The sequence below is a fragment of the Sphingobium sp. TCM1 genome (assembly GCF_001650725.1).
In the GTDB taxonomy this organism is placed as follows: domain Bacteria; phylum Pseudomonadota; class Alphaproteobacteria; order Sphingomonadales; family Sphingomonadaceae; genus Sphingobium.
The window spans coordinates 54,852-103,507 of record NZ_LXVX01000018.1 but is presented as its reverse complement, the minus strand read 5'-3'; the positions used below and the strand labels follow the sequence as shown (position 1 = coordinate 103,507).

Genomic DNA, 48,656 nt, shown 5'->3' with positions numbered 1-48,656 from the left:
ATCATATTATCTGAAAAGGGGGTCCCTCTTCGACGCCGATCGGGGGTCCCTTTTGAACGCCGTTTGACAGCGCGCGAGATCGTCGAGAACGTGCTCGCCGCCTACAAGACGCACCACAAGACGCTCCCGGCGCGGGTGATCGTGCTGAAGACATCGCGCTTTAAGGACGAGGAGGCCGAGGGCATACTCGAGGCGCTGAACGCCGCCGGCACCGAATTGCGCGACCTCGTCTGGGTCCAGGAGTCGTACTCGGTGAAGCTCCTGCGCGACGGGAACTATCCCGTCCTGCGCGGCACCTTCGTCGATCTAGGCGGGAACGGCCTGCTCTACACTAACGGAAGCATGCCCTACTACGGCACCTATCCGGGCATGTACGATCCGCGTCCGCTGCTGCTCTGCCCCCATCCGACCTGCGACAGCACCGTCGCTCAGCTAGCCGAGGAGGTGTTTTCCCTCACCAAAATCAATTGGAATTCGACTCAGATGAACCAGCGGCTACCGATCCCCATCCGCGCGGCGCGGATGGTAGGCGAGATTCTAAAATACATAAAGGAAGGTCAAGTAGAGAGCACTGACTACCGCAAGTACATTTGATAAGCGCTGAGATGTTGCGCGTCGCGGAGTGGCTTGACGAAAATCCGCTGAATCTTCTTACCAGTCGAATTCCATCAAAGCCGGGGACAGTTGCTGGGATCGGATCATGATCCCAGCCCCCGGCCGAAGCAGCCAGCGCGGCTCTGCTTTGCGAACTGGGTCAAGTGAATCTACAAACGGCCGGTGTCGGCATAACCGGACGTTCCCTGTCGGGTTTCCAAATGGCAAGAATGTCCCACGTGGCTCCTTCCTATGGAGGGAGCTGCTAAGCCAGCAACTCCATGACCGCGCTCCTAAGCCCTTCCGGACTGCGAACGGATATTACCGGCAATTTCCGCGCCTGGGCCGGAACAATGGCTGAATCGTCCAGATTGAAGAGCCATACCTTCATTGCTCCAAGGGCTTCTTGGTTCAGTGCGATGCTGAGTTCGTCGAAGCACCAAGCGCTCTGGGCATAGGAGCGGCTCCAGAGGACCGCGACGATGTCGCTGCGACGTATCGCCTGATCGATCGAAGCAGGGACCATCTGGCCTGCCTCGATTTCATTGTCGCCCAAAATGACCTCGACACCCAAGCTTTTCAGCTCGTTTCCCAAAGCCGATGCCATGGCAGCATCCGAGCTTGCCACACTGACAAAAACAGCTTTCGGCCGGTCCCCTCCTGAGATTGAGCGCTTTACGCGGTCTAGCAAGAGGCGATTCGCGATAGCGACGGCCTGCTCAATGCCTTCGTCGTTGGCTAGGATAGAGGCATCAAAGCCAGGATGAAGTCGCTTCCAATCCCTTCGTTGGTAAGTGCGGAGAGCCGCTCCACCCAGGAATGCGAAGGGTACGATCGGCAACCCTTTTGCTTCTGCGAGATGGAGAAGGGTGTTCGCAGTTTTTGAGACTTTCCCGCCGAGCGCAACCACGACATCCGCCCTTTCTAGCGCCTGCAACTGAGCGAGCAGCCAAGCTTGAAGCCAAGAGTCGGCGTCCTCGGTCTCCGGACCCGGGTAATTCCAGTCTTGGATCGTCAGGTCATGCCGCCCCCAAGTTTGCCGGAGACGTTGGCGCTTCTCCTCGACCTTCGGATGCCTGGGGCAGTGAAAGTGAATAACACCGCCGACCTTGGCGTCTGCATAGCCCATGGCCGTGTAATAGTCGGCCGAGTCAGGGAATGGGCTGCAGACCACGAGTTGGGCACCAGCTTTTGCGAGCGCCCCGCCTAGCTTCAATGACGCTTGGTGTAACCGCGGGACTTCAGCATCCGCGTCCGCGGTTTCGCCAGTCTGCCCCCCGATGACGAAGACGGACTTGACCCGCGAATCGAGCCTATCGGATGGTGGTAGGCCTACGGGCTCTGGCACCGTCCCTGTGGTCTCTTCAAATATGCCAGCTTCGACGGCGCGTATGAACAGCGCGACAGCGTTCTTTGCGGATAGCGCCCGGAATTGTCCCTTGGCGGTGGATTCGATCTGTTCCTTACGAGCGTCAGCGTAGTCGGAGATGCCGCGGATAGCCACAGTCCGAGGTGCCGGTGTTCGAACAAGTGCCGCATCGTATACGCCAGCCGACTCCATCTCCATTGCCGCGACCTTTCGGTCGACCTCACGGGTGATCCAATCCACGAAGGCCTTGCCCTTGCCGACGGCAGGACCGCTGGCTAGCTTGCGATCGTCACCAGCGTAGAGCTTGCAAGCCCCCCGGGTGTTCAGGTTCGCCGCTGCCAGCGCGTCTTCGGTCGCCTCCGAAATAAGCGCCTTTCTCAGTTGGCGGGTATCATTCTGCCAGGCTTGGTATTGGACCTTGCACGTATGAGCAAAGAGCTGGAGCCGGTTCAGCAACCGAACTGAAGTCTGGAAATTATTGCCCGATGTGGTGAACGTCCACTGGCCCGCTTCACCGTGTGTTGCCGAGTTGGCGAGATACTCATTGATACTATCGGGGATGAACACATCACCCGGCTCCATGTCATTCGAGAGTGATCCAGCGATCCCCACGACCACGACGTTGGAGGGCTTCAGCTTCTCAATCAGCAGCGAGACCACATTGGCGGAATGGGTGTTACCCATCTTGCCGGCAGGCACCACCGCGATCGAAAAGTCTCGTTTGAGAACTGGCCCAGACAACGATCCAAAGAAGCCCGTAAGTGCAACGTCGCTAAATTCCTTTGGCTGAAAGCTTCCCCCAAACATTTCCAGTACGGAATCGACCTCTTCACTCAAGGCCACATAAAGTAGGATATCGACGCGCTCGCTCATCGCTTCGCAGATACCGGCGACTCTGAACTTATCCTAGTGTAAATCAGGGCTGCGGTGCACAACGCCTCCTCGTGATCTGCCAGAGTGTTGAAAAGACGCTACGCTAATGCGCGTCAGCGTGGGAAAGTTGAACCGCGTGGGTCTGCGCTCCCCATTGCAGGCATCATCGCTGCGTTTCCGCCCGACCGATGGCGCCGCTGGCCTGCTTAAGAAGGCGCCCGGCCAGACGGGTGTTGATGAATATGTTAAACGGGGGGTGCGCTCTGCGCCGGCTCATCAGAAGATGTCCTCAATATCAGGCACCGATTTGCCGGACCTCTGATCGATGACCATTTCCAGATCGAGAGCGGCGAAGAGCGCATAAATCGAGGATAACCGGGTGCCTTCTTGTCCAGTCTCAATCTTGGAGACCAGTTCCTGCCGCAGGCCTGCCAGGCGGCCCAGTTCCGTCTGGCTCATACCCTTCTGCTTGCGCACACGGTGGATAGCGGCGCCCAGTTGCTTGGGTGATCGCGCAATATGGAACATTAGCCAATCTCCTGACCATCCTTATGCTTCAAATCGCATAACTCACCAATATGCTGTTTTTAGCATAAAGCCTTTCATGTGCTAATCTGCATAAATTGCTATTATGCGATTTGCCACACAGCCTCGGGGACAGCGAAATCCACGAGAAACACGCGCTCGCGCAGACCAAACTGAGCTTTGATGATTTTCTCAGCCCGGTGCTGGTTGAGATCGTCGCGTGGCGGTGGAAGCCCGGACCTGAATCGACACTGCACTCGCTGCTGACTTAAGCGGGCTGTATCCTATTTGGCGCTTCAGGCAGCACGCGCTGTCGAACGAATGAAACGCAAAAACTCCACCTCCTCCGGGTGGCGATCGAGCAACTCGATCAGGCCGACAGCAGCATCACTAGGCGGTGTGGAACCGCTCTCATATTTTTGGAACGCGCGGCGCCCGCCACCGATCAGGCGTCCCGCCTCCTCTTGTGTCAATTTCAGCTTGTCCTTCCTGATCCTCCGAACATGGGCCCCATAAGCAGCCTTCAGATCGCGGAACGCTTGGTCAGACTCGGCGAGATCTTCACCGCTGTGGATGGAATCACTTTCATCGTCAGGGTACCAGCCGGGCACATCCACTGCGCACGACAAAGAACCGAAAGCCACGACTTGCTTCCGGACATCACGGCGCAAGGTCTTGCCCGTCTCGGGATGAATGCGTGTTTTAGTCATTGCCGGTCTCCTTGAACGACGTAAGCACAACATCGATTAGCGTTTCGCCGGCGAACTTCAGATAGAGCCAGCGATCATCCCACGGCAGGTTGTAGGTGTCGTGCCATATCTTCGAGTTCGGCGGACTATGCGCCGTCTCCGACTTCACAAAATCGCCGGTTTCGAGCGCTTGAACCGCCTCCACGATGTCGTCGAGCGAATAGCCTAAGGCTCGCGCGCTCATAATGGCCGCGCGCGTTGCCTCCAGCGTTTCCACTCGGGCGAACTTCGATTTTACCGCTTCAAGATCATGATGCGGCCTGCGCTTGATCGCCATCGCCGATATACACCTTAAAGGTTAATTTGCAAGGTAGGGGATATCCGATCAATCGAACATGGAGCCAGCAGTCTACTCCCGCCTAAAATTTGCCTTCAGAACCTTCCCGCCGGCCTGCAAGCCATCAAGGTAGTTCGACCAGTGCCGCATCATTCTGACGCGCTCATCCCAGTGAGTGCCGCGCGCATAGGCTCGTCGAACATCATTGGATTCGACGTGGGCTAGTTGGCGCTCAATGGCGTCCGGATGCCATTTCCCCATTTCGTTCAGGAGCGTGCTTGCGGTGGCTCGGAACCCATGAGCCGTCACCTCGTCTTTCCCGAACCCAAGCCGTCGGAGCGCGGCATTCAGGGTATTATCGGTAATTGGCCGCTCTGCGGAACGAACGCTGGGGAAGAGAAATTTACCACCGCCGGTGATCGGTTCCAGTTCGGCCAGCATGTCCAGGACCTGCTGTGTGAGTGGCACCTTATGGGGGCGACGCATCTTCGTCTTCGCTGCCGGGATGGTCCAGACGGCCGCCTCGAAATCGAATTCCTTCCATTCGGCCATCCGAAGTTCGCCGGGCCGAGGAAACATATGCGGAAGCATCTTGAGCGCGATCCGCACGGTGGGCTGGCCGTCATGGGCATCGACCGCGCGAAGGAGGCCGCCAAGCGCTTTGGGTTCCAGGATTGCCGCTCGGTGTTGCGGCTTCGGCGTGATCAGCGCACCGCGAAGATCGACTGCTACGTCCCGCCGCGCCCGCCCGGTCACTATCGCGTAACGAAAGATCGTGCCGAAGGTGCTGCGAAGGCGGTTAGCCGTCTCATACCGCCCACGCACCTCAACCGTGCGGAGGACTTCCAGCAGTTCGGGTGCAGTGAGGTCTGCGATGGGCCGGTCGCCAATGAGCGGGTAGGCGAGATCGAGCAGCCAGCGCATCTTCTGGAGCGTCTTGGGCGCACGCCCTTCGATCTCAAGGCGGGCAAGCCATTCATCAGCGATCGCCTTGAAAGTTTCTTCTGATTTGGCCTTTGCCTCGCGAACCTTGGCTTTCCGAACCTCGGTCGGGTCTAGCCCATCTGCCAACGCTTCCCGCGCCGCTGTTCTCTTCTCGCGAGCCTTCGCGAGAGACACTTCTGGGTAGGTTCCGAGGGAAAGCGTCTTCTGCTGACCGAGAAACCGATAGTTCATTCGCCAGAGGCGACCGCCTGTTGGCGCAACCAAGAGATATAACCCCAAGCCATCGGCCAATTTATACGGCTTATCCCTTGATTTTGCAGCATTTATTGCCGTTACGGTGAGCGCCATGATGGTATCTCCGTGATGGTATGTTTCCGAATACCATCAAAATACCATCACCGAGGGGTGGCTGCCAGTGTACCCCCGGGGACGTACGGGGACGGTGGGTTGGTCAAAAACCCACGTTTTCCGCCATTTTCTGGACGGCTCTGGATGCTGCTGGATGAGGAAAAAAGAACAAATGGTGCCCGGGGACGGAGTCGAACCGCCGACACTGCGATTTTCAATCGCATGCTCTACCAACTGAGCTACCCGGGCACGGGTTCCTGGCGGAGGCGTCCGCCGGATGGAGGCGTGCCTATAGGCGTCAATCCGGCTCGCTGTCCAGCCCATAATTGCCATTTTTTTGCGCGACTTCGTCGGCTGGCGGACCGGGTACGCGATAGCCTTCGCCGAGCCATTGCAGAAGGTCGCGGTCGCGGCAGGCGGGGCCGCAAAAAGGGCGGGTTTCCGGGCGCGAAGGCTGGCCGCAGACCGGACAGGACGCGGGCTTAGGCGACATGGCCGCCCGCCAGGGAAAGCGCCGCGTCGGCGCTCAGGATCACCGCGCCGCCCCTGCGGCGGGCGAGCAGCTCGACCCAGTCCTGCCGCTTGCGCAACAGGTCGATGATCGCGGGCGCAGCGGTGATCGTCGCGGCCCCGCCCTGGCCATGCCGTTCCGCGCGGCGCAACAGCGCCAGCGCCGCCGTCAGCACCGGATCCTCGCGCAGCAATTCCATCAGGTTGGCGCGTTCGCGACGGCGGATGACCTGGAGGAAGCCGAAGCCGTTGACCGCGGTGCGCTCGAAGGGAAGCGGCAGATATTTGTCGATCTGCGCGGCGGCGATCATCCGCTCATCCTTGTTGTTCATCGTCGGCAGGTCGATGCCGATCGACCCGCTCAGCCCCATGCGGCGGATCGCCTGGGCGGCAAGCTTGGCGCCCTTGGGACCGAGCTGGGCGGGCGGCAGCGATCCATCCACGTCGATCAGCAACATGGCGGGAGTGAGGTAAAGCCGCAGCGCGGCGGCCTCCGTGCCGACCTCGCCCGTCATCGCCTCCTCCATCAACTCGCTCCAGCCATGCGCCTCTAACCGATCCTCTTCATGCGCGGGGCACGGAATCACGGGCACGCCGGTGGCGCGGATGCGCTGGAGCAGGCTGGGTCCGGCATGGGGCTTGACGCCGGGCGCTGGCACGCGGCCCTTGGCCCGCTTGGGGCGGCCTTCCTCGGCAATCGCCTCGCGCAGGATTTCGACCAGCACATTGCCGCCCTCCGCCAGCCTGGGCGGGATCGGCTCCAGTAGCACCTCCTCGCCCGAAGTCAGGCGGACGATACCGCGCTTGCGGGGAATGATGGTGGCGATCAGACGTCCCTGCACGACCGCGCCGGCACGGGCATCACCGCCGTCCCGCTCGATCAGCGCCTCGACCAGCTTGCCATGCTCGATCAGCGCCGCGCGAGCTTCGCCGATACCTTCTTCATAGAGCCATTCGGCCATAATGCTGTTCCTGTTGGTGGGGTTGCCGAGCACGGAAATCTGCCCTTTCCCTTGCAATCCCTCTAGTCCAATGGGTAGCCCGCTGCCTTCAACAGCGCGCGGGTTTCGTAAAGCGGCAGGCCCATGATCGCGCTGTGGCTGCCCTGGATGGCGCGGATCAAGCCCGCGGCGTGGCCCTGGATCGCGTAGCCGCCGGCCTTGCCGCGCCATTCGCCCCCGGCGACATAGGCGTCGATCTCCGCCCGCTCCAGCCGCTTGAAGGTGACGATATTGTCCGCCAGGCGATGCCGCGCCCGCCCATCCGCGTCGATCAGCGTGATCGCGCTGAATACCCGGTGGCGGCGGCCCGACAGCAGGGCGAGGCAGGCGCGCGCCTCGGCCTCGCTTTCCGCCTTGGGCAGGATGCGGCGCCCGGCGGCGACCACGGTGTCGCCCGACAGGATGAGCGCGCCCGGATGGCGCGCGGCGACGAGCGCCCCCTTGTCCGCCGCCACGCGCGCAGCATAGGCTGCGGGCGTTTCATGCTTCAGGGGGGCTTCGTCGATATCGGCAGGATCGACCGCGTCGGGGACGACGCCGATCTGGCCCAGAAGGTCAAGCCGCCTGGGGGACGCCGAAGCAAGGATGAGCCGCATCAATCCAGCGGCTTATTTGAAGCGGTAAGTGATCCGACCCTTGGTCAGGTCGTAGGGGGTGAGTTCGACGAGAACTTCGTCGCCCACGAGCACGCGGATGCGATTCTTGCGCATCTTGCCGGCCGTATGGCCGAGAATTTCGTGATCATTTTCCAGCCGCACGCGGAACATGGCGTTGGGGAGAAGCTCCACAACCTGTCCGCGCATTTCAAGCAGTTCTTCTTTAGCCATATTATCCCGAATTCGAAAAATCGCGCCGCCATAGCGCCAAATCGCACAAAATGAAAGTCAGGGTTGCACACCGAACTTTTCACCGGCGGCATGGAGCGCCGCGAAGATCATGTCGAGCTGGTCGGCGTCGAGACAATAGGGCGGCATGAGGTATATGCTGTTGCCCAGCGGCCGCAGCAAGAGGCCATGTTCCAGAAAGAAGGCGCGCAGCCGCGGGGCAAGGTCGGAAAGATAGCCAGCGTCCGGCGCGACAAGGTCGATCGCGGCGATGGCGCCCAGCTGGCGCGGGTTGGCGAAGGCCGGATGCGCCGCCAGCCTCGCGAGTCGCGTGGCCATGCCATCGGCCAGGGCGGCGATCCGGCCCAGCACATCCTCTTCCCGCCAGATGGCGAGATTGGCGGCAGCGGCGGCGCAGGCGATCGCATTCGCCGTATAGCTGGACGAATGGTAGAAGAGGCGCGCGCGATCGGTCGAAGAATGCGCGTCGAAGATCGGCGCGGTGGCCAGCGTCGCGGCGAGCGGGATGGCCCCGCCGGTAATGCCCTTGGCCACGGCCATGATGTCGGGCACGACACCGGCCTGCTCGCAGGCGAAAAGCGTGCCGGTGCGGCCCCAGCCGGTCATCACCTCGTCCGCGATGAAGAGCACGCCGTGCTTGCGACAGATCGCCGCCATTTCCCGCAGCATGTGCGGCGGATAGATCAGCATCCCCCCTGCCCCCAGGATCAGCGGCTCGACGATGAATGCAGCGGGCTTGTCCGCGCAGGCGGCCTCCAGCGCGTCGAGGCAGACCTGCTCCCCGCCCGGCGCGGGGAAAGGAACGGTGCCGACATCGAACAACAGGGGCGTCCAGGCGGCGTTGTAGACGCCGCGCTCGCCGATCGACATGGCGCCGATCGTGTCGCCATGATAGCCATGTTCAAGGACGAGGATGCGGCTGCGCGCCTCGGCGAGGCCATCCAGCGCCAGATTGTGCCAATAGCCGAGCGCCATCTTGAGCGCGACTTCGACCGCGGTCGAACCGCTGTCGGAATAGAAGACATGGGCGAGTGCGGGCTGGCCATCGAAGCGCGGCGCGAGGTCGATCAGCCCGCGCGCGACCTCTTCGGCCGGCCCATGCGTGTAGGCGGCGAAGATCAATTGGTCGAGCTGGGTCGCCTGCCGCCCGATGGCGGCGGCGATGCGCGGTTCGCAATGGCCATGGGTCGTCACCCACCAGCTGGAAATGCCGTCGATCAACGTGCCGCCGTCGGCGAGGTGCAGCAGCGCCCCCTCTGCCCGGACCACATGGGGGATCGGCTCGTTCAGGCCATGCTGGGTGAAGGGATGCCAGACAGGAGAGGTCATGACGTGCCTTTAGGCCAGCGGAGATCGGAAGGCTATGGCTTCTCCGCCGGCTTAGGCTCCACCGGAGGCGGGACGATCACGGCGGGGAGCGCGACATGCACCTCGACCCGGCGGTTCTTCGCCCGGCCTTCGGGATCGTCGCTGCCATCCTCCCGCCCATTGGGGGCGATCGGCCGGGTTTCGCCCAGCGCGACCAGGCTGATGCGCCCCCTGGCCACGCCCTTCTCGACCAGATAGTCGCGCACCAATTCCCCCCGGATGCGGGATGCGACCCGGTTGTCGCCGTCGCTGCCGCGCGAATCGCTGTGACCGCGCAGGGTGACGGGGCCGCCGGCCTTCATCGCGGGCGTCGCCAGCAGCCGGTCGAGCGCCGACCTGGCGGCATCGTCCAGCGCCATCGGGGCTTGGCCGAAGCCGATCACCGCCTCCACCGGCTCGATCGCGGGCACATCAGGCTTGTCGATCACCTCGGGACGCAGGATCGAGCGTTGCGGCTCGACAATATTGTCCGCTGCATTGGCTTCGATCGCATTGGCTGCATCGGCTATCTCACCGGCATCCTTGTCCGTAGGGGCGTGGCACGCGGCCAGCGCACACAGCAGAAGGGGCGTGGGAGCCAATCTCCTCATTCTTGCTCTCCTTTCGGCCATATGTCGGCGGGCGGCACATAGGACAGGACCGTGTCGCCGGGTTGGGGCGTCGGCCGCGACGCGTGGGTGAAGAAACGCAGCGCGCCATTCCTGCGCACCAGCAGCAGCATGTCGCCGCCTTCGGCCAGGGAGGCACGTGCGGCCTCAAAGTCGAACTGCTCGCTGATCCGGGTCTTGCGGAAGGTCCAGCCCTGTTCCTCGCGCTGCATGATGTCCTCCACGCCATGGCCTGAGGAAAAGAGCGCGCGGCCGCGCAGCGATTCGGGCAGGGCGCGGGGGTCTTCATCGTCACTGGCGTCGCCCAGCTGATGGACATTGTCGCGGCCGATTTCAGGCGCGAACTCGTTGCAGACCAGCGCATTATAGGCTTCGTTATCGGTCGTCGCCGCCAGCACCTGGAACCGGGCGAGGTCGAGCCGTTCCTCGGTCGCTTCCGACAATATCTCGCCATGATAGGTCGGGATGCCGGCATGGCGAGCCGGCGCCAGTCGCTGCCAGCTATTGTCGGCGATCATCACCGGCACCTCCAGCGCTTGTAACTGCGAAGCCAGGCCCAGGCTGAAGGGAGTGGCGCCCACCAGCAAAAGCCCCTTTTCCTGCGCACCCGTGACCTTCAGCAGGCGGGCCACCGGCTTGATCGAAAAGCCATGGCAGACGATCGTCGCCACCACCACCGCGAAGGACAAAGTGACGAGAATCGAGCCGTCGCCATAGCCAAGGCGATCGAGCCGCAGCGCGAACAGGCCGGAAATGGCGACCGCCACGATGCCGCGCGGAGCGATCCAGGCGACCAGCAGCCGCTCGTTCCAGGGGACGGGCGAGAAGGCGAGGCTCAACAGCACGGTGATCGGCCGGACCAGGAACAGGAGGGCGAAGAGGAAGCCGAGGAAGCGCCATTCGAACTGACGCAGGACAGCGAGGTCCAGCGAGGCCGACAGGATCACGAACACGCCCGAGATGAGGAGGACCGTGACATTTTCCTTGAAGGGCTGGATGTCGCGCAGCGAATCCAGCCGCATGTTCGCCAGCGCCACGCCCATGACCGTGACAGCGAGCAGCCCGGTTTCCTGCTGGATGATGTTGGACAGGACGAACACCCCGATCACCGCGACCAGCAGCACCGGAGCCTTGAGATATTCGGGCACATGGCCGCGCGGGAAGATCCAGCCAATCGCGCGCGCCGCGATCCAGCCCAACAGCCCGGCGACGATGGCGGCGGCGATCAGGGAGACGATGACGGTGGCAAGCGAACTCCCCTCCCCCGATCGGCGCAGATATTCATAGGTGACGACGCCCAGCAGCGCGCCGCTCGGATCGTTGACGATCGCTTCCCATTTCAGGATCGCGCGCGGCCGTGCGGCGACATTGGACTGACGCAGCAGCGGCAGCACCACGGTCGGCCCGGTGACAACCAATATGCCCGCGAACAGGATGGCCACCGGCCAGACGAGGCCGGCGATATAATAACAGGCGAGCGATCCCAATGCCCAGCCGATCGGCGAACCCAGGAGCACCAGGCGCGTGACCGCACCGTCGGTCTTGCGCAATTCGCGAAAATTGAGACTGAGACCACCCTCGAACAGGATCAGCGCGACCGCAACCGACACCATCGGCTCCAGCAGGTCGCCGAAGACATGCTCGGGATTGATAAGGTGGAGGACGGGTCCGCCAACTACGCCTGCCGCCAGCATCAGGGCGATGGCGGGCCAGCCGGTCCGCCAGGCGATCCATTGCGCGCCGATCCCCAATATGCCGATCAGCGCGATGGAAAGTGCCTGTTCCTGCATGGTGTTAGGATAGACAGGCGATCAAGGGCGCGTCACCCCCGATATTTTTACGCATTGGGGAACAAAGAGGAAGGCCGGGCGTGGCGGTGTCGCCACGCCCGGCCCAGGGGGGACATTATTGCTGCGGCGGCTGGGCCGGTTGCGCGGGCGCGGCAGGGTCTGCCGGGGCAGGCGCCGGGGCGGCCGGGGCGGCCGCCTGGATGCGCTGCTGCAGCGCCGGATCGGCGGCGGCTGCCTGGCCAATCTGATTGAACTTTTCGGGCGGGATGCCCGATGCCTGCAGTGCCGCGACCATCTTGGGCTGCTTGTCCGCGTCGGGGATGGACGAATCCTGCTGGATCTTCGTCACTTCCACCGCGGCGGCGGCGAACTGCTTGATGTCGGCGTCACTGAAATTACTGGCGCCGACAGCCGGAGCGGCCGGGGCCGCAGGTGCGGCGGCCTCGCTCTGGGCGAGGGCGGGATAGGCGGCGAACAATGCGATCGAGGCGATGCCCGCCTTGAGGAAACCGGTGGTGTTGAGACCCGTCAACATGCTTCTCCTTGTGATCAAGTTGCTGATCAGACGGCCAAGCTGTGAAATGCGTTCCGAGCGGGAAAGGGCGGAACGGCGAGTCGTGGGATTCAAAAGATGGCTGGCGCGCGCACATCGGTTCGTCGGCGGCAAGCGGCATCCTGCCGCACCACCAATTATTTCGCTATCATAATGAAAATCGGGCCGGATTCGGATGAACCCGGCCCGACCGATTCCTACCAGATTTTCACGCGGTCCTTGGGCGCGAGATGGATCTTGCCGCCCGGCGCGGGCTTGAAGGCGTCATACCAGGCGTCGAAGTTGCGCACGATGTCGGCGCGATATTGCGACGGCGCGTGCGGATCGGTCACCAGTCGCTGACGCAGGTTCGCCTCGCGATAATTGCGCCGCCACACCTGCGCCCAGCCGAGGAAGAAGCGCTGGTCGCCGGTCAGCCCGTCGATCACGGGGGCCTTTTTCCCGCCGAGCGAGGCGTGATAGGCATCGAGCGCGACCGCCAGGCCGCCCAGATCGCCGATATTTTCGCCCAGGGTGAACGCGCCCTTCACATGCGCGCCGGGGAAGGGTTCGTAGGCGTCATACTGCTTGACCAGCTTGTCGGTCAGGCCCTTGAAGTTGGCGACGTCCTGATCGGTCCACCACTGGTTGAGCTTGCCGGTCTCGTCATATTTCGCGCCCTGATCGTCGAAATGATGGCTCAGTTCATGGCCGATGACCGCGCCGATGCCGCCATAGTTGACAGCGGGGTCGGCATGAGGATCGAAGAAGGGCGGCTGGAGGATGGCGGCGGGGAAGACGATCTCGACCATGCCGAAATTGGCATAGGCGTTGATCTCCATCGGCGTCATGCCCCATTCCCAGCGATATATGGGCTTGCCGAGCTTGCCGACATTATAGTCGAATTCGAACGCATTGGAGCGCAGGGCATTGCCGAACAGGTCGTCGCGCCTGATCTCCAGCCCGCTATAATCCCGCCACTTGTCGGGATAGCCGATCTTGGGGGTGAAGGCGGCCAACTTCTTGTGCGCGCGGGCCTTGGCCTCGTTGCTCATCCAGGGCAGTCCGTCGATGCGGCGGCCCATGGCGCCGAGGACATTCTTGACCAGCTGGTCCATCGCCGCCTTGGTTTCGGGCGGGAAATATTGGGCGACATAGGCCTTGCCCACTTCCTCGCCCAGCGATTCCTTGAGGAAGGTGACGCCGCGCTTCCACCGCTCCTCGCGCTCGGGCGTGCCGGACAAGGTGGTGCCGTAGAAGGCGAAGTCGGCGTTTGCGATGCTGTCGGGCAGATAGTCGGCATAGGCGTGCAGGCTGGACAGCAGCAGTCCGTCCTTCAGCACCTGCAACGGCGCCTTGGCGATCAGCGCCGCTTCGCCAGTCACGGCGCTGGGCTGGGCGACCAGCAATTGCGCCGGCTGGAGATTGTTGGCGGCGTAGAAGGCCGCGAAATCGAAGCCGGGCGCGGCCTTTTGCAGGTCCGCCAGCGCCATCTTGTTATAGGTCTTGTCGGCGTCGCGGCTGTCGATCTGGGTCCAGTGGACCTTGGCGATCTCCGTCTCGAACGCCATCAGCGCAGCGGCGCGCGACCGGGCATCGGGTTCGCCGGCCAGCGTCAGCATCTTTTCCAGATGGGCGACATAGGCGGTGCGGATCGCCGCCATCTTCTCGCCCTGGTCCAGATAATAGTCGCGGTCGGGCAGGCCCAGGCCGCCCTGCATCATCGAGAGGATATAGGTTTCGGGATCCTTGTCGTCCTGCCCGACATAGAAGCGGAACGGGCCGCGAATGCCGGAACGGGCAGCCTTGGCTGCAACCTTGGCATAGCTCGCCAGGTCGTTCACGCCCTGGATCTCGGCCAGCCACGGCTTGATCGGGGCCAGCCCCTTCGCCTCGACCGTGACGCCGTCCATATAGGCGGCATAGGCGTTGCCGATCTTGCTGTTCGGGTCGGCCTGCGCCGCTTCGAGAATGCCCTTGGTGCGGGTGCGCGACAGGTCGTCCAGCGTGTTGAACGCACCATAGTTGGACTTGTCGGCCGGGATCGGCGTGTTCTTCGCCCAGCTGCCATTGGCATGATCGTAGAAATCGTCGCCCGGCTTCACCGACTTGTCCATGCCGGCGGTGTCGAAGCCGAATGTGCCATAGGTGGGCTTCACGCCGGTATTGCGGGCGGCGCTGCTCGCGGGCGACGGAGCCGCCTGATCGGCATGGGCCATGGTGGCGGCCAGGGCGAGCGCGGTCGCGGCGGCGCCCAGGAGGAGGTTCTTCATCAAAGCGTCCCTTGCTTGTGACAGGTCGGGCGACCGCATGATGCGCCCGGCATGGGCAGGACTTGAACGCCCGTCAAAGAGCGATGTCCATGTCGTTGGTCGAAAATTATCAGCGGTTGAAAGGATCGGAAAGCGCAATGTGCGCCGCAAAGGCGCGGGCCAGGCCGGCGGGATCGAGCGGATCGAGATGCGGCAGGCGGCCGAGCGAGGAAATTCCCGCGATCCGCGGGATGATCCGCTCATTTTCCGCGTGCGGATCACCGATGAAGGCGATGCCGGCGATGGGCACTCCGCGCGCGCGCAGCGCCTCTATGCTGAGCAGGCTGTGGTTGATCGTGCCGAGGCCGGTGCGGGCGCAGAGGATGACCGGCTGGCCCCAATGGGCGAACAGGTCGGCCATCAGCAGCGTTTCGGTGACAGGGACCAGCACGCCCCCCGCCCCCTCGATCACCAGCGGCCCATCGACCTGCGGCAGGGTCAGGCGATCGAGGTCGATCTCCACCCCGTCGATCCGCGCGGCGAGATGCGGCGATGCGGGCGTGTTGAGCCGATAGGCTTCCGGCAGGATGCGGTCCGGCGACAGGCCCGACAGGGCGGCGACCGTTTCCTTGTCGCCTTCGGGATCGACCCCGGCCTGGATGGGCTTCCAGTAATGCGCGCCCAGCGCGCCCGCAAGGCCGGCGGCGAACACGGTCTTGCCGATGCCGGTGTCGGTGCCGGTGACGACGAGGATGGTCATTGCACCACCCGCTGCAATTCGCGGCCCAGCGCGGCCACGTCGGCGCGGCTGGCATTGAGGGTCAGCGAGATGCGCAGCCGGCTGGTGCCGGGCGCCACGGTCGGCGGGCGGATGCCGCGCACGTCGAACCCTGCCTCCTGCAAGGCGGCGGCGGCGGCCATGGCGCGGCTGTCCTCGCCCAGGATCACAGGCAGGATCTGGCTACGCGGGGACGGCAACCCCAGCGGCGCGCAGATCGCCTCCGCCGCGTCCTGGCGCAGCGTCATCAGCCGCTCGCGCAGGTCGCCGGCCCGCTCGATCCGGTCGATCGCGGCCGACACCGCGACCGCCATCAGCGGCGAGGGCGCGGTCGAGAAGATGAACGCGCGGGCGCGGTTGATGAGATAGTCGATATGGATGCGCGAACTGCAGATGAGCGCGCCCTCCGCCCCCATCGCCTTGCCGCAGGTGTGAAGCGTGATGACGTTGTGCAGCCCGTCGAGACCCGCCGACAGGCCACGTCCGCCGGGGCCGAAGACGCCGGTGCCATGCGCCTCGTCCAGCAACAGCATCGCATCATGCTGCGCAGCAAGACGTGCGAGATCGGCGAGCGGCGCCAGGTCGCCATCCATGGAGTAGAGCGTCTCTACCGCGATCCAGATGCGCCCCTTCCCCCCGTCCGTCCGGAAGGCGGCGATGCGATCCGCGAAGCTCTGCACGTCATTATGCGCAGCGAAGACGGCGGCGGCCTTGCTCATGCGGATGCCATCATGGGCGCTGGCGTGGATCAGTTCATCGGCGACGATCAGGTCGCCGCGCTGCGGCAGGGTCGAGAAGAGCGCGAGATTGCCGACGAAGCCGTTGGCGACATAGAGGGCCGCCTGGGTGCGGAAGAAGTCGGCCGCCTTGGCCTCCAGCCCTTCATGCTCGGGCGCATTACCGCGCAGCAGGCGCGAGCCGCCCGACCCCAGCGGCACGCCGCGCGCCACCGCGTCGGAAACGGCCTGCGCGATCATCGGATCCCCCGCGAGACCCAGATAATCATTGGATGCGAAATCGCGTCCCGCGCGGGGGGAGAGGCGACGCAGCCGCCCGCGCTGCTCCAGCGCGGCAAGCTGGGAACGGAAGGGTTCGGCAGTCATGGCGCGCGCTATAGGCCCGGCGGAAAGACGCGGCAAGCGCGCCCGGTGTCAGACCGGATTATGCGCCTGGAGGAAGGCATCGAGCTTTTCGAGAAATTCCAGCCGGTCGGCTTCGCGTGAAAAGAAATGGTCGGCCAAAGGCTGTTCGACATAGATATAATCGCGCCCCGCCACCTTGCCGGCGCCCTTCAGCTTCTCCGCCATTTCCCGCGACTGCCCCACCTGAACGCGGCGATCCTTCCTGCCGTGCATCAACAGGATGGGTGTCGAGAATTGCGCGGCGAAGTTGATCGGCGACACAGTCGCGAAATCGGGCGCCTGCTCCTTCATCCAGTCCTTGCGCGTGCCGTGGTTCAGGAAGCGGCTGTCATAGCGCATCATCGCCCCAAGGTCCGACACGCCGGCATAGGAAACGGCGCAGCGATATTTTGCGCCATCGCGCTGAGCCGCACGCATCGCCGCGTAGCCGCCATAGGAGGCTCCGACCATGCAGACCCGTTTGGGATCGGCCAGCCCCTCCTTCACCGCCCAGTCGACCGCATCGTTGAGATCATCCTGCATCGCGAGTCCCCACTGGCCCTCGCCCTTTTCGGCAAAGGCTGTGCCATAGCCCGAAGACCCCCGATAATTGGGCTGGAGCACGGCATAGCCGCGCCAGGCGAGGAACTGCACCCACCAGTCCCATTCCTCCACGTCACGGGCAAAGGGACCGCCATGGGGCATGAGGATGAGCGGCAGATTTTTCGGGTCCTTGGCCGCCGGCAAGGTCAGGACAGCGGCGATCTCCAGCCCATCGCGCGCCTTGTACCGGATCGTTCTGACCGGCGAAAGCCGGGCCTTGCCGGGGAATCGATCGCTGACGCGGGACAGGACGCTCATCGCACCGGCCGCCGTATCATAATAATAATAGGTGCCCGGCTGATCGGGCGTGCCGACATGGACGATCATGCGCTGGCCGTCGCGGCTGGTGGACATGATACGGGCGCGGCGATCACCGACGGCCTTGTCGATGTCCGACTGGATCTTGGCCAGATTGGCATCGAACCAGTGTACCGCTGGGGCGTCGGCCGTGTAGCGCACGCCGGCCAGCCCCGTCCCGGCCGCGTCCTCCTCAATCCAGTCGATGTCGAAGCCGGGCGCGGCAAAGAGCTTTTGCCCCAGTTCGAGCGTGGAGAGATCCAGTTCGTAGAGCGCGTCGGTGCCTTCGCGATCATCGCTGGCGATCGCGCGGCCCGGATCGGCGGTGAACAGCAAGGGCACCACCAGCGATTCGTCGCGCCGCCGGTCGGCCCGGTCGACCACCCTGAAGCTGGACCTGCCATCGGGACGGTAGAGCAGCTTGGCTGTCCGGCTGCTGTCATTATAGCCGATGCCCATTCGCACATTGCCCTGGGCGTCGGCGTACCAGCCACGCACGAATTGACGGGGCGCCACGATGCTGCGCATCCGGCCGGTCGTGACATCGACCTCGTCCACCTTCGGCCAGAAGCCGGGATCCGAATAATAGATCGAGGTCTGGTAGGACAGCAGGATGCGGGGACTGCCGTCGCGCGCGATCCAGATGACGTCGTCGGCATTTTGCGCGGCCACATTCTTCGCCAGCATGTTCACCTTGCTGCCGTCGCGCTTCACGCTGACGACACGGCTCAGATACCAGGGCATACCTTCGACCTGGGTTTCATTGCCGACACCGGCGATCAGCCAGTCGTCATTGACCCATTTCCACCAGTTGAGATCATTTTCCCCCAGACCGAGCGACCGGATACGCTCGGGGCCTTCATGGACATCGGCGATGACGAGCCGCTGTTCGCCGCCGATGGCAACCCGGCTGGCGATGTGCAGGCCGTCGGGAGACAGGCGAGGCTGATCCATCAAAGGCAGCGCTGCGAAATCCCGGATGGTCCATTGCGGCGCGGGCGGCGTCTGCGCCGACACCGCCATGCCCCACAGGCCGGCGACCCCCGCCACCAATCCGACAACGCCCTTCATCATGCCCCCACAAACATATCGGCCCCGTCCTTCTGATAGGACGAGGCCGATCGTGCGTCACCTGAAATCGTCAGTTAATCAGTACCTTGCTTCTACCCTCCATGCGCCAGGGCAGCGAGCAGCAGCAGGGCGACGATATTGGTGATCTTGATCATCGGATTGACCGCCGGGCCGGCCGTATCCTTGTAAGGATCGCCCACCGTGTCGCCGGTCACGGCTGCCTTGTGCGCCTCGCTGCCCTTGCCGCCATGATGGCCGTCCTCGATATATTTCTTCGCATTGTCCCACGCGCCGCCGCCGCTGGTCATCGACAGGGCGACGAACAGCCCCGAAACGATGACGCCCAGCAGCAACGCGCCGAGCGCCGCGAAGCCGTTGGCGACCCCGGCCACTGCCGCGATGGCGAAATAGACGGCGATCGGCGCCAGCACCGGCAGCAGGCTGGGGATGATCATCTCCTTGATCGCGGCGCGGGTGACGAGGTCGACGGTACGGGCATAGTTGGGACGCGAGGTACCTTCCATGATGCCCTTGTTGGTGGCGAACTGGTCACGCACGTCCTTCACCACGTCGCCCGCCGCGCGGCCCACCGCGGTCATGCCCATCGCGCCGAACAGATAGGGCAGCAGCGCGCCCAGCAGAAGGCCTACGATCACATAAGGGTTGGACAGGCTGAAATCGACCGGCACGGTGAGGCCCAGCGCGCTGTTGTAGTATTTCAGATCCTCCGTATAGGCGCCGAACAGCACCAGAGCGGCAAGGCCCGCCGAACCGATGGCATAGCCCTTCGTCACCGCCTTGGTCGTGTTGCCCACGGCGTCGAGCGCGTCGGTCTTCACCCGGACGCTGTCGTCCATATGGCTCATTTCCGCGATGCCGCCGGCATTGTCGGTGACGGGTCCGTAGGCATCGAGCGCCACCACCATGCCTGCCAGCGCCAGCATCGCGGTCGCGGCGAAGGCGATGCCGATCAGCCCCGCCTGGCTGTGCGCAACGATGATGCCGACGACGATTACCAGCGTCGGCAGCGCGGTCGCCTCCAGCGACACGGCCAGCCCCTGGATGACGTTGGTGCCATGGCCGGTTTCGGACGCCTTCGCGATGCTGCGGACCGGGCGATAATTGGTGCCGGTATAATATTCGGTGATCCAGACTATGAGGCCGGTGACGGCCAGACCCACCATCATCGACCAGAAGAGCGCCATGCCGGTATAGCCCCCCACCCCGTCGAGGTCGGCGCCGAACACGGCGTTCATGTCGCCCAGCACATAGGCGGTGACGCCGTAAATGGCCGGGATCGACAGGATCGCGGTCGTCCAGAAGCCCTTGTAGAGCGCGCCCATGATAGACTGGCTGGCGCCCAGGCGGACCATGTAGGTGCCGATGATGGAGGTGTTGATGCACACCCCGCCCACGATCAGCGGCAGGGCCATCAGCTTCAGCAGGAACGCGTTGTCGACGCCGCTGACCAGCAGCGCGATCAGCACCATGGTCGCGCCTACGGTGACGACATAGGTTTCGAACAGGTCAGCGGCCATGCCGGCGCAGTCGCCCACATTGTCGCCCACATTGTCGGCGATGACGGCCGGGTTGCGTGGATCATCTTCCGGGATGCCCGCCTCCACCTTGCCGACCAGGTCCGCGCCGACATCGGCCGCCTTGGTGAAGATGCCGCCGCCCAGGCGCGCGAAGATGGAGATGAGCGACGCGCCGAAGGCCAGCGCGACCAGGCTGTCGATCACCAGCCGGTCGTCGGGCGCATGGCCCGCGGGGCCGGTCAGATACCAGAAGAAACCGCTGATCGCGAGCAGCGCGAGGCCGGCGACCAGCATCCCGGTGATCGCACCGGCCCGAAACGCGACCGTGAGGCCGCTTTGCAGCGTGCCGCGCGCGGCTTCGGCGGTACGGACATTGGCGCGCACCGAAATGTTCATGCCGATAAAGCCCGCCGCCCCCGACAGGATCGCGCCGATCAGGAAGCCCACGGCCGAGGTCAGGCCCAGGAAGAGCGCGACGAGGACCGCGACGACGATCCCGACGATCGCGATCGTCATATATTGGCGACCAAGATAGGCCTTGGCTCCTTCCTGAATGGCGCCGGCAATCGCCTGCATCACGTCATTGCCCGGCGAGGCGGCCAGTACCTGTCGACTGGTGAAAAGCCCGTAGACTATGGCCAGCAGGCCGCACCCTATGGCGATATAGACTATCTCCATGCTTGTTCCTCTCCCCCTGTTGTTGCTGTCATCGGCCGCTCCGCAGGGAATGACGGGCAGGCGAAAGGCAAGTTTGCGGCGCGCAGGGGCGGACCGCCGGAACGAAGGGTCCGGCATCGGGCACCGCGTCAATCAGCAACATGGCGTCACGCATCCAGGCGCTCCAACCGGCTGAGAATAGGGTGGGATCAAGCTACAGGCCGGACGGCGCGCGTCAAGATAGGCGGGCCATGATGTGGATCAAGGCGCGGGCGATACCCTAGCCATGCTCCCATCCAAGCCGGTCGGGCAGCGGAATGACGGCGCCGTCGATCATCAGGGTGAGGCCCGACCCTGCCGCCACATGGCCGACCGGCACGGCGCGGACTGGCGGCGTCACGCCGCGCGGAAGGGCGAAGAGCAGTTCATAATCGTCCCCCGCACGGGCGGCGGCGATCTGAACCGATATGCTGGCGCCGCGCACCTTTTCAAGCGCGGGAGAGAGCGGGACATGATCGATGGTGATGGCGACGCCGCTTGCCTGCGCCATGCGTGCGGCGTCGATCAGCAGGCCGTCGGACAGGTCCATCATCGCCGTGGCGACGGGAGCGAGCAACGCGCCCTCGACCAGGCGCGGCCGCGGACGGCGATAGGCTTCGACCAGCGGGCCGGTAGCGGACGGATCGGCGCTGGCGAGATCGAGCCCGATGCCCGCGTCACCGACCGGGCCGGTGACATAGAGGCGGTCGCCCGCCCGCGCACCGGTGCGGGTGGGTACCGGTCCCGTCGCTTCGCCGATGGCGGTCAGGCTGTAGCTGCGCGCGGACCCTGCCGGCATCTTCACCGTGTCGCCGCCCAGCAGCGGCATGGCGTGGCGGTCCAGCGCCTCGCCCAGACCGGCGATGAACGCCTCGTCCCAGACGTCGTCGCCCGACAGGGCATAGTTCAGCAGACAGCCGACCGGCCGCGCGCCCTTGGCCGCGAGGTCCGACAGGTTCACCGCCGCCAGCTTCCAGCCGATATCGGCGGCGGGATCGGTCGGAAGATAATGGACGCCTTCCACCATCGTGTCGCTGGTGAGGATCAGGCGGCGGTCGCCCACCGGCAGGATCGCGACATCATCCACCAGCCCCTGCGCGGCGGGGTCATGCGCAAGCAGGCGCAGCAGGGTCAGGAAGCGGGATTCGGCGGACATGGTTCGAACCTAGCGCATCCTCTACCATAGCCAAATCCTCCGCCATCCTCATGAAGGCGGGGATGAAACTCCCGCAAGATGCATCATCCGACACGATCTGGCGATGGAGCCCGGCCTGCGAGGCAAGGACCATGACCAGCGAAATTGTCGTCCAGCGGAATTACGACGTCCGCACATCCTTCGACACGCCGTCGAGCAGGCCGTTGACGAAGCCCGCCTCGCGCTTGTCGTAGAAGGCATGGGCGACATCGACATATTCGCTGATGACGGTGCCGGTGCCGACATCCTTGCGGGCGAGCAGTTCATATGTGCCCGCACGCAATATCTGGCGCATCGGCTTGTCGAGCCGGTCCAGACTCCAGCCGCTGGAGAGGCGGGCGGCGATCAGCGCGTCGATTTCGTCGCGGCGGCGGTCCACCCCGGTCACGACATCGTCGAAGAAAGGCTCTTCGGCCTGGGCGTAGGTCACATCCTCGATCGTGGCGCCGAGGCGATGCTGGTGAAATTCGTGCAGCAGGATATGGACGGGCGTGCCCTCCATTTCGAGCTGGTAGAGCGCCTGTACCGCGGCGAGGCGCGCGGCGGAGCGGGATTTGGAGCGGTCGTTCATCACTATGTCCCTACTCCGTCCGGTTCGAACTTGTCGAGAAGCGCTGCACGCGGGCTTCTCGACGATGCTCGAAGCGAACGGATTTTTATTTCAAACGGAGCGCCACCGAGGCGGCGTGCGCGGGCAGCCCTTCCGCCCGCGCAAGCGCGACGGCGGCCGGGCCGATCGCGCCGATAGCCCTGGCGTCGAGGCTGAGGAAGCTGGTGCGCTTCATGAAGTCGAGCACCGAGAGGCCCGACGAGAAACGGGCGCGGCGGCCGGTGGGCAGCACATGGTTCGGCCCGGCGACATAATCGCCGACCGCTTCGGGCGTCATCCGGCCGAGGAACACCGATCCGGCATGGCGGACCTGCGCGAACAGCGGTTCGGGATCGTCCACGGCGAGTTCCAGATGTTCGGGCGCGAGCCGGTCGACCAGCGGCATAGCCTCATCCAGGTCGCGGACCAGAATGATCGCGCCATTGGCGTCCCAACTGGCGCGCGCGACCGCGCTGGTGGAGAGCACCGGGATCTGGCGATCGATAGCCTGCGCGACGGCATCGGCAAAGGCGGCATCATCGGTGAAGAGGATCGACTGGCTGGTCGGGTCATGCTCCGACTGGCTGAGCAGGTCGGCGGCGGTCCATTCCGGGTCGTTCTTGCCATCGGCGACGACGACGATCTCCGACGGGCCGGCGACCATGTCGATGCCGACCACGCCATATAGTTGCCGCTTGGCTTCGGCGACCCAGGCGTTGCCGGGGCCGGTGATGACGTCCACCGGTGCGATCCGGTCGGTGCCATAGGCGAGCGCAGCCACGGCCTGCGCGCCGCCGACCCGCCAGATTTCCTCGATCCCGGCGATCTGCGCGGCGGCCAGAACGAGCGGGTTGATCTCGCCGCCCGGCGTCGGTGTCACCATGGCGATGCGGCGGACGCCCGCGACCTTGGCGGGGATGACGTTCATCAGCAGCGAACTGGGATAGGCGGCCCGCCCGCCCGGCACATAGAGGCCGGCGGCATCCACCGCGCTCCAGCGCGCGCCGAGGCGAACGCCGGCGCTGTCCACGCCATCGCTGTCCTGCGGTTTCTGTTTCTCATGATAGACGGTGATGCGCGCGGCCGCGAGTTCCAGCGCGTCGCGCAGTTCCGTCGAAATGCCGTCGAGCGCCGCGCGAGTTTCCGCAGGGGTCACTGCCCAGCCGCTGACATCAAGGTCATGGCGGTCGAAGCGCCGGGTATAATCGGCGAGCGCGGCGTCGCCACCAGCGCGCACCGCCTTCAGGATCGCGGTCACGTCCCGCGACACATCCTCGTCCGCTTCCCGGCGGGCATCGACCAGCGCGGTGAAGGCGGACGCGAAATCGCCGTCGGTGGTAGAGAGCTTAAGCGGCATCCTTCACCCCCACGGCGGCGCGGAAGGCATCGACCAGCGGCGAGAGTTCGGCCGAGCGCATCTTGTAGGCGGCGCGATTGACGATCAGGCGCGCGCTGATCTGCATGATGATGTCGGTTTCGACCAGGCCATTGGCTTTCAGCGTCGCGCCCGAGGAAACCAGATCGACGATGCGGCGCGACAGGCCGAGCGAGGGGGCCAGCTCCATCGCACCGTTCAGCTTGACGCATTCGGCCTGCAAACCGCGCGCTTCATAATAGCGGCGGGTGAGGTGGGGATATTTGGTCGCGACGCGGACATGGCTCATCGCAGCCTGATCCTCGTCGCCCGCGTCGACCGGCTCGGCGACCGACAGGCGGCAATGGCCGATGTTAAGGTCGACCGGCGCGTAGAGTTCGGAATAGGCGAACTCCTCGACCACGTCGGAGCCGACGATGCCGATCTGCGCCGCGCCATGGGCCACGAAGGTCGCGACGTCGAACGCGCGCACGCGGATGATCGACACGTCGGGCCGGTTGGTGGCGAAGCGCAGCGCCCGGCTCTTCTTGTCGTGAAACTCCGCCTCCGGCTCGATACCGGCTTTGGCGAGCAGGGGCAGGGCTTCATCGAGGATGCGGCCCTTGGGGATGGCGAAGGTGAGCGGGCGAGTCATGACGCGCGGGCCTTACGCGCGGGGGCGCGAAAGGGCAAGGTTTGCGGCGTTACGGCCATCTACCCGTCCATCTGCGTCCTTCTGTGGTCGTGACCGCAATGCCCGCAAATCCTTCGCGGCCATGTGGTGTGCCAAGCTATGAACTTTTTGCTGCTGGCAAAGGGTGATAGCCCGCAGTCGGGACATTTGAGCAGGAACATCGGAACGAAAGCATGGCCAAGCCAGAATGCGGCGACAAGCCACAAGCCATCAGGACCGACAATCCGCTCCATAAAAGCCGACCAGGTGGGAACGGTGAAGAACACCAGCAACACCCAGCCGGTAAACAGCCAAGAGCGCGCGTACAATGACATGCCTATCAGGCCGCTTCCGCCATCGCCGCCTGGGTGCTGGCGATCCAGCCGCCGCCCAGCACGCGGTCGCCGGCGTAGAGGACCGCCGCCTGGCCCGGTGCGACGCCAAATTCCGGTGCGTCGAAGAGCAGGCGATCGCCGTCGAGGCGCGCGGGGACGGGCTTGGCCATCGAGCGGACCTTGGCGGTCAGCGGGCCGGTAAAGTCGCCGCCCAGCCAATTGATGTCAGAAAGGCGCGCGCCCGCCACCGCCAGCGCCGCCCTTGGCCCCACGATCACGCGGCGGCTTTCGGCATCCAGCCGCACGACATAGAGCGGATCGGGTTGGCCGCCGATCTCCAGTCCCTTGCGCTGGCCGACCGTATAATGGATCAGCCCCTTGTGCCGGCCGAGCGTGCGGCCGTCGACATGGACGATGTCGCCGCCCTCGTCCGCGTCGGGGCGCAGTTTCCGCACGATCTTCGCATAGTCGCCGTCGGGCACGAAGCAGATGTCCTGGCTGTCGGGCTTGAGCGCGACCGACAGGCCGAGTTCAGCCGCGATCTCGCGCACCTGCGGCTTGGGCAGGCCACCCAGCGGGAAACGCAGATAGTCGAGTTGCGCCTGAGTCGTGGCGAAGAGGAAATAGCTCTGGTCGCGGGCGGGATCGGCGGCGCGGTGCAGTTCCGCACCATGCGCGCCCTCGACCCGCTGGACATAATGGCCGGTGGCGAGGCAGTCGGCGCCCAGGTCGCGCGCGATCTGGAACAGGTCGGTGAACTTCACGCCCATATTGCACTTCACGCAGGGGATGGGGGTGCGCCCGGCCATATACTCGTCGGCGAAGTCGGCGATCACCGAATCGCGAAAGGCCGTTTCATAATCAAAGACATAATGGGCGATGCCGATGCGGTCGGCGACCGCGCGCGCGTCGCGTATGTCCTGCCCCGCGCAGCAACTGCCGGTGCGGCCGACAGCGGCGCCATGGTCATAGAGCTGGAGCGTGACGCCGATCACTTCGGCGCCGGTCTTCGTGGCGAGCGCGGCGACAACGCTGGAGTCCACGCCGCCCGACATGGCGACGACGATGCGCCGCGCGTTTAGCGGCTCGGCAAGCTGGAACTGGGGCTGCATGGGCGCGCATATAGTGCAAGGCCGACCGATGCGCAAAAGTTAACAAAGTCTGCACCTGCGCGCGCCATTTGGCGGCCAGACGAGTCCGATTAAGCGACAAAGCGTGCGGCGGATTTACCGTCGGTTATCCATTCGCCGGTAGAAGCCTCTGCATGGATCTGAGCTTCCTCCGGTCAGGCGGGCTGACGCCCGCCACCAACAAGGTTCCAGGCTGGCCGCGCGCGCCGGTCTGGCCGTTCCTGCGCGCCGCGACTGCGGCTGCCCAGGCGGCCAGCCCGACGGCGCAGGCGGTCGCGGGCGTCCTGCGGGGGCAGGATGGGGAAGATGACTGGGTCCAGGAACTGGCCGAACTCTTCGCGCCACGTTCCGACGGCATGATCGAGGCCGTTCGACTTGCGGGCAGCTTCAACCCGTTGATCGCACGTCGTTTAGCTGGGGGGCAAGGAAGATGAAGGCTGTGTTTACCGTGGCGCTTTAGCCGATGTTCAGGGCTGAGGAAGATAAGGGATTCACTGCTGAATTCGGCAACGCCAATGCCGCACATTGAGGGTAAGAATGATCGAGAACCAGAAAATCAGGCCCGCTCAGGTTGTCGGCCCGCTTGGGGAGCCCCTGACCCTGGAGAGCTTGCCGCCCGCAGACACGACCCGCTGGGTCGTGCGGCGCAAGGCCGAAGTGGTGGCAGCGGTCAATGGCGGCCTGCTGACCGTGGATGAAGCGTGCAAGCGCTATAATCTGACGCTGGAGGAATTCGCCGGCTGGCAGCGCGCGGTCGACCGGTCGGGGATGCATGGCCTCCGCGTCACGCGCATCCAATATTATAAATCGCTCTACGAACGGCAGCAGAAATACTGATCCGATCGTCCCGTGGAGGAAGCCGAAAAGGCCGCCGGCGCGCTCCGGCGGCCTTTTTCGTTCGCCCGGGCGAAAGGCGCGCAACAACGGCGCAAAGCCCGGATGGTTTCCGGCCCGGAATCATTTTCACGACCATGGAACGCGACGCCTGCTCCTCCGTTGAACAGGCACCCAACCCGCAGGGGGCGTGGTCAAGGAGAGTAATATGGGCATCATCTTGTGGCTTGTTGTCGGCGGCGTCATTGGCTGGCTCGCCAGCATGGTCATGCGCACCGACGCGCAGCAGGGCATCCTGCTCAACATCGTGGTCGGCATCGTCGGCGCCTTCATCGGCGGCCTGATCTTCAGCGGTGGCTCGATCAACGATGGACTGACGCTCTACAGCTTCCTGGTGTCGCTGGTAGGCGCCATCATCCTGCTGGCGATCGTCAATCTGGTCCGCCGCGGCTCCGTCCGCTAAACCACACCAGACGACAAGCAAAAAGGCCGCGCCTGCCGAGGCGCGGCCTTTTTCATTCCCGCGTCCGTCAACGCCGCGCGGCAAACCAGCGATAGATGGCCAGCACCGCGATCGACCCCAGCACTGCGGCGATGAAACCGGCGCTGTCGCCCGGCCGGTAGATTCCGGCGAGGCGACCGACAAAGCCCGCCAGCAGCGCGCCGGCGATGCCCAGTAAAATGGTGACGACGCACCCGCCGGGATCGCGGCCCGGCATCACCAGCTTCGCGATCCCGCCGGCCAACAGGCCGACGATAATCCATCCGAGCAATTCCATGGCGCGTTCCTCTCCCTACCCCCGCACCGGAGGCCATTGCGCCACAATCCGGTGATTCTGACAAGTCGATCCATTGTCGAAGAGGGAGAAACGCACGACCCGCCGTCTTTCCGCCCCTGTCCACCGTGCATTATGATTTTGCCCTGCCCCCTTGCACCGTGATATTGGGGGTTGAGCGAGGTGCTATATTTATATAATACAGTCCCTATCAGGGGCGAAGCGCCGGAGAGATGGAAATCGGCATGAATTACGAAACCCAATTGCTGGGCGACTCGGCGATGGTCATGGGCGAGGATGACACCCGCCGCAGCCGCAAGCGGCTGATGATCGGCGGCGGCATCGCAATCGCGCTGGTTGCGGTGGCCGCCTGGATTTCCATGCGCGGGGCCGAACCGGCAGCCGCGCCGGCCCCCGCCGCGCAGGTGCCCGTTGTGACGGTGACCAGCCCCGGCCAGTCGACTGTCGCGCGCACAGTGAGCGCGACGGGATCGCTGGCGGCGCGGGTCGACATGCCGGTCGGCGTGGTCGGCGAAGGGGGGATGGTCACGCGCGTGCTGGTGCAGCCGGGCGACTGGGTGCGCGCCGGCCAGGTGCTCGCGACCGTCGAACGCTCCGTCCAGACCGAACAGGTCCGCTCGCTCGCAGCGCAGGTCGAAGTGGCACGCGCGGACGCGAAGCTCGCGCAGGCGCAGCTTGACCGTGCCAAGGCGCTGGTCGGGCGCGGCTTCATCAGCGCCGCCGACATCGATCAGCGTACCGCCACCCGCGACCAGGCCGAAGCGCGCGTGCGCGTCGCGGCGGCCCAGTTGGCCGAGCAGCGGGCACGGACCGGGCGGCTCGATATTCGCGCCCCCGCAGCCGGCCTCGTGCTGACACGCACCGTGGAGCCCGGCCAGATCGTCCAGGCCGGCAGCGGTGTGCTGTTCCGCATGGCCAAGGACGGCGAGATGGAGATGCAGGCGCAGGTGGCCGAAGCCGACCTCGCGACGCTGCGCCCCGGCAACGGCGCGACAGTGACGCCGATCGGCAGCCAGGCCCGCTTCGCCGGTCGCGTATGGCAGGTATCGCCGGTGGTCGATCCCCAGACGCGTCTCGGCATCGCCCGCATCGCCGTTCCCTATAATCCGGCGATCCGGCCCGGCGGCTTTGCGTCGGCGACGATCACCAGCGGATCGGGCAGCGCGCCTTTGTTGCCGGAATCGGCAGTGCAGAGCGATGCCAAGGGCAGCTATGTCTATATCGTCAACGGCAAGGGCCAGGTGGAACGCCGCGACGTGACCGTGGGCCAGGTGTCCGACGCGGGCGTGGCGGTAACGAGCGGCATCACCGGCACGGAAAAGATCGTGACCTCCGCCGGCGCCTTCCTGGCGCCGGGACAGAAGGTGAAGCCCGAACCGCTCAAGGCCGGCTGACGCACGGCGACGTGCCCTCCGGGGCGGTCGCCTGGAGCTTTACGCGCGCAGGACCGTCCGCGCGCCGCAGGATGAGGAGGGGCGCGGATTCCCGCGTCCGGCGAAGGAAGCCGTCATGAATTTCCGCAATATTTCCGCATGGGCGATCCGCAACCCGGTAACGCCACTGGTCCTGTTCGCCGCACTGGTGCTGGCGGGCATCGTCAGCTTCATGCGGATGGACGTGAACAATAATCCGGACATCAGCTTCCCTGCGGTCAGCGTGATCGTCAGCCAGCCGGGCGCGGCGCCGACCGAGCTGGAAACGCAGGTCACGCAGCGGATCGAAGCGGCCGTGCGCGGGATCAGCGGCGTCGACGAGATCACCTCCTTCGCGTCCGAGGGCCGGTCGCTGACCAATGTCCAGTTCCAGATCGGCACGCCGGTCGACCGCGCGGTCAACGACGTCAAGAACGCCGTCGATCAGATCCGCAGCGACCTGCCGGAGGGCATATTGGAGCCGCAGGTCCAGCGCATCGACGTGGACGGAGGCCCGATCGCCTATTTCAGTGCCGAGGCGACCGACATGACGCTGGAGGAACTGTCCTGGTATGTCGACAATACGGTCGCCAAGCGGTTGCTGTCGGTCAGCGGCATGGCGGCCGTCAACCGGGGCGGCGGCGTCAGCCGGGAAATCCGCGTCATCCTGGACCCGGCCAAGCTGCAGGCGTTCGGCATCACTGCCGCGCAGGTGAACCAGCAGCTCAACCAGGTGAACCTGAACGCCGCCGGCGGACGGACCGAGATCGCCGGGGCCGAACAGTCGATCCGCGTGCTCGGCAACGCGCGCGATGCGCGCGGCCTGGGCGCGACCCAGATCGCCATTTCCGGCGGCCGCACGGTCAAGCTCGCCGACATCGCCGACGTGCGCGACATGTATGCCGAACAGCGCAGCAAGGCACTGATGAACGGCCGGCAGGTGACCAGCTTCAGCATGGAAAAGGCCAAGGGCGCGTCGGACGTCACCGTCTATGACGATGCGATGAAGGTGCTGGACAAGCTGAAGAAGGAAAATCCCAAGGTCCAGTTCAAGCAGCTCTACACCAGCGTCGATTATACCAAGGAGCAATATCACAGCGCCATGGCGGCGATGATCGAAGGCGCCGTGCTGGCCGTGGTCATCGTCTTCCTGTTCCTGCGCGACTGGCGCGCGACGATGATTTCCGCCCTCGCCATTCCGCTCTCGGCCATCCCGACCTTCTGGTTCATGGACATGATGGGCTTCACGCTGAACGGCATCTCGCTGCTGGCGTTGAGCCTGGTGGCAGGCGTGCTGGTCGACGACGCGATCGTGGAGATCGAGAATATCGTCCGCCACATGCGGATGGGCAAATCCGCCTATCAGGCATCCATAGACGCTGCCGACGAAATCGGCCTCGCCGTGCTCGCAACCACCATGGCGATCGTCGCGGTGTTCCTGCCGGTCGCGCTGATGCCCGGCATTTCGGGCCAGTTCTTCATCCAGTTCGGCATGACCGTGGTCGTTTCGGTGCTGATGAGCCTGGCCGTCGCCCGCCTCATCACGCCGATGATCGCCGCCTATTTCCTGAAGGCCCATGGCGAGGAGAGCCATGGCGAAGGCTGGATGATGGACCGTTACATGGACGTGCTGCGCTGGTCGCTCAACGACCGAAAGGCGAAGGCGCGGCGCGCACGCGGCGGAATCGGCAACCGGACCGTCGCCTTCTTAATCGACCACCGGGTCTGGACGATGGGCTTCGGCCTTCTGGCCTTCCTGGCTACGATCCTCGCCTTTTCGACCCTGCCGATGACGTTCCAGCCGACCATCAACACCGATTTCAGCCAGGTGAAGATCGAGACGGTGCCGGGCAGCACACTGGAGCAGACCACCGCCATCACCCGCAAGGTCGCCGACATGCTGGCGGCCGACACGGAGGTCGTCGATGCCGCTTTTGCGGATATCGAGCCGACCACGGCCGACATCTTCCTGACGCTGAAGAAGGACCGGCCGATCAGTTCGGTCGACTGGGAGCGCAAGATCGCGCCCAAATTCCAGACGATCGCCGATGCGCGGGTCAATTTTCAGTCGCAATCGGGCGGCGGCTTCGGCCGCGACATCATCATGATGTTCGGGTCCGACGACCCGGAAAAGCTGGACCAGACCGCAAACCGCCTGGTCGCCGAAATGGCCCGCATTCCGGAACTGCGTGCGCCACGGGTACAAGGCGACATGCAGCGGCCGGAAATCATCATCAAGCCGCGCCTCGACTTGGCCGCGAGCCTGGGAGTGACCACGGCGGCGCTCAGCCAGTCGATCCGCATCGCGACCATCGGCGACATCGACCAGAACAGCGCCAAATTCTCGCTGTCGGACCGCCAGATCCCGATCCGCGTGTCGATCGCCGAGGACAGCCGCAAGGATATCGCGACGATCGAGAATATGCCGGTTCCCACCGTCAGCGGCGGGTCGGTCCCGCTCAAGGTCGTCGCCGACATCAGCTTCGGCGCCGGCCCGACGCAGATTCGCCGCTACAACCAGATCCGTCGCATCGTCGTGGGCGCGGACCTCGCGCCGGGCATCGTCACCAGCCAGGCCACTGCCAAGATCAACGCCCTGCCGCTGATGAAGGACATTGTCGAAGGCCGCATCCAGGGCGTGCAGAAGATCGACGCCGGCGACGCGAAATGGCAGGCGGAAATGCTCACCAATTTCGTCATCGCCGTCATTTCCGGCATCATGCTGGTACTGGCGGTCCTGGTGCTGCTCTACAAGCGGGTGATGCCCCCCTTCGTCAACCTGGGGTCGCTGCTGCTGGCGCCGCTGGGCGGCGCGGTGGCGCTGCACCTGACGGGCAATCCCATCTCGATGCCGGTGCTGATCGGCCTGCTGATGCTGCTGGGCATCGTCGCCAAGAACTCCATCCTGGTCATCGACTTCGCGCTGGAGGAAATGGAAAAGGGCGTGCCCAAATATGAGGCGATCGTCGATGCCGGACACAAGCGCGCCCAGCCGATCGTCATGACGACGGTCGCGATGGTGGCGGGCATGGTGCCGACCGCGCTCGCCTTGTCGGGCGACGGCGCATGGCGCGCGCCGATGGGCATTACCGTGATCGGCGGCCTGATCCTGTCCACTGTGCTGACGCTGGTGATCGTGCCGGCGAGCTTCAGCCTGGCGATCGGCCTGGAAAGCTGGATCGGCCCGCGCCTGGGCCGGGGCCTGCTGACCTACAAGCCGGGCGACGACAAGGACGGCGGCGGGCAAGTGCAGCCCGCCGAATGAGGCCAGGGCCGGCGCGTCGCCCTATCGGCGCGTCGGCAAAAAAGAAGGACTTGCCTGAACGAAACGGCAGCGTAACCGTTGGAGGGTGATGACGCTGCTTCGCCTGTCCCGGCCCAAGGATTTCGCCGACCCCCACCCGGCGCGGCGGATGCGGCTGGTGGCGACGGGTATGCTGGTGGCGATGGCCGTACTGTTCATCGTAGCGCGCGCCACCGCCCATCTCCATCCCGCCATCGGCTTCGTCCAGGCATTCGCCGAAGCGGCGATGGTCGGCGGCCTGGCCGACTGGTTCGCGGTGACGGCGCTGTTCCGTCATCCCCTTGGCCTCCCGATCCCCCACACCGCGATCATCCCGCGCAACAAGGACCGGATCGGCGACACGCTGGCCGCGTTCCTGCGCGACAATTTCCTGACCCCGGCGGTCGTCGCGCGCCGGATGCGACACATCGACGTCGCGGCGGCTGCCGGGCGCTTTCTGGCCAGCCCATCGGGCGGCGACGGGCGTCTGCGCGAAGGCGCCTCGCGCCTGATCGCCGACATATTGGAGGCGTTGGACCAGGAACGGCTCGGTGGCATGGTCAAGGGCGCGATCGGCCAGCGACTGCGCGCCATCCACATGGGGCCGCTGATCGGGCAGGCGATCGAGGCGGCGATGCGCGACGGCCGCCACGCCCCGGTCATGGACGGCATCGTGCACTGGGCCGACCGCACGCTGGAAGCCAACGAGCATCTGATCCGCCAGATGGTGCATGAACGCGCAGGCAAAGTGCTGCGCTGGACGGGCCTCGACGAAAATCTCGCCGACGCGATCCTGTCGGGCCTGCGCAAGCTGCTGTCCGACATGGCGGAAGACCCCGGCCATCCGCTAAGGCTGAAGGCGGAAGAAGGCATGGCCAAGCTGGCCTTCGACCTGCAATTCGACCTCGAGATGCAGGCAAAGGTGGCCAAGGTGCGCGACGAGATCGTCGACAATCCGGCGATGCAGCGCTGGATCGACGGGCTGTGGGAACAGGCGCGCGCCGGCCTGCTGCGCGCGGTACGCGATCCGGGCAAGGCGATGGCCGGACGGCTGGGCGAAGCGCTGCGCACGCTGGGCGGCACATTGCAGCAGGAAGCGGGCCTGCGGCTCGTCATCAACCGCTTCGTGCGCCGGGCGGCCGTCGGCGCGACCGCCAGCTATGGCGATGCGATCGTCCGGCTGGTCAGCGACACGGTGCGCGGCTGGGACGCGGGCACCGTCACCCAGCGGCTGGAACATGCGGTCGGGCGCGACCTGCAATATATCCGGGTCAACGGCACGCTGGTGGGCGGCCTCGTGGGCCTTGCCATCCACGCGGTCGACACGTTGTTCTAGCCGTGAAGGCCGGGGCGCGCCGGGCCAAACGGCGCGCCCCGGCGGAACCGGCCACGCAGAGGAGAAAGGCGGCCGGTCCCTGGACGAACGGGCTTATTCGCCGGGCGGCGGTCCCTCCCCGGCCGGCGGCGGCGGGGGCAGCTCCTCGGCGGTCAGCAGCCCATCGCCATTGCGGTCCTGGTCAGCGAACATGGCGAGCGCGGGCGCAAGAAATTCGGCGCGGTCGATCTGGCCATCGTCATTGCCGTCTTCGGGCCAGGGCATGGCTCGGCCAGGCGGGGACGGCGGCGGGCCACCGGCTTCGGCGCGTTCGCGAGGCGGACGGCCACCGGGCGGCGGACCACCGGCGCCGCCCCGGCCACCTGCTCCACCAGGACCACCTGGACCACCCGGGCCGCCACGCTCCCGGCCTTCCGGCGTCTCGCCCGCGGTGACGGGCCGTTCGCGCTCATGGCCCATCATCCGCTGCATCGCCTGCACCGGCACCTGTCCGTCGCCGTCCTGATCCATCAATCCGAAGCGACGCTCCATATAGGCGGTCATTTCGTCGCGGCTGATCTGTCCGTTCTGGTCGGCGTCAGCGGCCCAGGGACCGCCTTGCCCACCCTGCGGCTGGGCGGCAAGCGGCGCCGCGGCGGCGACCGAAAGGGTCAGAAGAAGGGAACGCAATCGCATGGAGGCTCCTGAAGACATGATCCTGTTTCGCCCGTCGTCGCACTCCCGCTTTGCCCCCATATGTCGCGATGCAGCCCGAATGTTGCGCAAGAATTTTATGTTGCAACATATCATTGTTTGATGTTGTATCATTTCATCTCGCCCGAGAATCCGGCAGGACCGGCGGTCGCGGGAGAGGATGCACAGGCAGAGGAGCCGAACGATGCGACTCATGGCGTTGGGAACGGGACAAGGGCAGGCGGGTCAGCAGGATATGGGCGCGCGCTACGGCGCCGCGCGAAAGTCGCCGCTGGGACTGGGCGGAACGGTGGCGGTCCATGCGCTGGTGATCGGCGCCTTCCTGCTGATCCCCAGAGAGGTGATCGAAACCGCTTTCACGCCGCCGCCGCTGACGACGACCCATATCCCGCTTTCCCCACCGCCCGAGCCGATCGTGGAGCCGCCGGCCGATCCAAAGATCCAGGCCCGCCCCCGTCAGCAGCAGCCCACCGTCACCGACCCGGTGGTGGTCCTGCCCAACGGCGATCCGCCCATCACCGTGACACCCGGATCGGGGACCGGGACCGATCCGGGACCGGCCATCATCGTTCCCCCCGTCGAACCGCCGCGCCCGCCAGTACTGACCGAGCCGTCGATCGATCCGCGCGCCATGGCCGCGTTCCAGCCGGACTATCCCGGCGCCATGATTCGCCAGGGACTGGAAGGCGCGGTGACGGTGCGCGTGACGATCAGCCCGGAAGGGCGCGTCACCGATATCGAGAAACTGTCGGCGACCGATGAAAGCTTCTGGCTCGCGACCCAGCGGCACGCACTGCGCAAATGGCGCTTCCGCCCGGCGACTCGCGACGGTGTTGCGATCAGTGCGACCAAATCGCTGACCGTGCGGTTCACGCTGACGGATCGGTAAGGTCCGCGGCCTCCGGCCTTCGGCGTCGCAAATCCTGCACCTCCTGCCCGGGAGGGTTGCAGGAGAATGGAGCAGGCATGGACCATTTTGCATCTGCGCCGGCCCTGTCCTATAAGGGCGGCATGGCGATCTTTCCCCGTCCCGTTTCCCCCAAGAGCGCGCTTGGCGACTTCTGGGGCTATTTCCGTCAGCAGCGCCAGCATAAATGGCCGCTGCTGGGCCTGTCCGTCGCGCTCACCTGGGTGATCGTGTGGACCTTCGTCATCGACGCGAACACCAATACGATGCCGACGCGCAACAAGATCATCTATGTCGAAAGCTGGGACGCGAACCGATCCGACGCGGCGATCATCCTCCAGCAAAAGATCGACTTCGCCAAGCGTGAGGCGGCGCTGCTCAAGCAGCAGAAGAAGATGCAGGGCTATGCCGACGCCTTCGGCATCGAATGGCGCGCGGAAGAGGCCCGCAATACCGCAAGGCGCAAGGAAGCGGTCAAGGCGATCGACGCACTGCTCGACGAGCGGCTGGCCAAGGCGGAAAAGGCCGCGCCGAAAGCGGGCGCCGCCCAGCCCTGACCGGCATGACTTCGCCCCGAGACGACACGCGCCTGATGGCCGCGGCCATCGCCCTGTCGCGGCGCGGGCGCGGCCTTTCCACGCCCAATCCCAATGTCGGTTGCCTTGTCGTCCGCGACGGCCAGGTCGTCGGACGCGGCTGGACCCAGAAGGGCGGCCGCCCCCATGCCGAGGCGCAGGCGCTGGAGCAGGCGATGGACCGGGCGCGCGGGGCTTGCTGCTATGTGACGCTGGAACCCTGTTTCCACCTGTCCCCACGCGGCCCGCGCTGCGCCGATCTGATGGCCCGCGCCGGGGTTTCCCGCGTGGTGATCGCGCTGCGCGATCCCGATCCACGCACCGATGGACAGGGCGCCGCCTGGCTACGCGATCGGGGCATTGCCGTCGAAATGGGGCTGATGGCGGACGAGGCGGCCGCCGCGATGGCGGGGTTCGTGTTGCGCCAGACGCTGGGCCGACCGCATGTGACGCTCAAGCTGGGCCTCTCGCTCGACGGCCGGATCGCGCTCAGGGACGGGGCGAGTCGCTGGATCACCGGGCCGGACGCGCGCGCCCACGCCCACATGGAGCGGGCGCGGCATGACGCCATCCTGGTGGGTGGGGGCACGTTGCGCGCCGATGCGCCCCGCCTCGACGTGCGCCTGCGCGGGCTGGAGGATCGCTCGCCCCGCCGGCTGCTGCTGACCCGGAAGGATGCGCCCAGGGGCTGGACGCGGATCGGCGCGCCCGAAGAAATCGCCGCGCTCGACCGGGTGGACCATCTGCTGGTCGAGGGCGGCGCGGAAACCGCAGCGGCCTTTCTGCGCGCGGACCTGGTGGACCGGCTGCTCCTCTATCGCGCGCCGATCGTCATCGGCGCCGGGCTGGCGGGGATCGGCGACATCGGCCTTGCCGACCTGGCCCACGCCCATGACCGCTGGCGCATCGCCGAAACGCGTGCGCTGGGCGTCGACCGGCTGGAGGTTTACGAGCGGGTGCGGAGCGCCTAGATCAGCGCGCGAAGCATCCCGTTCTGAAGGAACGGACGGAATTCAGGAACTGTCGCTTTATGTTCACCGGCATCATCACCGACATCGGCATCATCCGCAGCCATGAGCAGCGCGGCGACCTGCGGCTCGTCATCGGCTGCGCCTATGCCATGGACGGCGTCGCGATCGGCGCGTCGATCGCCTGTTCGGGCGCCTGCCTGACGGTGGTGGAAAAGGGCGAGGACTGGTTCGCGGTCGACCTGTCGGCCGAAACGGTGGCGCGCACCGCACCGCGCCTGTGGGAACAGGGCGGCCGCCTGAACCTCGAGCGCGCGCTCAAGGTCGGCGACGAACTGGGTGGCCATATCGTCACCGGCCATGTCGATGGCATCGGCCATCTGGTGTCGGCCGTCCATGAAGGCGATTCGACCCGGCTCGTCATCCGCGCACCGGCCGAACTGGCGCCGGCCCTCGCCACCAAGGGCTCGATCACCCTCGACGGCATCTCGCTGACGGTGAACAGCGTCGAGGACCAGGCCGATGGCAGCGTGCATTTCGGCCTCAACATCATTCCCCACACCGCCGCCGCGACGACGCTGGACGCGCTGCCCGAAGGCCGCGCGTTCAACCTGGAGATCGACGTGCTGGCACGCTATCTCGACCGGATGCAGAGCCTTCGCAACCGCACAATGTGATTGCGCCTTGCAATAATCACATTGTGATGTGATATACGCCCCCTATCCCATCCGGGGAAGGAGTCGTTTCATGTCGTCTGCACTTCTCGATACCGTCCGCACCCTCGTCACTGACGGCGGCATGTCCCGTTCCGGCCTGGCGCGCGCCGCCGGCCTCCATGCCAATTCGCTGCGCAAGCTGGGCGAGGCCGACTGGAATCCGACCGCCGAGACGCTGGGCAAGCTGGAAGCCTATCTCCTGAAGCGCGAGGGCGGCACCGCGCTCGCCAGCCCCGAAGAGATCATCAACGAGGCCCGCAACGGCCGCATGTTCATCCTGGTCGATGACGAGGATCGGGAAAATGAGGGCGACCTCGTCATCCCCGCGCAGATGGCGACGCCCGATGCGATCAACTTCATGGCGACCCATGGCCGCGGCCTGATCTGCCTGACGCTGACCAAGGACCGGGTCGAGCATCTGGGCCTGGACCTGATGAGCCGCAACAACGGCACCCGGCACGAAACCGCCTTCACCGTGTCGATCGAAGCGCGCGAGGGCGTCACCACCGGCATCAGCGCCGCCGACCGCGCCCGCACCATTTCCGTCGCGATCGACGGGTCGAAGGGCAAGGCCGACATCGTGACGCCGGGCCATGTCTTCCCGCTGGTGGCCCGCGACGGCGGCGTGCTGGTACGCACCGGCCATACCGAGGCGGCGGTCGACGTGGCGCGGCTCGCGGGCCTGAACCCCTCGGGCGTTATCTGCGAGGTGATGAAGGATGACGGCACCATGGCGCGCCTCGACGACCTCATCCCCTTCGCCCAGAAGCACAAGATGAAGATCGGCACGATCCGTGACCTCATCGCCTATCGCCGCCGCCACGACCATATGGTCGAACGCCGCGCGGAAGCGAACTTCCAGAGCCAATGGGGCGGCGAGTGGAAGGCGATCACCTTCTATAACAAGGCGACCCATACCGAGCAGATGGTGTTGCAGAAGGGGCATGTCGTGCCCGACCAGCCGACTCTGGTGCGGATGCATCAATTGTCGCTGCTGGACGATGTCTATGGAGCCAACGGCAAGCGCGCGGGCCTGCTCGCCCGGTCGATGGAAATCGTGGCGGAGGAAGGCGCCGGCCTCATCGTGATGCTGACCGGCAGCCAGCGCGACGATTTCCTGACCCAGAGCATCCGGTCCCATGCCGGCCAGAAGGTCGCCGGCATGGACGAACTGCGCGACTATGGCGTGGGCGCACAGATACTGGCGGAGCTGGGCGTGCATGACATGGTCCTGCTCAGCAACAGCCACCACAGCCTGATCGCGCTTGACGGCTATGACCTGTCCGTGGTTGGGCAGCGGCCGATCGAACTGTAAGAGGATATCAGCATGGCCAAGTTCCTGATCGTCGAAGCGCGCTTCTACGACCATCTCAACGACCTGCTGATCGAAGGCGCGAAGGCCGCGCTGGACGATGCCGGCCACAAATATGAGGTGGTGACGGTGCCGGGCGCGCTGGAGATTCCCGGCGCGGTGGCGATGGCGGCGGAAACCGGCCGCTATGACGGCTTCGTCGCGATCGGCGTCGTGATCCGCGGCGAAACCTATCATTTCGAAGTGGTGTCGAACGAAAGCGCGCGCGGCCTGATGGCGCTCAGCATGGACGGCATCGCCATCGGCAACGGCATCCTGACCGTGGAAAATGAGGAGCAGGCGCTGGTGCGCGCCCGTCCCGACCAGAAGGACAAGGGCGGCGAAGCGGCCAAGGCGGCGATCGCCATGCTGGCGCTGCGCGAAAAATTCGGCGCCTGATCCGGCCCCGAAGACTGGCAGGAAAAAGCCCGGCCGAACCCGATGTCCGGCCGGGCTTCTGATTCAGGCCGCCGCCTTTTCCTGCTCCAGCGTCGGATAGTCGGTATAGCCCTCGGCCGTTGGACCATACCAGGTCGTCATCTCCCGGGGCGGGTTGAGCGGCGCGTCGGTCCGAAGGCGCTCGACCAGATCGGGATTGGCCATCAGTGGGCGGCCGAAGCTGATCGCGTCTGCCAGCCCGCTGGCCAGGTCCGCCTGCGCCCGCTCCGCGTCATAATCGCTGTTGAGCACCAGCGGCCCCTTGAAATGCTGGCGGATCAGCGGGGACTGGCGCGGGACGTCGGTGGCGCCGAAGGTGCCGTCCGGTCCGGGTTCGCGCAATTCCAGGAAGGCAATGCCGATCGCGTCGAGTACATCGGCGGCATGGGCAAAGAGGCTGGCCGGATCGCTGTCGTTCACCCCCTGCGAATCGCCGTTGGGCGACAGGCGCACCGACACGCGGTCAGCGCCGATCGCATCCACCACCGCCTGCGTCACCTCGCCCAGCAGGCGCACGCGATTTTCGACGCTGCCGCCATAGGCATCGTCGCGGAAATTGCTGTTGTCGCGAAGGAATTCGTCGATCAGATAGCCGTTCGCGGCATGGATCTGCACCCCGTCGAAGCCGGCGGCGATCGCATTGTGCGCAGCGCGGACATAGCTGTCGATCAGCCCCGGAATTTCCTCCAGCGCCAGCGGCCGCGCGGTCTCGTAGGGCTTCTTGCCCTCATAGGTATGCGCGTCGCCGGGCGCCGCGGTAGCGCTGGCAGACACCGGCTGCTCGCCGGTCACGCTGCTGTGGACGGCGCGGCCCATATGCCAGAGCTGGACGATGATCCGGCCGCCCTTGTCATGCACGGCCTGCGTCACCGGCTTCCAGGCGGCGACCTGCTCGTCGGACCAGATGCCCGGCGCATAGGGCCAGCCCAGCCCTTGGCGGGAAATGCCGGTCGCCTCGCTGATGATCAGGCCGGCCGAGGCGCGCTGTGCATAATAATCGGCCATGATCGGGGTGGGTACATGGTCGCGGGTGGCGCGACCGCGGGTCAGCGGGGCCATCAGCACGCGGTTGGGCGCGCTGACCGCGCCGAGTTGGACGGGATCGAACAGGGTCGTCACGAAATTCTCCCTCATCATGGTTGCAAAATGCAACGGGACTTGATGCGCAAAGCCAGCTAGGGAGCCGCCATGCCGACTTCAACCCCTGCCGCGACAATCATCATGCCGCGCGCCGCCTTTCCCGCCCTGATCCTGGCGAACCTGATCCTGCCGCTGGGGCCGGTGCTGGTGCGACTCTCGGACGTCGGCCCGGTCGCAGCGGCCTTCTGGCGCCTCAGCCTCGCCTTGCCCTTCCTCGTCCTGCTGGCGCTGCCGGGACTGAAGCGCACGCCGCCCATGCGGCGTGAATGGATCGCCCTCGCTCTGTCCGGATTGGTGTTCGCGCTGGACCTCGCGGCCTGGCATATCGGCATTCTCTACACCAAAGTCGCCAATGCCACGATTTTCGGAAATCTGAGCGGCCTGTTCCTGCCCGCCTGGGCGCTGCTGGTGCTGCGCCAGCGCCCGACAGCGATCCAGGCCGCCGCGCTGGCGCTGGCCGGCACGGGCGCGCTGATGATGATGGGCGGCAGCTATGAACTGTCCATCGGCAATTTCCATGGCGACCTGCTCTGCCTGCTCGCGGGGATATTCTACACCGCCTATCTGCTGATCGTGCAGGGCGCGCGCGAACGGCTCGACGCCTGGTCGGTGCTGGCGGCGTCGAGCGCGGCAAGCACCCCGGTGCTGCTGCTCTGCGCGCTGGCGCTGGGCGAAACCATCATGCCGCACGACTGGACGCCGCTCATCCTGCTCGCCCTGTCCAGCCAGCTGGTCGGCCAGGGGCTGCTCACCTACGCAATCGGCTGGTTCTCGCCGCTGGTCCTGGGACTGAGCCTGCTGCTGCAACCGGCCGTGTCGGCGCTGCTGGGGTGGCTGCTGTTCGACGAGTGGCTGGGTCCGATCGACATGCTGGGAACGGCGGCAGTGGCGGCCGCGCTGGTGCTTGTGCGCCTGCCGGGACGCGCCTGATTTGCTGGCCGCGATTTCCGAGCCCTCCGCTGTTCCATCTGACGGGAAATCGCTCTAGGTTGCCCGGCATGAGCGACATCTCCGACCTCACCCTCGATGAAATCCGTGCCCTGCTGGCGCCCGGGCTGGCGCGCCACGCCGCCTTCGACGGCTGGCGACCCCAAGCGGTTGCGATGGCGTCGGCGGAGAAAGGCGTCGATGCCGAAATCGCCCAGCTCGCCTTCGCCGACGGCGCGGTCGACATGATCGACGCCTGGTTCGCCAGCATCGACGCCCGGATGAGCGACGCGCTCCCCGCCGAGGCGCTGGCGACATTGTCGATTCGTCGGAAGATCATCGCCCTGGTCGAAGCCCGGCTGGCGCTGCTGGCGCCCGATCGCGAAGCGTTGCGTCGCGCGCTCGCCATCCTCGCCCTGCCGACTAACGCCCCGCGCGCGGCAAAGCTGGCTTGGCGCGCGGCCGACATCATGTGGCGCGCCGCCGGCGACACCGCGACCGATTTCAATCACTACAGCAAGCGCACGACGCTGACTGCGGTCTATGCCTCCACCCTGCTGGTCTTCGTCGATGACGAGAGCGAGGACCATGCCGACAGCCGCGCCTTCCTCGCGCGCCGGATCGAGGGCGTGATGCGGTTCGAACAGGCCAAGGCCAAATGGAAGGGCATCGGCGGCGGCGAACGGCTCAGTCTGTCGCGCTTCATCGGTCGGCTGCGCTATCCGCCAGCATGATCTGCCGTCGCGGGGCCACGATTCCCGCTGGCCATTTCGTATCGGTATTGATAGTCACTCGCAGAAATAGCCTGTGAGTGCTTTCCCTTGCGTCTGACCGACCTGCCTTTGCGCCAACCCGCCTATGTCGACCTGATCGACTGGTCCGCCCTCTCCGCTATCGAGGGGCAGCGCCTGCGGGAATTCGGCCTGTGCGAGGGCGCTAGCGTCGAAACGCTGCACCATGGTGGCTTTTTCGGACGCGGGCCTATCGCCTGCCGGATCGGCCGCATGACCATCGCCATGCGCCGCAATCATGCTGCCGCCGTGACCGTCCGTACTGGACCGCAGGAGGGCGACGCATGAGCGGCCTGCCCCTGATCGCGCTGGTCGGCAATCCCAATGCGGGCAAGAGCGCGCTGTTCAACGCCCTGACCGGCGCGCGGCAGAAGCTCGGCAATTATCCGGGCGTGACGGTGGAGCGCAAGGCCGGCCGCTTGTCGCTGTCGGACGGCCGCCCGGTCGAGCTGGTCGATCTGCCCGGCACCTACAGCCTGGACTCGGCCAGCCCGGACGAGCAAGTGACGCGCGACGTGGTGATGGGCCGGCAGGTCGGCGAGAGACGGCCCGATGCCCTGGTGATCGTAGTCGACGCGGCCAATCTGGACAATCATCTGCGCTTCGCGCTGGAACTGATCGCGCTCGGCCTGCCGACGATCGTCGCGCTCAACATGGTGGACCTCGCCACCCGCGACGGGCTGGAACTGGACGCCGCCATCCTGTCGCGCGAACTGGGCGTGCCGGTCGTTTCGACCGTGGCAGTGCGCAAGCGCGGGCTCGATCATCTGCGCACCGAACTGGAAAGCCTGCTGAACGGCGCGCCGCGCCCCTATCCTGCCGGACAGGACCGGGATTTCGACGCGACCCGGCGCGAAGCGCAACGGATCGCGCGCGCCACGATCGTGCGCGAAACGCCCTCGCGTCGCCTCACCGCGGCGGTAGACAGGGTCGCTCTGCATCCCGTCTTCGGCCTCATCCTGCTGCTCGGCCTGCTCTTCATCATGTTCCAGGCGGTCTATGCCTGGTCGGAAGCGCCGATCGCCATGATCGAGGGCTTTGCCGAAGCGGCCGCCAACGCGGCCCGAGACGCCCTGCCCGACGGCATTCTCCGCTCCTTCCTGGTCGACGGCGTCATCAATGGCGTGGGTTCGGTGGTGGTGTTCCTGCCGCAGATCCTGATCCTCTTCTTCTTCATCCTGATGCTGGAGGCGACCGGCTACATGGTCCGCGCCGCCTTCCTGATGGATGGGCTGATGGCGAAGGTGGGCCTTTCGGGCCGCGCCTTCATTCCGCTGCTTTCCTCCTTCGCCTGCGCCATTCCCGGCATCATGGCCACGCGCACCATCTCCGACCCCAGAGACCGGCTGACCACCATCCTGATCGCGCCGCTGATGACCTGTTCGGCGCGCCTGCCGGTCTATGCCGTCATCATCGGCGCCTTCATCCCGGCTCGCGACATTTTCGAGTTCGGGGGGGGCCTCGGCATCGGCCTCCAGGGCTTCGTGCTCTTCTGCCTCTATGTCGCGGGCATCGTCGGCGCCATGCTGGTCGCCCTCATCCTGCGGCTCACCGTCACCAAGGGCGCGAGCGGCGGCTTCCTGATGGAAATGCCCAAATATCAATGGCCGCGCCCGCAGGACATCCTGCTTGGCCTGTGGCAGCGCGCGATCATCTTCCTCAAGCGCGCGGGCACCATCATCTTCGCCTCGACCGTGATCCTGTGGCTCCTGCTCAGCTTCCCGCGCGTGCCGGACGGCGATCCCACCAGCCAGGTCGACCATTCGATCGCGGGCCGGATCGCGAGCGGCCTCAATGTCGTGCTCGAACCGATCGGCTTCAACCGCGACATTTCGCTGGCGCTGATCCCCGCCATGGCCGCGCGCGAAGTCGCCGTGTCGGCGCTCGCGACCGTCTATTCGATCGACGCGGGCGATGACGAGGCAGCGCTGGAACAGAGCCTGGGCGACCGGCTCAAGAACCAGTGGCCGCTGCCGACCGCCCTCGCCTTCCTTGCCTGGTTCATCTTCGCGCCCCAGTGCATTTCCACCATCGCGGTGACGCGGCGCGAGACCAATGGCTGGAAATGGCCGATGTTCATGGTCGGCTATCTCTTCGTGCTGGCCTATGTTGCGGCGGGCCTGACCTATTGGACCGCGACGGCGCTGGGCGTGGGATAAGGGGGATTGGCCGGCGACCGGAAAGGTCGTTCGGCACGCCCAGCCGCTCTCCAACCGCGGTTCGCGATTTTGCGGCGGATCAAGGCCGGGCGCTCCATGACGGGATAACGGGGCCGGACATCGACCCACGGACGTCCACCCATGCCCACCCTGCCCTTCCTTCTTTCCGTCTGGGCGCTGCTGCTGACGCCTGGCCCCACCAACATGCTGATGGCGCTGTCCGGCGCGCAGGGCGGATGGCGCCGGACGGCACGGCTCGTGCCGGTGGAAATGGCGGCCTATCTGGCCGTCGTGCTGCCGGTCGCGATGCTGGGGACGGAGGTCATGGCCGACTGGCCCCGACTGGCGCAGACGGTCAAGCTCGCGGCAGCGGCATGGGCGCTCCATCTGGCGCTGGCGCTGTGGCGCACGCCCATGGAGGGGGCCGTCGCACCCGCCGTGGACGCACGCCGGCTGTTCGTCACCACCCTCCTCAATCCCAAGGGGCTGATCGTCGCGCTGGCGCTCTTGCCGCCGCCGCGCGCACCGGCCTTCCTGCCGCATGTTGCCCTGTTCGCTGCCTCCATTTTCCTCTGCGCGCTGTTCTGGGCGGCACTGGGCGGGCAATGCGGGGGCCGTGGCGACGGGCACCGGGCGCCCTGGCTCCGCCGCGCGGCCGCATCCTGGCTGGCGCTGCTTTCGGGCGGCCTCGCCCTTGGCGCGCTGGCGCATTGAACCTGCGCCCAAGTCCGTTCTGGACCTCCCAAAACAGGCCGCTATAAGGGCCGGCTAACGCGTTGGAGGAAACATGGCAGGCTCGGTCAACAAGGTCATTCTGGTCGGCAATCTCGGCGCCGATCCGGAGGTCAAGAGCTTCCAGAATGGCGGCAAGGTGTGCAATCTGCGCATCGCCACGTCCGAAAGCTGGAAGGACCGCATGACCGGGGAGCGCAAGGAGCGCACCGAATGGCATAGCGTCGCCATCTTTTCCGAAGGGCTGGTGGGCGTCGCCGAACGCTTCCTGCGCAAGGGATCGAAAGTCTATATCGAGGGCCAGCTGCGCACTCGCAAGTGGCAGGACCAGTCGGGCAATGACCGCTACACCACCGAAGTCGTGCTTCAGGGGCTGGGATCGGTGCTGACCATGCTGGACGGCGCGCCGGGCGCCGGCGGCCAAGGCGGCGGCGGCGGCCGTTCGCAGGGCGTGAGCGACTGGAGCGGCGGATCGAGCGGCTTTGGCGGCGGCGACTATGATGATTTCGGCGGCGGTCAGGGCGGCGGCTTCGGCGGCGGACGCGGCTCGTCGGGCGGCGGCAATTTCGGCGGCGGCAGCCGTGGCGGTGCGGGCAGCCCCAATTTCGACAATGACCTGGATGATGAAGTGCCCTTCTGAGGCGCACGCTGCCAGGACATGAAAAAAGGGCGGCTCCCCCCTCGGGGGCCGCCCTTTTTGCTGGCCGCCCGCCCTCCGGCGGGCCGCGATGGTCCGATCAGCGGGCCAGCTCTTCCTGGGCGAAGGCGCGGATATGATCCTTGAGATCGGCGCGCTCCAGCGCCAGCGCGAGATTGGCCTCGATATAGCCGGCCTTGGACCCGCAGTCGAAGCGGCGGCCGTCGAAGGTCACGCCGTGGAACGGCTGGCTCCCGATCATGGAGGCCATGGCGTCGGTCAGCTGGATTTCCCCGCCCGCGCCTTTTTCCTGGGTCTCCAATATCTTCATCACCTGCGGTTGCAGGATATAGCGGCCCGGCACGATCAGGTTCGACGGCGCGGAGCCGAGCGCGGGCTTTTCCACCAGCCCCTTCACCTCGGTCAGCGCGCCATCGCGGGCGCCCGGATCGATCACGCCATAGCTGGGCGTCTGGTCCATGGGGATTTCGAGCGCGCAGACCAGATTGCCGCCGACCTTGTCATAGGCGTCGACCATCTGCTTGAGGCAGCCACGGCCGGGCGCGCCCTTCATGAATTCATCCGGCAGCAGGATGGCGAAGGGCTCGTCGCCCACGATGTCGCGGGCCACCCAGATCGCATGGCCCAGGCCCAGCGGCTCCTGCTGACGCAGGAAGACCGCGTTGCCCGGCATCAACCGCGTGCCGTCCAGCGCGGACAGATCCTTGCCGCGTTCGCGCTGGGTCGCCTCAGCCTCGTAGGCGATGTCGAAATAATCCTCGATCGCGCCCTTCCCCCGGCCGGTGACGAAGATCATCTGCTCGATCCCCGCCTCGCGAGCTTCGTCGACCGCATATTGGATCAGTGGCCGATCCACCACGGGCAGCAATTCCTTGGGTACCGCCTTTGTTGCTGGAAGAAAACGGGTGCCAAGACCGGCAACCGGAAAGATGGCTTTGCGAATAGGCTTGTGAGACATGCTGCTCCATTCTCGCTGCAACGCGAAAAACGCGTCTGGAATCGCGTGAAAGACCGTAGAGATATGCGCTTGCGCGCGCAACAACGCCTCAGACGGCGAGAAGTCTTTGCGCGACCTGTTCCAGCGCGGATATTTCCGTTTCGAGCTGGTCCAGGCTGACATGCACCTGATTGTTGCGCTGGTCGCGGCAGGCGAAACCGCCCGGTTCGGGCTGCTGGAAGCCCTGGATGATGAGCGCACGGAACCGGTCGATCCGCTGCATGTCGCGCTCGATCGCGGATATTTCGGTCAGCGCGCTGGCGTTGCGCCGGTCGCGCATCGCCACCATCGTGCGCAACTCGGTCATCAGCTTGGTCATGGTCGGCCGGGTTCGCGCGCCGATGGTGCGGACGTCCCCCATCGCATCGCGCAACATGCCGATCTTGGCCTCCAGGCTCTGCTCCAGCATGGTCCAGGCACAGACGAGCCGTCCCACCGCGCATAGCAGTGCCGCATCTTCCGGCGCATAGCCCGATACCGGCTTCACAGACATATCCGAAACAAGTTGCACACCCACGCCCGAAAACTCCTCTTATGGCCAAAGTCCTGCACAAAAGCGGAGGAAAAAGGCCAGAGCGGACGGACGCTCTCCCCGCACCAGCGGCACGGACCATCGGCAGACGTGCTAAATCGACGGCGAACCGAGTCGCGCACGCCAAGGGTCAGAAATCGATCGCGATTCCCTTTCGCTCCCAATCGCCATAGCGCACCGGGCTCAATTCCTCGTCATGGCGCGACGGGCTGTCGATCGGGTCGGGCTGCGGCACAGGCGGGCTTTTGGAGAGATGAGCGGGCGGCTTTACATGCGCCGGGCGCTTGCCGTTGAAACGTCCCATAAGGCGGCCTTTCGATTGCGGGCGGGGCTTATCCACCCCATATTCATGCTGTCCGGGCTATCTGGGCCGCAAAGGAGCGAAGTGCAAGTGAGCGGAATGAAGACGACCATGTTGCTGGCGGCGCTGACGGCGTTGTTCATGGCGCTGGGCTATACGCTGGGCGGCAGCGGCGGCGCGGTAATCGCGCTGCTGGTGGCGGCCGGCATGAACCTCTTTACCTTCTGGAACGCGGACAAGATCGTTCTTCGGATGCACGACGCGCGCGAGGTCGACGCTGGCAGCGCGCCCGACTTCTATAATCTGGTGCGGGAACTGGCGCAGCGGGCGGGACTGCCGATGCCGCGCGTCTATATCATCGACCAGGATGCGCCCAACGCCTTCGCCACCGGCCGCAACCCCGAAAATGCCGCCGTCGCCGCGACCACCGGCCTGCTGTCTATGCTGAGCCGCGAGGAAGTGGCGGGCGTGATGGCGCATGAACTTGGCCATGTGAAGAATCGCGACACCCTCATCATGACGATGGTCGCGACGATCGCCGGCGCCATTTCGATGCTTGCCAATTTCGGCCTCTTCTTCCGCGGGTCGAACGAGGAGAATGGCCATGGCAACATCCTCGCCAGCCTGGCCGCGGTGATCGTCGCGCCCTTCGCCGCGATGATCGTGCAGATGGCGATCAGCCGCACCCGCGAATTTGGCGCCGACCGCGCCGGGGCGGAAATCAGCGGCAATCCCCATGCGCTCGCCTCCGCCCTCGCCAAGATTTCGGGCCGGGCCGAAATGATCCCCAATCCGGTCGCGGAGCGCAACCCGGCGGCGGCGCAACTCTATATCGTGCCGACCCATGTCAGCGAACTCTTCTCCACCCACCCGGCGACCGAAAAGCGCATCGCCGCCTTGCAGGACATTGCGCAGGAGATGGGCGCGCCGGCATTGACCGCAGCCCCGCGCGCGTCCGCCCTGTCACCCGCTCCCCTGTCACCCGCCCCGCGACGCCGCCGCAGCGCGCTCGACCCGCACGGGCGCTGATGGTCGACGAGATCGGCGAGGTCGTAGTCGATGCGGCAGGCGTGGTGCTGCGCCATGCCGGCGGCCTGGTGGTCGACCTGACCGTCGAGCATGTCTTTTCCCGCCACACGGCGC

General features: G+C 65.5%; 49 protein-coding genes, 1 tRNA gene and 1 pseudogene (1 of these 51 only partly in view). 21 read left to right on the top strand and 30 right to left on the bottom strand.

Annotated features, from left to right (window positions below):
- A pseudogene (locus tag A7Q26_RS14665) lies at positions 1-594 on the top strand (argonaute/piwi family protein); the annotation flags it as partial.
- Positions 595-859: 265 nt separating this feature from the next.
- Here A7Q26_RS14665 and A7Q26_RS14660 read toward each other — a convergent pair.
- From A7Q26_RS14660 to mnmA, 24 genes are all read right to left on the bottom strand, one after another.
- Positions 860-2,836 (bottom strand): TIR domain-containing protein, encoded by a 1,977-nt coding sequence (locus tag A7Q26_RS14660; protein ID WP_066861072.1) that lies wholly within the window; start codon positions 2,834-2,836, stop codon positions 860-862.
- 276 nt (positions 2,837-3,112) lie between these two features.
- Positions 3,113-3,364, bottom strand: a complete 252-nt coding sequence (locus A7Q26_RS14655) for a helix-turn-helix domain-containing protein (protein WP_066861070.1) — start codon at positions 3,362-3,364, stop codon at positions 3,113-3,115.
- A gap of 293 nt (positions 3,365-3,657) precedes the next feature.
- Complete coding sequence (locus A7Q26_RS14650; RefSeq protein WP_066861067.1) at positions 3,658-4,071, bottom strand: type II TA system antitoxin MqsA family protein; 414 nt, start codon at positions 4,069-4,071, stop codon at positions 3,658-3,660.
- Positions 4,064-4,387, bottom strand: coding sequence for a type II toxin-antitoxin system MqsR family toxin (locus A7Q26_RS14645; RefSeq protein ID WP_066861066.1), 324 nt, complete (start codon positions 4,385-4,387; stop codon positions 4,064-4,066). Before A7Q26_RS14645 ends, A7Q26_RS14650 begins: the two co-directional genes overlap by 8 nt.
- 72 nt (positions 4,388-4,459) lie before the next feature.
- Complete coding sequence (locus tag A7Q26_RS14640) at positions 4,460-5,680, bottom strand: tyrosine-type recombinase/integrase (protein WP_066861063.1); 1,221 nt, start codon at positions 5,678-5,680, stop codon at positions 4,460-4,462.
- Between the two features lie 173 nt (positions 5,681-5,853).
- Positions 5,854-5,929: transfer RNA gene (locus A7Q26_RS14635), tRNA-Phe, on the bottom strand.
- A gap of 49 nt (positions 5,930-5,978) precedes the next feature.
- On the bottom strand, positions 5,979-6,173 hold the full coding sequence (locus tag A7Q26_RS14630; protein WP_066861061.1) for a DNA gyrase inhibitor YacG: 195 nt from the start codon (positions 6,171-6,173) through the stop codon (positions 5,979-5,981).
- Entirely contained in the window at positions 6,163-7,152 is a 990-nt protein-coding gene (locus A7Q26_RS14625) for a ribonuclease (protein ID WP_066861058.1), read from the bottom strand. Before A7Q26_RS14625 ends, A7Q26_RS14630 begins: the two co-directional genes overlap by 11 nt.
- A 62-nt stretch (positions 7,153-7,214) precedes the next feature.
- Complete coding sequence (locus tag A7Q26_RS14620) at positions 7,215-7,787, bottom strand: Maf family protein (protein ID WP_066861055.1); 573 nt, start codon at positions 7,785-7,787, stop codon at positions 7,215-7,217.
- Positions 7,788-7,799: 12 nt separating this feature from the next.
- A complete protein-coding gene (gene infA / locus A7Q26_RS14615) occupies positions 7,800-8,018 on the bottom strand; it encodes a translation initiation factor IF-1 (protein WP_003049127.1) in 219 nt (72 codons plus the stop codon).
- A gap of 57 nt (positions 8,019-8,075) precedes the next feature.
- Entirely contained in the window at positions 8,076-9,365 is a 1,290-nt protein-coding gene (locus A7Q26_RS14610; RefSeq protein ID WP_066861052.1) for an adenosylmethionine--8-amino-7-oxononanoate transaminase, read from the bottom strand.
- A gap of 32 nt (positions 9,366-9,397) precedes the next feature.
- Entirely contained in the window at positions 9,398-9,994 is a 597-nt protein-coding gene (locus A7Q26_RS14605) for an OmpA family protein (RefSeq protein WP_066861049.1), read from the bottom strand.
- Positions 9,991-11,802, bottom strand: a complete 1,812-nt coding sequence (locus tag A7Q26_RS14600) for a cation:proton antiporter (protein ID WP_066861046.1) — start codon at positions 11,800-11,802, stop codon at positions 9,991-9,993. Before A7Q26_RS14600 ends, A7Q26_RS14605 begins: the two co-directional genes overlap by 4 nt.
- Positions 11,803-11,917: 115 nt before the next feature.
- Positions 11,918-12,334 (bottom strand): DUF4168 domain-containing protein, encoded by a 417-nt coding sequence (locus A7Q26_RS14595; protein ID WP_066861094.1) that lies wholly within the window; start codon positions 12,332-12,334, stop codon positions 11,918-11,920.
- 218 nt (positions 12,335-12,552) lie between these two features.
- Positions 12,553-14,607 carry a M13 family metallopeptidase gene (locus A7Q26_RS14590; protein WP_066861043.1) on the bottom strand — a complete coding sequence of 685 codons (2,055 nt, stop codon included), beginning with the start codon at positions 14,605-14,607 and terminating at the stop codon, positions 12,553-12,555.
- A 109-nt stretch (positions 14,608-14,716) separates the two neighbouring features.
- Positions 14,717-15,346, bottom strand: a complete 630-nt coding sequence (gene bioD / locus A7Q26_RS14585; protein WP_066861040.1) for a dethiobiotin synthase — start codon at positions 15,344-15,346, stop codon at positions 14,717-14,719.
- A complete protein-coding gene (locus A7Q26_RS14580; RefSeq protein ID WP_066861038.1) occupies positions 15,343-16,467 on the bottom strand; it encodes an 8-amino-7-oxononanoate synthase in 1,125 nt (374 codons plus the stop codon). Before A7Q26_RS14580 ends, bioD begins: the two co-directional genes overlap by 4 nt.
- Before the next feature lie 48 nt (positions 16,468-16,515).
- On the bottom strand, positions 16,516-18,456 hold the full coding sequence (locus tag A7Q26_RS14575; RefSeq protein ID WP_066861091.1) for an alpha/beta hydrolase family protein: 1,941 nt from the start codon (positions 18,454-18,456) through the stop codon (positions 16,516-16,518).
- Between the two features lie 92 nt (positions 18,457-18,548).
- Positions 18,549-20,672: a sodium-translocating pyrophosphatase gene (locus A7Q26_RS14570; protein ID WP_066861035.1), complete on the bottom strand. Its 2,124-nt coding sequence runs from the start codon at positions 20,670-20,672 to the stop codon at positions 18,549-18,551.
- A gap of 259 nt (positions 20,673-20,931) precedes the next feature.
- Positions 20,932-21,846, bottom strand: coding sequence for a thiamine-phosphate kinase (gene thiL / locus A7Q26_RS14565; RefSeq protein ID WP_066861031.1), 915 nt, complete (start codon positions 21,844-21,846; stop codon positions 20,932-20,934).
- Positions 21,847-22,006: 160 nt separating this feature from the next.
- The gene (nusB, locus tag A7Q26_RS14560; RefSeq protein WP_066861028.1) at positions 22,007-22,456 is read right to left on the bottom strand and encodes a transcription antitermination factor NusB; all 450 of its coding nucleotides are present in this window, start codon (positions 22,454-22,456) and stop codon (positions 22,007-22,009) included.
- Between the two features lie 85 nt (positions 22,457-22,541).
- Complete coding sequence (gene hisD / locus A7Q26_RS14555) at positions 22,542-23,831, bottom strand: histidinol dehydrogenase (RefSeq protein WP_066861026.1); 1,290 nt, start codon at positions 23,829-23,831, stop codon at positions 22,542-22,544.
- Positions 23,821-24,483, bottom strand: a complete 663-nt coding sequence (gene hisG, locus A7Q26_RS14550) for an ATP phosphoribosyltransferase (RefSeq protein ID WP_066861022.1) — start codon at positions 24,481-24,483, stop codon at positions 23,821-23,823. Before hisG ends, hisD begins: the two co-directional genes overlap by 11 nt.
- Before the next feature lie 358 nt (positions 24,484-24,841).
- Positions 24,842-25,948, bottom strand: a complete 1,107-nt coding sequence (mnmA, locus tag A7Q26_RS14540) for a tRNA 2-thiouridine(34) synthase MnmA (RefSeq protein WP_066861017.1) — start codon at positions 25,946-25,948, stop codon at positions 24,842-24,844.
- A gap of 152 nt (positions 25,949-26,100) precedes the next feature.
- Between mnmA and A7Q26_RS14535 the strand changes: the two genes are divergently transcribed.
- The 3 genes from A7Q26_RS14535 to A7Q26_RS14525 all read left to right on the top strand — a co-directional run bounded on the left by A7Q26_RS14535 (position 26,101) and on the right by A7Q26_RS14525 (position 27,263).
- On the top strand, positions 26,101-26,400 hold the full coding sequence (locus A7Q26_RS14535) for a hypothetical protein (RefSeq protein WP_066861014.1): 300 nt from the start codon (positions 26,101-26,103) through the stop codon (positions 26,398-26,400).
- Between the two features lie 103 nt (positions 26,401-26,503).
- A complete protein-coding gene (gene sciP, locus A7Q26_RS14530) occupies positions 26,504-26,803 on the top strand; it encodes a CtrA inhibitor SciP (protein ID WP_066861011.1) in 300 nt (99 codons plus the stop codon).
- A gap of 205 nt (positions 26,804-27,008) precedes the next feature.
- Positions 27,009-27,263, top strand: a complete 255-nt coding sequence (locus A7Q26_RS14525) for a GlsB/YeaQ/YmgE family stress response membrane protein (RefSeq protein ID WP_013848281.1) — start codon at positions 27,009-27,011, stop codon at positions 27,261-27,263.
- 67 nt (positions 27,264-27,330) lie between these two features.
- Here the strand turns inward: A7Q26_RS14525 and A7Q26_RS14520 are convergent, their stop codons facing one another.
- Entirely contained in the window at positions 27,331-27,579 is a 249-nt protein-coding gene (locus A7Q26_RS14520; protein WP_066861008.1) for a GlsB/YeaQ/YmgE family stress response membrane protein, read from the bottom strand.
- 242 nt (positions 27,580-27,821) lie between these two features.
- Between A7Q26_RS14520 and A7Q26_RS14515 the strand changes: the two genes are divergently transcribed.
- The 3 genes from A7Q26_RS14515 to A7Q26_RS14505 all read left to right on the top strand — a co-directional run bounded on the left by A7Q26_RS14515 (position 27,822) and on the right by A7Q26_RS14505 (position 33,628).
- Positions 27,822-28,991: an efflux RND transporter periplasmic adaptor subunit gene (locus tag A7Q26_RS14515; protein ID WP_066861088.1), complete on the top strand. Its 1,170-nt coding sequence runs from the start codon at positions 27,822-27,824 to the stop codon at positions 28,989-28,991.
- Positions 28,992-29,106: 115 nt separating this feature from the next.
- Complete coding sequence (locus A7Q26_RS14510; protein ID WP_066861005.1) at positions 29,107-32,274, top strand: efflux RND transporter permease subunit; 3,168 nt, start codon at positions 29,107-29,109, stop codon at positions 32,272-32,274.
- A gap of 88 nt (positions 32,275-32,362) precedes the next feature.
- Positions 32,363-33,628: a DUF445 domain-containing protein gene (locus tag A7Q26_RS14505; protein ID WP_066861003.1), complete on the top strand. Its 1,266-nt coding sequence runs from the start codon at positions 32,363-32,365 to the stop codon at positions 33,626-33,628.
- 93 nt (positions 33,629-33,721) lie between these two features.
- Here A7Q26_RS14505 and A7Q26_RS14500 read toward each other — a convergent pair whose 3' ends face one another.
- Positions 33,722-34,303: a hypothetical protein gene (locus A7Q26_RS14500; RefSeq protein WP_066861000.1), complete on the bottom strand. Its 582-nt coding sequence runs from the start codon at positions 34,301-34,303 to the stop codon at positions 33,722-33,724.
- Positions 34,304-34,514: 211 nt separating this feature from the next.
- Between A7Q26_RS14500 and A7Q26_RS14495 the strand changes: the two genes are divergently transcribed.
- From A7Q26_RS14495 to ribH, 6 genes are all read left to right on the top strand, one after another.
- On the top strand, positions 34,515-35,210 hold the full coding sequence (locus tag A7Q26_RS14495) for an energy transducer TonB (RefSeq protein WP_157102563.1): 696 nt from the start codon (positions 34,515-34,517) through the stop codon (positions 35,208-35,210).
- Between the two features lie 77 nt (positions 35,211-35,287).
- A complete protein-coding gene (locus tag A7Q26_RS14490; protein WP_066860995.1) occupies positions 35,288-35,785 on the top strand; it encodes a hypothetical protein in 498 nt (165 codons plus the stop codon).
- A 5-nt stretch (positions 35,786-35,790) separates the two neighbouring features.
- The gene (gene ribD, locus A7Q26_RS14485) at positions 35,791-36,774 is read left to right on the top strand and encodes a bifunctional diaminohydroxyphosphoribosylaminopyrimidine deaminase/5-amino-6-(5-phosphoribosylamino)uracil reductase RibD (RefSeq protein WP_269747259.1); all 984 of its coding nucleotides are present in this window, start codon (positions 35,791-35,793) and stop codon (positions 36,772-36,774) included.
- Between the two features lie 59 nt (positions 36,775-36,833).
- A complete protein-coding gene (locus A7Q26_RS14480) occupies positions 36,834-37,448 on the top strand; it encodes a riboflavin synthase (RefSeq protein ID WP_066860989.1) in 615 nt (204 codons plus the stop codon).
- A gap of 70 nt (positions 37,449-37,518) precedes the next feature.
- The gene (ribB, locus tag A7Q26_RS14475; RefSeq protein ID WP_066860986.1) at positions 37,519-38,802 is read left to right on the top strand and encodes a 3,4-dihydroxy-2-butanone-4-phosphate synthase; all 1,284 of its coding nucleotides are present in this window, start codon (positions 37,519-37,521) and stop codon (positions 38,800-38,802) included.
- A gap of 12 nt (positions 38,803-38,814) precedes the next feature.
- Positions 38,815-39,237 carry a 6,7-dimethyl-8-ribityllumazine synthase gene (ribH, locus tag A7Q26_RS14470; RefSeq protein ID WP_066860983.1) on the top strand — a complete coding sequence of 141 codons (423 nt, stop codon included), beginning with the start codon at positions 38,815-38,817 and terminating at the stop codon, positions 39,235-39,237.
- 63 nt (positions 39,238-39,300) lie between these two features.
- Here the strand turns inward: ribH and A7Q26_RS14465 are convergent, their stop codons facing one another.
- Positions 39,301-40,395, bottom strand: a complete 1,095-nt coding sequence (locus tag A7Q26_RS14465) for an alkene reductase (RefSeq protein ID WP_066861085.1) — start codon at positions 40,393-40,395, stop codon at positions 39,301-39,303.
- A 69-nt stretch (positions 40,396-40,464) separates the two neighbouring features.
- On the opposite strand from A7Q26_RS14465, the gene A7Q26_RS14460 reads away from it, so the two are divergent.
- From A7Q26_RS14460 to ssb, 6 genes are all read left to right on the top strand, one after another.
- The gene (locus A7Q26_RS14460) at positions 40,465-41,346 is read left to right on the top strand and encodes a DMT family transporter (protein ID WP_066860982.1); all 882 of its coding nucleotides are present in this window, start codon (positions 40,465-40,467) and stop codon (positions 41,344-41,346) included.
- Between the two features lie 68 nt (positions 41,347-41,414).
- On the top strand, positions 41,415-42,077 hold the full coding sequence (locus A7Q26_RS14455) for a COQ9 family protein (protein ID WP_066860979.1): 663 nt from the start codon (positions 41,415-41,417) through the stop codon (positions 42,075-42,077).
- Positions 42,078-42,164: 87 nt separating this feature from the next.
- On the top strand, positions 42,165-42,422 hold the full coding sequence (locus A7Q26_RS14450) for a FeoA family protein (protein ID WP_066860976.1): 258 nt from the start codon (positions 42,165-42,167) through the stop codon (positions 42,420-42,422).
- A complete protein-coding gene (gene feoB / locus A7Q26_RS14445; protein WP_066860973.1) occupies positions 42,419-44,293 on the top strand; it encodes a ferrous iron transporter B in 1,875 nt (624 codons plus the stop codon). The genes A7Q26_RS14450 and feoB overlap by 4 nt, the downstream gene beginning before the upstream one ends.
- A 141-nt stretch (positions 44,294-44,434) precedes the next feature.
- Positions 44,435-45,007: a hypothetical protein gene (locus A7Q26_RS14440; protein WP_066860971.1), complete on the top strand. Its 573-nt coding sequence runs from the start codon at positions 44,435-44,437 to the stop codon at positions 45,005-45,007.
- A 73-nt stretch (positions 45,008-45,080) separates the two neighbouring features.
- A complete protein-coding gene (ssb, locus tag A7Q26_RS14435; protein WP_066860968.1) occupies positions 45,081-45,665 on the top strand; it encodes a single-stranded DNA-binding protein in 585 nt (194 codons plus the stop codon).
- Between the two features lie 97 nt (positions 45,666-45,762).
- Here ssb and A7Q26_RS14430 read toward each other — a convergent pair whose 3' ends face one another.
- The 3 genes from A7Q26_RS14430 to A7Q26_RS14420 form a co-directional block, all read right to left on the bottom strand.
- Positions 45,763-46,641 carry a UTP--glucose-1-phosphate uridylyltransferase gene (locus tag A7Q26_RS14430; protein ID WP_066860965.1) on the bottom strand — a complete coding sequence of 293 codons (879 nt, stop codon included), beginning with the start codon at positions 46,639-46,641 and terminating at the stop codon, positions 45,763-45,765.
- A gap of 88 nt (positions 46,642-46,729) precedes the next feature.
- Complete coding sequence (locus A7Q26_RS14425; RefSeq protein WP_066860962.1) at positions 46,730-47,173, bottom strand: hypothetical protein; 444 nt, start codon at positions 47,171-47,173, stop codon at positions 46,730-46,732.
- Positions 47,174-47,342: 169 nt separating this feature from the next.
- Entirely contained in the window at positions 47,343-47,516 is a 174-nt protein-coding gene (locus A7Q26_RS14420; RefSeq protein WP_066860959.1) for a DUF1674 domain-containing protein, read from the bottom strand.
- 87 nt (positions 47,517-47,603) lie between these two features.
- On the opposite strand from A7Q26_RS14420, the gene htpX reads away from it, so the two are divergent.
- Both htpX and A7Q26_RS14410 read left to right on the top strand, forming a co-directional pair.
- On the top strand, positions 47,604-48,542 hold the full coding sequence (htpX, locus tag A7Q26_RS14415) for a zinc metalloprotease HtpX (RefSeq protein WP_232313805.1): 939 nt from the start codon (positions 47,604-47,606) through the stop codon (positions 48,540-48,542).
- Positions 48,542-48,656, top strand: partial view of a hypothetical protein gene (locus A7Q26_RS14410; protein WP_066860953.1) — the start only. The gene runs 200 nt beyond the window's last position; 115 of the gene's 315 nt are visible here — the first part of the coding sequence; the start codon lies at positions 48,542-48,544; its stop codon lies beyond the right edge, outside the window. Before htpX ends, A7Q26_RS14410 begins: the two co-directional genes overlap by 1 nt.

Coding starts and splice junctions, on each gene's coding strand:
- A7Q26_RS14510 (WP_066861005.1), top strand. CDS start 29,107: ATGAATTTCCGCAATATTTCCGCATGGGCGATCCGCAACCCGGTAACG.
- A7Q26_RS14495 (WP_157102563.1), top strand. CDS start 34,515: ATGGCGTTGGGAACGGGACAAGGGCAGGCGGGTCAGCAGGATATGGGC.
- ssb (WP_066860968.1), top strand. CDS start 45,081: ATGGCAGGCTCGGTCAACAAGGTCATTCTGGTCGGCAATCTCGGCGCC.
- A7Q26_RS14660 (WP_066861072.1), bottom strand. CDS start 2,836: ATGAGCGAGCGCGTCGATATCCTACTTTATGTGGCCTTGAGTGAAGAG.
- mnmA (WP_066861017.1), bottom strand. CDS start 25,948: ATGCAGCCCCAGTTCCAGCTTGCCGAGCCGCTAAACGCGCGGCGCATC.
- A7Q26_RS14520 (WP_066861008.1), bottom strand. CDS start 27,579: ATGGAATTGCTCGGATGGATTATCGTCGGCCTGTTGGCCGGCGGGATC.
- A7Q26_RS14425 (WP_066860962.1), bottom strand. CDS start 47,173: ATGTCTGTGAAGCCGGTATCGGGCTATGCGCCGGAAGATGCGGCACTG.
- A7Q26_RS14430 (WP_066860965.1), bottom strand. CDS start 46,641: ATGTCTCACAAGCCTATTCGCAAAGCCATCTTTCCGGTTGCCGGTCTT.
- ribB (WP_066860986.1), top strand. CDS start 37,519: ATGTCGTCTGCACTTCTCGATACCGTCCGCACCCTCGTCACTGACGGC.
- A7Q26_RS14490 (WP_066860995.1), top strand. CDS start 35,288: ATGGACCATTTTGCATCTGCGCCGGCCCTGTCCTATAAGGGCGGCATG.
- A7Q26_RS14650 (WP_066861067.1), bottom strand. CDS start 4,071: ATGACTAAAACACGCATTCATCCCGAGACGGGCAAGACCTTGCGCCGT.
- A7Q26_RS14455 (WP_066860979.1), top strand. CDS start 41,415: ATGAGCGACATCTCCGACCTCACCCTCGATGAAATCCGTGCCCTGCTG.
- ribD (WP_269747259.1), top strand. CDS start 35,791: ATGACTTCGCCCCGAGACGACACGCGCCTGATGGCCGCGGCCATCGCC.
- A7Q26_RS14630 (WP_066861061.1), bottom strand. CDS start 6,173: ATGTCGCCTAAGCCCGCGTCCTGTCCGGTCTGCGGCCAGCCTTCGCGC.
- ribH (WP_066860983.1), top strand. CDS start 38,815: ATGGCCAAGTTCCTGATCGTCGAAGCGCGCTTCTACGACCATCTCAAC.
- hisG (WP_066861022.1), bottom strand. CDS start 24,483: ATGACTCGCCCGCTCACCTTCGCCATCCCCAAGGGCCGCATCCTCGAT.
- A7Q26_RS14570 (WP_066861035.1), bottom strand. CDS start 20,672: ATGGAGATAGTCTATATCGCCATAGGGTGCGGCCTGCTGGCCATAGTC.
- A7Q26_RS14645 (WP_066861066.1), bottom strand. CDS start 4,387: ATGGCGATCAAGCGCAGGCCGCATCATGATCTTGAAGCGGTAAAATCG.
- A7Q26_RS14625 (WP_066861058.1), bottom strand. CDS start 7,152: ATGGCCGAATGGCTCTATGAAGAAGGTATCGGCGAAGCTCGCGCGGCG.
- infA (WP_003049127.1), bottom strand. CDS start 8,018: ATGGCTAAAGAAGAACTGCTTGAAATGCGCGGACAGGTTGTGGAGCTT.
- nusB (WP_066861028.1), bottom strand. CDS start 22,456: ATGAACGACCGCTCCAAATCCCGCTCCGCCGCGCGCCTCGCCGCGGTA.
- A7Q26_RS14525 (WP_013848281.1), top strand. CDS start 27,009: ATGGGCATCATCTTGTGGCTTGTTGTCGGCGGCGTCATTGGCTGGCTC.
- A7Q26_RS14605 (WP_066861049.1), bottom strand. CDS start 9,994: ATGAGGAGATTGGCTCCCACGCCCCTTCTGCTGTGTGCGCTGGCCGCG.
- A7Q26_RS14500 (WP_066861000.1), bottom strand. CDS start 34,303: ATGCGATTGCGTTCCCTTCTTCTGACCCTTTCGGTCGCCGCCGCGGCG.
- A7Q26_RS14655 (WP_066861070.1), bottom strand. CDS start 3,364: ATGTTCCATATTGCGCGATCACCCAAGCAACTGGGCGCCGCTATCCAC.
- A7Q26_RS14590 (WP_066861043.1), bottom strand. CDS start 14,607: ATGAAGAACCTCCTCCTGGGCGCCGCCGCGACCGCGCTCGCCCTGGCC.
- A7Q26_RS14610 (WP_066861052.1), bottom strand. CDS start 9,365: ATGACCTCTCCTGTCTGGCATCCCTTCACCCAGCATGGCCTGAACGAG.
- A7Q26_RS14575 (WP_066861091.1), bottom strand. CDS start 18,456: ATGAAGGGCGTTGTCGGATTGGTGGCGGGGGTCGCCGGCCTGTGGGGC.
- A7Q26_RS14580 (WP_066861038.1), bottom strand. CDS start 16,467: ATGACTGCCGAACCCTTCCGTTCCCAGCTTGCCGCGCTGGAGCAGCGC.
- A7Q26_RS14515 (WP_066861088.1), top strand. CDS start 27,822: ATGAATTACGAAACCCAATTGCTGGGCGACTCGGCGATGGTCATGGGC.
- thiL (WP_066861031.1), bottom strand. CDS start 21,846: ATGTCCGCCGAATCCCGCTTCCTGACCCTGCTGCGCCTGCTTGCGCAT.
- hisD (WP_066861026.1), bottom strand. CDS start 23,831: ATGCCGCTTAAGCTCTCTACCACCGACGGCGATTTCGCGTCCGCCTTC.
- A7Q26_RS14505 (WP_066861003.1), top strand. CDS start 32,363: ATGACGCTGCTTCGCCTGTCCCGGCCCAAGGATTTCGCCGACCCCCAC.
- A7Q26_RS14420 (WP_066860959.1), bottom strand. CDS start 47,516: ATGGGACGTTTCAACGGCAAGCGCCCGGCGCATGTAAAGCCGCCCGCT.
- A7Q26_RS14460 (WP_066860982.1), top strand. CDS start 40,465: ATGCCGACTTCAACCCCTGCCGCGACAATCATCATGCCGCGCGCCGCC.
- A7Q26_RS14640 (WP_066861063.1), bottom strand. CDS start 5,680: ATGGCGCTCACCGTAACGGCAATAAATGCTGCAAAATCAAGGGATAAG.
- A7Q26_RS14440 (WP_066860971.1), top strand. CDS start 44,435: ATGCCCACCCTGCCCTTCCTTCTTTCCGTCTGGGCGCTGCTGCTGACG.
- A7Q26_RS14620 (WP_066861055.1), bottom strand. CDS start 7,787: ATGCGGCTCATCCTTGCTTCGGCGTCCCCCAGGCGGCTTGACCTTCTG.
- bioD (WP_066861040.1), bottom strand. CDS start 15,346: ATGACCATCCTCGTCGTCACCGGCACCGACACCGGCATCGGCAAGACC.
- A7Q26_RS14535 (WP_066861014.1), top strand. CDS start 26,101: ATGGATCTGAGCTTCCTCCGGTCAGGCGGGCTGACGCCCGCCACCAAC.
- A7Q26_RS14480 (WP_066860989.1), top strand. CDS start 36,834: ATGTTCACCGGCATCATCACCGACATCGGCATCATCCGCAGCCATGAG.
- feoB (WP_066860973.1), top strand. CDS start 42,419: ATGAGCGGCCTGCCCCTGATCGCGCTGGTCGGCAATCCCAATGCGGGC.
- sciP (WP_066861011.1), top strand. CDS start 26,504: ATGATCGAGAACCAGAAAATCAGGCCCGCTCAGGTTGTCGGCCCGCTT.
- A7Q26_RS14600 (WP_066861046.1), bottom strand. CDS start 11,802: ATGCAGGAACAGGCACTTTCCATCGCGCTGATCGGCATATTGGGGATC.